The sequence below is a fragment of the Patulibacter americanus DSM 16676 genome, assembly GCF_000420025.1.
Classification (GTDB): domain Bacteria; phylum Actinomycetota; class Thermoleophilia; order Solirubrobacterales; family Solirubrobacteraceae; genus Patulibacter; species Patulibacter americanus.
The window spans coordinates 230687-279502 of the sequence record NZ_ATUD01000005.1; the positions used below are offsets into that span (position 1 = coordinate 230687).

Annotated in this window: 48 protein-coding genes and 1 riboswitch (1 of these 49 running past the window's edge); of the genes, 25 read left to right on the top strand and 23 right to left on the bottom strand. The window is 75.2% G+C overall.

The window, feature by feature from the left end; all coding sequences use genetic code 11:
- A protein-coding gene (locus F593_RS0110815) for a MiaB/RimO family radical SAM methylthiotransferase (RefSeq protein ID WP_022928770.1) crosses the window boundary here: on the top strand, nt 1–667 show its end. Its footprint begins 791 nt before the window's first position; only the last 667 of its 1458 coding nucleotides appear in the window; its start codon lies off the left edge, out of view; its stop codon occupies nt 665–667.
- A gap of 81 nt (nt 668–748) precedes the next feature.
- Here F593_RS0110815 and F593_RS0110820 read toward each other — a convergent pair whose 3' ends face one another.
- Both F593_RS0110820 and F593_RS29870 read right to left on the bottom strand, forming a co-directional pair.
- Nucleotides 749–1540: an SDR family NAD(P)-dependent oxidoreductase gene (locus F593_RS0110820; RefSeq protein ID WP_022928771.1), complete on the bottom strand. Its 792-nt coding sequence runs from the start codon at nt 1538–1540 to the stop codon at nt 749–751.
- 11 nt (nt 1541–1551) lie between these two features.
- Nucleotides 1552–2721, bottom strand: coding sequence for an FIST signal transduction protein (locus tag F593_RS29870; protein ID WP_157251722.1), 1170 nt, complete (start codon nt 2719–2721; stop codon nt 1552–1554).
- A gap of 21 nt (nt 2722–2742) precedes the next feature.
- Here F593_RS29870 and miaA point away from each other — a divergent pair, with 21 nt between their 5' ends.
- Nucleotides 2743–3660 carry a tRNA (adenosine(37)-N6)-dimethylallyltransferase MiaA gene (gene miaA / locus F593_RS24285; RefSeq protein WP_157251724.1) on the top strand — a complete coding sequence of 306 codons (918 nt, stop codon included), beginning with the start codon at nt 2743–2745 and terminating at the stop codon, nt 3658–3660.
- 30 nt (nt 3661–3690) lie between these two features.
- Nucleotides 3691–4599 (top strand): diaminopimelate epimerase, encoded by a 909-nt coding sequence (gene dapF / locus F593_RS0110835; RefSeq protein WP_022928773.1) that lies wholly within the window; start codon nt 3691–3693, stop codon nt 4597–4599.
- A gap of 115 nt (nt 4600–4714) precedes the next feature.
- Here dapF and dapD read toward each other — a convergent pair whose 3' ends face one another.
- The 4 genes from dapD to dapE all read right to left on the bottom strand — a co-directional run bounded on the left by dapD (nt 4715) and on the right by dapE (nt 9133).
- Nucleotides 4715–5728, bottom strand: coding sequence for a 2,3,4,5-tetrahydropyridine-2,6-dicarboxylate N-succinyltransferase (dapD, locus tag F593_RS0110840; protein ID WP_022928774.1), 1014 nt, complete (start codon nt 5726–5728; stop codon nt 4715–4717).
- A 10-nt stretch (nt 5729–5738) separates the two neighbouring features.
- Nucleotides 5739–6308, bottom strand: a complete 570-nt coding sequence (locus F593_RS30585) for a helix-turn-helix domain-containing protein (protein ID WP_022928775.1) — start codon at nt 6306–6308, stop codon at nt 5739–5741.
- Between the two features lie 330 nt (nt 6309–6638).
- Nucleotides 6639–7934 carry a pyridoxal phosphate-dependent aminotransferase gene (locus tag F593_RS24295; RefSeq protein ID WP_022928776.1) on the bottom strand — a complete coding sequence of 432 codons (1296 nt, stop codon included), beginning with the start codon at nt 7932–7934 and terminating at the stop codon, nt 6639–6641.
- A gap of 113 nt (nt 7935–8047) precedes the next feature.
- Nucleotides 8048–9133: a succinyl-diaminopimelate desuccinylase gene (dapE, locus tag F593_RS0110855; protein ID WP_028721606.1), complete on the bottom strand. Its 1086-nt coding sequence runs from the start codon at nt 9131–9133 to the stop codon at nt 8048–8050.
- A gap of 52 nt (nt 9134–9185) precedes the next feature.
- On the opposite strand from dapE, the gene hflX reads away from it, so the two are divergent.
- From hflX to dut, 3 genes are all read left to right on the top strand, one after another.
- Nucleotides 9186–10553 (top strand): GTPase HflX, encoded by a 1368-nt coding sequence (hflX, locus tag F593_RS24300; protein WP_022928777.1) that lies wholly within the window; start codon nt 9186–9188, stop codon nt 10551–10553.
- On the top strand, nt 10550–10954 hold the full coding sequence (locus F593_RS0110865) for an ACT domain-containing protein (RefSeq protein WP_022928778.1): 405 nt from the start codon (nt 10550–10552) through the stop codon (nt 10952–10954). Before hflX ends, F593_RS0110865 begins: the two co-directional genes overlap by 4 nt.
- Before the next feature lie 106 nt (nt 10955–11060).
- Entirely contained in the window at nt 11061–11525 is a 465-nt protein-coding gene (gene dut / locus F593_RS0110870) for a dUTP diphosphatase (protein WP_051160495.1), read from the top strand.
- Between the two features lie 106 nt (nt 11526–11631).
- Here the strand turns inward: dut and F593_RS24305 are convergent, their stop codons facing one another.
- The 8 genes from F593_RS24305 to F593_RS24330 all read right to left on the bottom strand — a co-directional run bounded on the left by F593_RS24305 (nt 11632) and on the right by F593_RS24330 (nt 19441).
- Nucleotides 11632–12675 carry an ABC transporter substrate-binding protein gene (locus tag F593_RS24305; RefSeq protein ID WP_022928780.1) on the bottom strand — a complete coding sequence of 348 codons (1044 nt, stop codon included), beginning with the start codon at nt 12673–12675 and terminating at the stop codon, nt 11632–11634.
- Nucleotides 12672–13436 (bottom strand): ABC transporter permease, encoded by a 765-nt coding sequence (locus F593_RS24310; protein ID WP_022928781.1) that lies wholly within the window; start codon nt 13434–13436, stop codon nt 12672–12674. The genes F593_RS24305 and F593_RS24310 overlap by 4 nt, the downstream gene beginning before the upstream one ends.
- On the bottom strand, nt 13433–14155 hold the full coding sequence (locus F593_RS24315; protein WP_022928782.1) for an ABC transporter permease: 723 nt from the start codon (nt 14153–14155) through the stop codon (nt 13433–13435). The genes F593_RS24310 and F593_RS24315 overlap by 4 nt, the downstream gene beginning before the upstream one ends.
- Nucleotides 14152–15348, bottom strand: coding sequence for an ABC transporter ATP-binding protein (locus F593_RS24320; protein WP_022928783.1), 1197 nt, complete (start codon nt 15346–15348; stop codon nt 14152–14154). Before F593_RS24320 ends, F593_RS24315 begins: the two co-directional genes overlap by 4 nt.
- A 161-nt stretch (nt 15349–15509) precedes the next feature.
- Entirely contained in the window at nt 15510–16232 is a 723-nt protein-coding gene (locus F593_RS0110895; protein WP_022928784.1) for a type 1 glutamine amidotransferase, read from the bottom strand.
- A complete protein-coding gene (locus F593_RS28180; protein ID WP_022928785.1) occupies nt 16225–17010 on the bottom strand; it encodes a class I SAM-dependent methyltransferase in 786 nt (261 codons plus the stop codon). Before F593_RS28180 ends, F593_RS0110895 begins: the two co-directional genes overlap by 8 nt.
- Nucleotides 17007–18428, bottom strand: coding sequence for a MurT ligase domain-containing protein (locus tag F593_RS0110905; protein ID WP_022928786.1), 1422 nt, complete (start codon nt 18426–18428; stop codon nt 17007–17009). The genes F593_RS28180 and F593_RS0110905 overlap by 4 nt, the downstream gene beginning before the upstream one ends.
- A complete protein-coding gene (locus tag F593_RS24330; RefSeq protein ID WP_022928787.1) occupies nt 18425–19441 on the bottom strand; it encodes a diacylglycerol/lipid kinase family protein in 1017 nt (338 codons plus the stop codon). Before F593_RS24330 ends, F593_RS0110905 begins: the two co-directional genes overlap by 4 nt.
- A gap of 71 nt (nt 19442–19512) precedes the next feature.
- Between F593_RS24330 and F593_RS0110915 the strand changes: the two genes are divergently transcribed.
- Nucleotides 19513–20271 carry a peptidylprolyl isomerase gene (locus F593_RS0110915; protein ID WP_022928788.1) on the top strand — a complete coding sequence of 253 codons (759 nt, stop codon included), beginning with the start codon at nt 19513–19515 and terminating at the stop codon, nt 20269–20271.
- 63 nt (nt 20272–20334) lie between these two features.
- Here F593_RS0110915 and F593_RS28185 read toward each other — a convergent pair whose 3' ends face one another.
- Nucleotides 20335–20898: a GNAT family N-acetyltransferase gene (locus F593_RS28185; RefSeq protein WP_022928789.1), complete on the bottom strand. Its 564-nt coding sequence runs from the start codon at nt 20896–20898 to the stop codon at nt 20335–20337.
- Nucleotides 20899–20962: 64 nt separating this feature from the next.
- The gene (locus F593_RS0110925) at nt 20963–21619 is read right to left on the bottom strand and encodes a hypothetical protein (protein ID WP_022928790.1); all 657 of its coding nucleotides are present in this window, start codon (nt 21617–21619) and stop codon (nt 20963–20965) included.
- Nucleotides 21620–21715: 96 nt separating this feature from the next.
- Between F593_RS0110925 and F593_RS0110930 the strand changes: the two genes are divergently transcribed.
- Nucleotides 21716–22864, top strand: a complete 1149-nt coding sequence (locus tag F593_RS0110930; protein ID WP_022928791.1) for a metallophosphoesterase — start codon at nt 21716–21718, stop codon at nt 22862–22864.
- A 35-nt stretch (nt 22865–22899) separates the two neighbouring features.
- Here the strand turns inward: F593_RS0110930 and mscL are convergent, their stop codons facing one another.
- The gene (gene mscL / locus F593_RS0110935) at nt 22900–23280 is read right to left on the bottom strand and encodes a large conductance mechanosensitive channel protein MscL (protein WP_022928792.1); all 381 of its coding nucleotides are present in this window, start codon (nt 23278–23280) and stop codon (nt 22900–22902) included.
- Nucleotides 23281–23387: 107 nt separating this feature from the next.
- Here mscL and F593_RS28190 point away from each other — a divergent pair, with 107 nt between their 5' ends.
- Nucleotides 23388–24056: a J domain-containing protein gene (locus F593_RS28190; RefSeq protein ID WP_022928793.1), complete on the top strand. Its 669-nt coding sequence runs from the start codon at nt 23388–23390 to the stop codon at nt 24054–24056.
- A 118-nt stretch (nt 24057–24174) separates the two neighbouring features.
- On the opposite strand, the gene F593_RS0110950 is transcribed toward F593_RS28190, so the two are convergent.
- A complete protein-coding gene (locus tag F593_RS0110950; RefSeq protein WP_022928794.1) occupies nt 24175–24639 on the bottom strand; it encodes a nucleoside 2-deoxyribosyltransferase in 465 nt (154 codons plus the stop codon).
- A 49-nt stretch (nt 24640–24688) separates the two neighbouring features.
- Between F593_RS0110950 and F593_RS0110955 the strand changes: the two genes are divergently transcribed.
- Nucleotides 24689–25630, top strand: coding sequence for an aldo/keto reductase (locus F593_RS0110955; RefSeq protein WP_022928795.1), 942 nt, complete (start codon nt 24689–24691; stop codon nt 25628–25630).
- A 7-nt stretch (nt 25631–25637) separates the two neighbouring features.
- Here the strand turns inward: F593_RS0110955 and F593_RS24345 are convergent, their stop codons facing one another.
- Nucleotides 25638–27068 (bottom strand): MFS transporter, encoded by a 1431-nt coding sequence (locus F593_RS24345; protein ID WP_022928796.1) that lies wholly within the window; start codon nt 27066–27068, stop codon nt 25638–25640.
- Nucleotides 27069–27211: 143 nt separating this feature from the next.
- Between F593_RS24345 and F593_RS24350 the strand changes: the two genes are divergently transcribed.
- Complete coding sequence (locus tag F593_RS24350) at nt 27212–28015, top strand: DUF3159 domain-containing protein (protein WP_022928797.1); 804 nt, start codon at nt 27212–27214, stop codon at nt 28013–28015.
- A gap of 220 nt (nt 28016–28235) precedes the next feature.
- Here F593_RS24350 and F593_RS0110970 read toward each other — a convergent pair whose 3' ends face one another.
- On the bottom strand, nt 28236–29378 hold the full coding sequence (locus F593_RS0110970) for an amidohydrolase family protein (protein WP_022928798.1): 1143 nt from the start codon (nt 29376–29378) through the stop codon (nt 28236–28238).
- A 131-nt stretch (nt 29379–29509) separates the two neighbouring features.
- A riboswitch (cyclic di-AMP (ydaO/yuaA leader) is annotated at nt 29510–29647 on the top strand.
- A gap of 6 nt (nt 29648–29653) precedes the next feature.
- Between F593_RS0110970 and F593_RS28195 the strand changes: the two genes are divergently transcribed.
- The 6 genes from F593_RS28195 (at nt 29654) to F593_RS0111000 (ending at nt 37418) form a co-directional block, all read left to right on the top strand.
- Nucleotides 29654–30487, top strand: coding sequence for a C40 family peptidase (locus tag F593_RS28195; RefSeq protein WP_022928799.1), 834 nt, complete (start codon nt 29654–29656; stop codon nt 30485–30487).
- 278 nt (nt 30488–30765) lie between these two features.
- The gene (locus tag F593_RS24360; protein WP_022928800.1) at nt 30766–32721 is read left to right on the top strand and encodes an acyl-CoA dehydrogenase family protein; all 1956 of its coding nucleotides are present in this window, start codon (nt 30766–30768) and stop codon (nt 32719–32721) included.
- An 86-nt stretch (nt 32722–32807) separates the two neighbouring features.
- A complete protein-coding gene (locus tag F593_RS0110985; protein ID WP_022928801.1) occupies nt 32808–35609 on the top strand; it encodes an ATP-binding protein in 2802 nt (933 codons plus the stop codon).
- A gap of 69 nt (nt 35610–35678) precedes the next feature.
- Nucleotides 35679–35873, top strand: coding sequence for a hypothetical protein (locus F593_RS30830; RefSeq protein WP_022928802.1), 195 nt, complete (start codon nt 35679–35681; stop codon nt 35871–35873).
- Nucleotides 35860–36609 carry a collagen-like triple helix repeat-containing protein gene (locus F593_RS24365; RefSeq protein ID WP_022928803.1) on the top strand — a complete coding sequence of 250 codons (750 nt, stop codon included), beginning with the start codon at nt 35860–35862 and terminating at the stop codon, nt 36607–36609. Before F593_RS30830 ends, F593_RS24365 begins: the two co-directional genes overlap by 14 nt.
- A 101-nt stretch (nt 36610–36710) precedes the next feature.
- Nucleotides 36711–37418 carry a hypothetical protein gene (locus F593_RS0111000; protein WP_022928804.1) on the top strand — a complete coding sequence of 236 codons (708 nt, stop codon included), beginning with the start codon at nt 36711–36713 and terminating at the stop codon, nt 37416–37418.
- Nucleotides 37419–37590: 172 nt separating this feature from the next.
- Here the strand turns inward: F593_RS0111000 and F593_RS0111005 are convergent, their stop codons facing one another.
- Both F593_RS0111005 and F593_RS28200 read right to left on the bottom strand, forming a co-directional pair.
- Entirely contained in the window at nt 37591–38448 is an 858-nt protein-coding gene (locus F593_RS0111005) for an SDR family oxidoreductase (RefSeq protein WP_022928805.1), read from the bottom strand.
- Nucleotides 38445–39344: an SDR family oxidoreductase gene (locus F593_RS28200; RefSeq protein ID WP_022928806.1), complete on the bottom strand. Its 900-nt coding sequence runs from the start codon at nt 39342–39344 to the stop codon at nt 38445–38447. The genes F593_RS0111005 and F593_RS28200 overlap by 4 nt, the downstream gene beginning before the upstream one ends.
- 180 nt (nt 39345–39524) lie before the next feature.
- On the opposite strand from F593_RS28200, the gene F593_RS0111015 reads away from it, so the two are divergent.
- The 3 genes from F593_RS0111015 to F593_RS0111025 all read left to right on the top strand — a co-directional run bounded on the left by F593_RS0111015 (nt 39525) and on the right by F593_RS0111025 (nt 42273).
- Nucleotides 39525–40373: a siderophore-interacting protein gene (locus F593_RS0111015; protein ID WP_022928807.1), complete on the top strand. Its 849-nt coding sequence runs from the start codon at nt 39525–39527 to the stop codon at nt 40371–40373.
- Nucleotides 40374–40416: 43 nt separating this feature from the next.
- Nucleotides 40417–41895: a hypothetical protein gene (locus tag F593_RS0111020; protein WP_022928808.1), complete on the top strand. Its 1479-nt coding sequence runs from the start codon at nt 40417–40419 to the stop codon at nt 41893–41895.
- A gap of 93 nt (nt 41896–41988) precedes the next feature.
- On the top strand, nt 41989–42273 hold the full coding sequence (locus tag F593_RS0111025) for a DUF2277 domain-containing protein (RefSeq protein ID WP_022928809.1): 285 nt from the start codon (nt 41989–41991) through the stop codon (nt 42271–42273).
- A 33-nt stretch (nt 42274–42306) separates the two neighbouring features.
- On the opposite strand, the gene F593_RS24375 is transcribed toward F593_RS0111025, so the two are convergent.
- The gene (locus F593_RS24375) at nt 42307–42795 is read right to left on the bottom strand and encodes a group III truncated hemoglobin (protein ID WP_022928810.1); all 489 of its coding nucleotides are present in this window, start codon (nt 42793–42795) and stop codon (nt 42307–42309) included.
- 145 nt (nt 42796–42940) lie between these two features.
- On the opposite strand from F593_RS24375, the gene F593_RS28205 reads away from it, so the two are divergent.
- The 5 genes from F593_RS28205 to F593_RS28210 form a co-directional block, all read left to right on the top strand.
- Complete coding sequence (locus tag F593_RS28205; RefSeq protein WP_022928811.1) at nt 42941–45352, top strand: ATP-binding protein; 2412 nt, start codon at nt 42941–42943, stop codon at nt 45350–45352.
- A 23-nt stretch (nt 45353–45375) separates the two neighbouring features.
- The gene (locus F593_RS0111040) at nt 45376–45960 is read left to right on the top strand and encodes an HD domain-containing protein (RefSeq protein ID WP_022928812.1); all 585 of its coding nucleotides are present in this window, start codon (nt 45376–45378) and stop codon (nt 45958–45960) included.
- 83 nt (nt 45961–46043) lie between these two features.
- Entirely contained in the window at nt 46044–46724 is a 681-nt protein-coding gene (locus F593_RS0111045; protein WP_022928813.1) for a response regulator transcription factor, read from the top strand.
- Nucleotides 46721–47686: a HAMP domain-containing sensor histidine kinase gene (locus F593_RS24385; protein WP_022928814.1), complete on the top strand. Its 966-nt coding sequence runs from the start codon at nt 46721–46723 to the stop codon at nt 47684–47686. The genes F593_RS0111045 and F593_RS24385 overlap by 4 nt, the downstream gene beginning before the upstream one ends.
- Before the next feature lie 105 nt (nt 47687–47791).
- Nucleotides 47792–48816, top strand: a 1025-nt coding sequence (locus tag F593_RS28210; protein WP_022928815.1) for a DUF4153 domain-containing protein, incomplete at its 3' end; no start/stop codon positions are given.

Genomic DNA, 48816 nt, shown 5'->3' on the forward strand with positions numbered 1-48816 from the left:
CGCGATCGACGGCATCGAGCGGGTCCGCTACACCTCGCCGCACCCGAAGGACATCCGCGAGGACGTCGTCGCGGTCCACGCCGCGCTGCCCGAGGTCTGCCAGCACATCCACCTGCCACTGCAGTCGGGGAACAGCCGCATCCTCAAGCGCATGCGGCGCACGTACGACAAGGAGCGCTTCCTCGACCGCGTCGAGATGATCCGGGCGCAGTGCCCGGACATCGCCCTGAGCACCGACATCATCGTCGGCTTCCCGGGCGAGACGGAGGAGGAGTTCCAGGACACGCTCGACGTCGTGGAGCGGGTCGGATTCGACGGCGCCTTCACGTTCGTCTTCTCGCCCCGCCGCGGCACGGAGGCGGCGGAGATGACGGAGGACTTCGTCCCGCACCCCGTCAAGGTCGAGCGCATGGAGCGGCTCGTCGAGGCCGTCCAGCGCCGCTCGCGGGAGCGTACCCAGCGGTTCGTGGGCCGCACGCTCGACGTGCTGATCGAGGGTCAGTCGCGCACCGATCCCGACCGCCTGCGCGGCCGCACGTCGCACAACAAGGTCGTGAACTTCACGGGCTTCGGCGAGCCGGGAGAGACCGTCCTCGTCGAGATCACCTCCGCGACGTCCCAGACGCTCGCGGGCGAGATGTCGCTGCTCTCGAAGCTCGGCGCCTGAGCCGACCGACGACGGCGGTCGGCGGGCCGCGCTCGCGGTCGGTCGCTCGCGGCGGCCGGGCCGCGACCGCCCGTCCGCGCCTCAGCGCTTGGAGCGCTGGGCCTCGGACATCTCGCGCCCGACGCGGCCGCCGTCGACCTTCACCGCCACCCGCTGCGGCAGGCCGGGGAAGAGGCCGTTGAGGACCCCCGTCGCCCGGACCCCCACGGGGGCCACGTCGACCTCGCCGCGGTCGCGCTCGATGGCGCGGACGACCCCGTCGGCGACCTGGTGGGGCGAGCTCGTCCCCACGCCCTTGGGCAGCTGGACGCCGGTGTCGGCGTACATCCCCGCGTCGCGCACGAAGCCGGGGAAGACCGCGCTGATCCCGATGCCCTGCGGGGCCAGCTCGGACCGCAGGCCCTGGGCGAACCCGCGGAGGCCGAGCTTCGACGCGGCGTAGAGGCTGGCGTCGGCCGTCGGCACCTTCGCCGACATGGAGGAGACGTAGACGTGGTGGCCGCGGCCCCGCTGCTGCATCGCGGGCAGGAGCAGGCGGGTGAGCATCACGGGCGCCCGCAGGTTCACGTCCAGGACCCGGTCGAGCTCCTCCGGGGAGAAGTCGTGCAGCGGGCCGCTGCCCGGGACGGCGGCGTTGTGGACGACACCGTCGACGTCGCCGTGGTCGTCGGCCAGCCGACGCACGTCCTCGGCGCGGGAGAGGTCGGCGGGGACGGCGACGGCACCGAGGTCGGCCGCGAGCGGCTCGAGCACCTCGGTGCGGCGGCCCGTGAGCACGAGGCTCGCGCCCTGGGCCGCCAACGCGCGGGCGATCGCGTCGCCCAGGCCTCCCGTGGCGCCGGTCAAGAGGATGGTCGCTCCGCGCAGCTCCATACCTCGGGACCCTAGGCCAGGAAGACCGCGAGTGTCGCCGTGAAGCCGTGGGCGAAGGGCCGACCGCCGACCGGGCCGATCTCGCCGGCGGAGATCATGCCGACGAGGGGGAGGGGCCCCAGCCCGGCCTGGATCGCCTCGGCGTCGTGGTTGGCGTGGCCGAACATGTCGCTGCCGCGGCCGTTGCAGGTGAACGCCAGCGCGCCTGCGACCCGGGCGGACCCCGTGGCCGTGCGTCGCAGCGCGAGCTCGTCGTCCAGGTCCGTCGTCGCGGTCTGCGGATCGCGGACGTGCAGCCGCGCGACCTGGCCGACCGTGACGGGCGCCCCGACGACGACGGCGCCGGACTCCGGGTCCGCGCCGGCGAGGCCGCGGACGATGAAGTCGCCCGGCCCGTAGTCGGGCTGCCCGGGGTTGACCACGAGGCCGAGCAGCAGGCCGTGCCGGATCTGCTCGCGGTCGTCCTCGTTCAGGCTGTCGACCGTGTCGCGCAGGACGTCGATGGCGGGGCGGCCGGCGAGCTCGCGGATGACGGCGCCCTCGCCGGCGGTCACGGTCAGCTCGGGGCCGATGGGGCGCGCGCCCTGCGAGACGAGGGGCAGGACCTCGATGCCCTCGAAGCGGATCCCGAGACCGGCGGCGGTGCTCTGTCCGAGACCGCGCAGGAGCGGCCGGCCGTCCGGCGGCACGAGGGACGGCACCCCGCCGATCACGGGAACACCGGGCAGGTGCTCGGCAAACGCGTTCAGGGTCGCCTCGAGCGGCAGGTGCGCGGTGTCGGCCAGCAGGATCACCGCGGAGGTCGCGCCGAGCTCGACGGCCGGGATGCCGGAGAGCGCGATGCCGTCCTCGATCTCGGTGGTGTGCAGCTCGAAGACCTCGGCCCGGCCCTCGTCGCCGAGCGAGATCGCCCAGACGGCCACGCCGTCGCCCTGCTCGTGCTCCTGCTCGCCGGCGATCAGGCCGCCGGCGGTGGTGCCCACGAGCTCGGTGGGGTCGAGGATCTCCTGTACGACACGCAGCGCCTCGGCGGGCTCCGTGACGAGATCCCCGCCGACGAAGACGAGGGCGACATCGCACGGCGCGCCCCCGAGGGCGAGGTGCGCGTCGTGCGCTGCATCGGCCGCCCCGGCGGCCGCGGAGGGCGCTGCGGAGAAGCCGGAACCGACGACGACGGACATCCCTGGACCATACTCACGGCCGTGGTCCGCCCCTCCGTCGTCGCGATCTTCGGCCCCACCGCGGTCGGCAAGACCCAGATCGCGCTCGCCGTCGGCCGCGCGCTCCGGGCGGCCGGCCTGGATCCGGTGGCGATCTCGGCCGACGCCATGCAGGTCTACCGGGGCATCGAGACGCTGACCGGGGCGCGCGACGCCCTGGACCAGGACGAGCTCGAGCACCGCCTCGTGAGCGTCCTCGACGTGACCGAGACCTGCTCCGCGGGGCGGTTCGCGCGCCTGGCGCACACCGAGATCGACGCGGCGCTCGCCGCCGGCCGGACCCCGGTCGTGGTCGGCGGGACCGGCCTCTACCTGCGCGCGGCCCTCACGGAGCTGCAGCTGCGGCCGCCCGCCCCGCCGGAGCTGCGGGCGCGCCTGGAGGCGGACCTCGAGCGGGAGGGCCCCGAGGCGCTGCACGCCCGCCTGGCCGCCGCGGCGCCGTGGGCCGCCGAGGGGATCGCGCCGCGCGACCGCTCCCGCCTGGTCCGCAAGCTCGAGCTGCACGAGCTCGGGGAGCTGCGCCCGCCGGAGGGCCCCAACGCGCTGTGGACGGACGAGACCCGCCACCCGACGCGCCTCGTCGGCCTGGTGCGCGACCGCGACGAGATCCGCGCCCGCATCGAGCTGCGGATCGACGCCATGCTGGCCGCCGGCGCCGCGGACGAGGTCCGTGCCGCCGCCGCGGCCGGCGCGTCGAGCACCGCCCGGAAGGCCCACGGGTTCGAGCCGTTGCTCGACGACGACGAGGACCGCATGCGTCGCGACACCCGCCGCTACGTCAAGCGCCAGCTCACCTGGATGCGCAAGCTGCCGGGGGTCGAGGTCGTCGACCTGACCGGCGACCCGGACCCGGACGCGGTGGCGGCCCGGATCGTCGCCCCGCTGCTCGCCGAGGGGTGACTCCCGACCCGCGGCCCTAGACTCCCGCCGATGCAGTTCGAGAAGTGGCAGGCGCTCGGCAACGACTACCTCGTGGTGGAGCGCGACCGGCTGCCCGTGCCGCTGACGCCCGCCCGGGCGCGGCTGCTCTGCGACCCGCACCTGGGCCCCGGGGGCGACGGCGTGCTCGAGCTCTCCCCGCCGACGGAGCCGGGCACCGTCGCGGCGCTGCGGATCATCAACCCCGACGGGTCCGAGGCCGAGCTCTCCGGCAACGGCGCCCGCGAGGCGATCATGTACCTCGTGCGCCGGGGCTGGACGGACCGGACGCAGTTCTCCATCACGACGGCCGCCGGCGAGATCCGCCCGACAATCCTCTCCGAGACGACGTGCCGCGTCGACATGGGCCGCGCACGCACGGTGAGCGACGACCACGACGTGCCCGGCACGGACGGCCGGGGCGCGCTCGACACCGCGGAGACGCTGCACCCGTCGGCGGCCGACGCCACGCCGCGCAGGTGGCGGTACCAGCACGTGAAGATCGGCAACCCGCAGTGCGCGATCCGGGTCGACGACCTCGAGACGCTCGAGGCGCTCGACCTGCCGGCGATCGGCCCCGGCATCGAGCACCACCCGGTGTTCCCCAACCGCACGAACGTCTCCTGGTACTGCGAGCTCGAGCCGGGTGTGATCCGCGCCCGCATCTTCGAGCGCGGCGTCGGCGAGACCATGTCCTCCGGCACGGGCGCCTCGGGCGCCGCGGTGGCCTACGTCCTGAGCGGCGGCGGCAGCGGCGCAGGGGACGCGGAGCACGAGGCGGTCACGGTCCGCCTGGACGGCGGCGAGCTGACGGTCGACGTGGCGGACGACCTCCACGTCGACCTCACGGGCTGGGCCGTCCCGGTCTACGCCGCGCAGGCGTCGGACGAGCTCGTGGCGGCGCTGCGCGAACTTGACTAGGTCGAGCTCTTAAGGCCGTGGCGGCGCCGATCCGGGGCGTGGTGGCGCCGATCCGGGGCGTGGTGGCGCCGCCACCGGACCCGAGGCCGCGCGGCGTGGTCCGCCGCCCTTCGCGTCAGTCGTTCGCGTGCAGCTGGGCGTTGAGGCTGCCCCAGCTGCCGGTGCGCTCCAGAGCCACGACGGCGCCGGTCTGGCTGTCGCGGCGGAAGAGCAGGCCGTCCTTGCCGGAGAGCTCCCGTGCCTTGACCGTGGTGCCGTCGGGCAGGGCGACGACGGTGCCGCCCGTGACGTACAGGCCGGCCTCGACGACGCAGCCGTCGCCGAGCGAGATCCCCACGCCGGCGTTCGCGCCGAGCAGGCAGCCCTCGCCGAGCGCGATGACCGCGGTGCCGCCGCCGGACAGCGTGCCCATGATGGACGCGCCGCCACCGACGTCGGTGCCGTCACCGACGACGACGCCGGCCGAGATGCGGCCCTCGACCATCGAGGCGCCGAGCGTGCCGGCGTTGAAGTTCACGAAGCCCTCGTGCATGACGGTGGTGCCCTCGGCGAGGTGGGCGCCCAGGCGCACGCGGTCCGCGTCGCCGATCCGCACGCCGCTCGGGACGACGTAGTCCGTCATCCGCGGGAACTTGTCGATCGACGTGACGGCGACGGGCCGGCCCTCGGCGCGCAGCCGCAGGCGGGTCTCCTCGAAGCCCTCGACCGCGCACGGGCCCTGCGAGGTCCAGACGACGTTGGCGAGGTGGCCGAACTGCCCGTCGAGGGAGAGGCCGTGGGGGCGCACGAGGCGGTGGCTGAGGAGGTGCAGGCGCAGGTAGACGTCGTGAGCGTCGACGGGCGCGGCGGCCAGGTCCTCGATGACCGTGGCGACCGCGACGGTGCGCGTGCCGCGGCCGGCGTCGCGGCCGATCGAGGCGGCCAGCGCGCCGCCGCCCGAGGTGGTGGCGCGGGCAAAGGAGACCTCGCTCGTGCCGGTGCCGCCGGCGTGCCCGGTGGCGGCGATCGCCTCGGCGTCGAGCCCCAGCGCGGGAGCGGGGAAGAAGACGTCGAGCGTGCGCCCGTCGACCTCGGAGATCGTCGCGAGTCCGAGGCCCCAGGCCCCTGCGTGCTGCTGCTGATCGGTCACGGCCCGGAGCCTACGGAATCGCCCACGCCACCGGCCGGACCGCTGCGGGGCGCGCCGGCGGCGCCGGGGCCGCGACGAGACGAGCCTTCCCGCCTCCCGGCAGGTCCGCAGCCGCGTTCTTCCCACCCGCCACGCGGTCGGTGGGCGAGCGATCCGCGACCGTCCCGGGCGCGATCTCGAGCACGACGACGCTCTCCGTCTCGAGCGCCAGCTCGGCGAGCTGCCCGACGGTCATCGAAGACCACCGCCCGTGCTCCAGCTTCGAGACGCGGGGCTGATCCAGTCCGAGCCTGCGTCCGAGGGTCTCCTGCGTCCAGTGGTTGCGCCGTCGATGACGCGCGACGAGCGGACCGACCGCAGCCGCGACGAGCGCCGTGACGGTCGGACCGGCGGGGCCGACGTGCGCCGGCGGGTCGGGTCGGGCGAAGCCCCAGGCCACGAGCTCCTCCCGCGTGTACACGTCCGGCTCGTCGAACTCCTCGTCGACGCCGATGGCCCAGCCCGTGGCGGCGAACCGCTCCTCCTCGTCGACGGGTTCGGCGAACCACGGAACGGCGCGGACGGATTCCGACCCACACACGCGTTGCGGCGGTATGTCCTCAGGAACATGATTCATGTCTCTCAGGACATATCGCCATGTGGCGCCCGACTTGGGCGCACGCCACAGTTCTGACACGCATCCGCCGCCGTCTGCGAACGGCCAAGATCGGTTCCGTAGCCACCTGGCGCCGTGTCCGTCCCTGGCGTCGCGTCCGTCCCTGGCGCCGTGTCCGTCGCTGGCGTCGCGTCCGTCCCTGGAGTCGCGTCCGTCCCTGGAGTCGCGTCGGTCCCTGGCGTCGCGTCCGTCCCTGCTGCCGCGCGCGCCGCGCGCGCCGCGATCGGGCCCCGACGCCACGGCACCGCCCGCCGGTCAACCCTCCGAGAGCACGTTCATCCGCCGCGCCGCCTCCGCACAGTCCTCGAGCGTGGGAACCAGCGCCGCGCGGACATAGCCCTCGCCGGCCGGGCCGAAGAACGCTCCCGGGGCGACGACGATGCCCGCGCGCAGCAGGCAGGCGGCATAGGCGGCGCTGCCGCGGTCGGCCGGGTCGCCGTCCGTGAGAATCTCGACGAGCCCGGCGGTCGCCGGGTCGGCCAGCGCGTCGGCCGCCCACGCCGCATCCGCCCAGCCGTCCGGGACGGCCAGCCAGCGGAAGAAGGAGGCGGGGCCTCCGGCGTTCTGCAGTCCCAGGGCGTCCAGACCGGGGGAGAGGACCGCGAGCTTCTCGCGGTAGCGCTCCCGGACCTCGGCGACGTGGGCCTCGTCGTCCCAGGCGGCGACCGCGGCCAGCTGCACGAACCGCTGGGGCGCCACGCCGACGCTCGGGCGGAACTGCTTCAGCGCGGCGATCAGGGACGGGTCGCCCGCGGCGAAGCCCGAGCGGTAGCCCGGCATGGACGAGCGCTTCGAGAGCGTGTTGCAGACCAGGACGCCCTCGAGCCCGTCGCCGTCGTCGGCGACCTGCAGGGCCGAGTCGGGCGCGTCGCCGTCGAACCACAGCTCGCTGTAGGCCTCGTCGCTGGCCAGCACGACCCCGTGGGCCCGGCAGCGCGCCGCCGCCTCGCGGTACCAGTCGCGGGAGGCCACGGCCGCGGTGGGGTTGTTCGGGTAGTTCACCCAGATCATCGCCAGGCGGGCCCACGCCTCGGCGGGGATCGCGTCGAGGTCGGGGAGGAACCCGTCCTCGGCCCGCAGCGGCAGCTCGAGCACGTCGGCGCCGGCGAACCGCGCCCCGCGCTCGTAGACGGGGTAGGCGGGCTGCGGGACGCCCACGAGGTCGCGACCGCCCGGGCGGTCGACGAGGACCTGGGGGAGCGTGAAGACGAGCTCCTTCGAACCCAGCGTCGGCAGGACGTGGCGGTCGGGGTCGAGCGTCACGCCGTAGCGGCGCCCCGCCCAGCGGGCCACCGCGGCGCGCAGCTCGGGCAGGCCGACGGCCAGCGGGTAGCTCGACACCGTCTCGTCGAGCACGGCGTCGGACAGCGCCCGGCGGATGAAGTCGGGTGTCGGCTCCCGGGGCTCGCCGGCCCCCAGGTCGACGAGCGGGGGCACGTCCTCCCCGGCCGCGCGCCGGGCGTCGAGCGTCGACCGGGCGTGGGTCAGGCGCTGGAACGGATAGACGCCGGAGCGGCGCAGCAGCGGATTGCGCGGGTAGGACGGGGCCATCGGACGGAGACGCTACGCGACCCCGATGTCTGCCGCCCGTCCACCGGCTGTCGGTCCGGCGCCCGCCCTTCGGTGCGACCCGCCTCGCCCGGTCCGGCGCCCCCGCCCGCCGCTCACGCCCCCGTGCGCACCAGGGCCGCGAGGGTCTCGTAGGACCGCGTGAGCGCCACGGCGCTGACCTGCTCGTCGCGCTTGTGGGCGTCCTTCGGGTCGCCCGGGCCGAAGTTCACCGCGTCGACGCCCGCGAGGGTGAACTCGGCGACCGGGGTCCAGGCCTGCTTCGGCGTGACGGGCCGCCCCGTCCGGGCGATCAGGGCCTGGGCCAGCGGGCCGTCCACGGCGACCGCTCCCGAGGGGGCGTGGCCGACGATCGTGAGCTCGGAGTGCTCGACGTCGCACCACTCGCGCAGCTGGGCCTCGGCGGCCTCGGGCGCCACCCCCGGCGGGTAGCGGTAGTTCACGTGGGCCTCGACGCGGTCCGGGATCACGTTGTCGGCCACGCCGCCCGAGACGCGGGTGACGGAGACGCACTCCGCGTACTCCAGGCCGCTGAAGACGTGGTGCGAGACCGGGACGTGGGCCAGGCGCGAGATGCCGTGGGCCGCGCGGTGGATGGCGTTCTGGCCCAGCCACGGGCGGGCGCTGTGGGCGGCCTCGCCGTGGAACGTCCACGTCGCGTTGAGGTTGCCGAGGCAGCCGCCCTGGACCTCGCCGGCGGTGGGCTCCATCACCACGGCGAGGTCGGCGGTGCGCAGCCCGGGCCGGCGCTCGAGCAGCGGGGTCAGCGCGGTGTCGACGAAGGGCAGCTCCTCGCGGCCGAAGAGGACGACGCCGAGGTCGCAGGCGCGGTCGGGGTCCTCGTGCACGCCGTCGCGCAGCAGCTCAAGCATCACGGCGCAGGCGCCCTTCATGTCGCACGTGCCGAGGCCGTGGACCACGCCACCCTCGCGACGCCCCGGGCGGTTGCCCTGCGCGGGCACGGTGTCGAGGTGGCCGCCGAGGAGGATCAGCGGGCGGTCGCCGCGCTCCGCGGTGCCGGCGATCAGGCACGTGTCGCCGGCGTCGATCGTCGGCACGCCGGCCTCGGCCAGCAGACTCACGACGAGTTCCAGGGCCGCCGCCTCGTCCCGCGACTCCGACGGGCAGTCGACGAGCCGGAGGGTGAGATCGGCGAGGCGATCGGTCAGCGACGCGGGCACGGGCCGACGATACCGCCGTCCGGCCGCCCGACCGGGCGTAGAATGTCCGGCAGTGTCCAAACGCCGCGAAGACCAGCACACCTTTACCGCGCGTCAGTTCGACACGACGCACGCCGACGACCTCGACCAGCAGCGCAAGGCCGAGAACCAGAAGGCCGTGATCGTGGCCGTCCTGAAGGAGGGCGACGACCTCACGGAGCTGCGCGAGCTGCTGCGCACCGCCGAGGTCGAGGTGCTCGACCAGATGGTCCAGCACAAGGACGATCCGCACCCGAACACGTACCTCGGCGAGGGCAAGCTCGTCGAGCTGAAGGAGCGCTGCAAGGAGCTCGGCGCGACGGTCGTCGTCACGGACGACGAGCTGTCCCCGCGTCAGGAGCGCAACCTCGAGGCGGCCCTCGGGATGCCGGTGCTCGACCGCACCGCGCTGATCCTCGACATCTTCGCCGTCCACGCCAACAGCGCGGAGGGCAAGCTCCAGGTCGAGCTCGCACAGCTGCAGTACAACCTCGCCCGCATGCGGGGTCTGTGGACCCACCTCGACCGCCTCGGCGTCGGCGGCGTCGGCACCCGAGGCCCCGGCGAGACGCAGATCGAGACCGACCGCCGGCTGGCGCGCGACCGCATCTCGAAGCTGCGCCGCCGCCTGCAGGAGGTCAAGGGCACGCGTGGCGTGATGCGCCGCGAGCGCGAGCGCAGCGCCCACATCCCCAACGTGGCGCTCGCCGGCTACACGAACGCCGGCAAGTCGACGCTCCTCAACGCGCTGACGGGCTCCGAGGTGGGCGTGGAGGACCGGCTCTTCCACACGCTCGACCCGACCACGCGCGAGCTGCGCTGGAACGGCCGCACCTACCTGTTGACCGACACCGTCGGGTTCATCCGCAAGCTCCCGCACGACCTCGTCGACGCGTTCGGTGCGACGCTGGAGGAGACGGTCATCGCCGACCTCGTCCTGCACGTCGTCGACGCGAGCCAGAGCGACGAGCAGATGACGATGGTCATGGGCGCGGTCAACGAGGTGCTCAAGGACATCGGCGCCACGGAGAACGTGCACGTGCTCGTCCTGAACAAGACGGACTTGATCTCGGACGAGCGCCGCGAGGTCCTGTGGGCGCGCTACCCCGACGCGGTGCAGGTGGCCGCCGGCGCGGGTGAGGGCCTGGGTGCGCTGGCCACGCGCATCGAGGACGAGTTCGAGGCCACCCTGCAGCCGGTCGAGCTGCTGCTGCCCTACGCCGACGGCCGCACGCTCGACGAGCTGCACAAGCTCGCCGGCGACCTGCAGCAGGAGCACCGGGCGGACGGCGTGCTCGTGCGGGCCCGGATCCCGCGGACCCTCGTCGGGCGCTACGACCGCTTCCGCCTCCAGCCTGCCGCAGGCACCGACCGCACCGACGACGGCGACGTCGGCTCGTGACCTCCGCCGCGGACGCGGGCCTCGTGCTCGACGTCCTGGACGTGCACCTGGCGGTCTGCCGGATGAACCACGACGCGCCGTTCCCGACGTGGCTGCCGCGCACCACCAGCCCGCTGACGGCGATCGTGCGGACGGACGACGAGCTGTCCATCGTCTGCCCCGCGGCGGAGGTGCCCGGCGACGTGCACCACGAGGGACCCTGGCGCGCCATGAAGGTCGCCGGCCCGCTGGACTTCGCGCTCGTCGGCATCCTGGCCCGGCTGTCGACGACGCTGGCCGAGGCCGGGGTCAGCATCTTCGCGATCTCGACGTTCGACACGGACTACCTGCTCGTGCGCGCCGACGCGCTCGGCGACGCGGTCGCCGCCCTGCGCTCCGCCGGGCACGACATCCGCGACTAGCGGCCCCGCGGGGCCGGAGCCACGCGGCGCGGGGCGAGGCCGGGCGGGCGGCACCCCGTAGCTCCTGGGCCCCACGCCACCCCGCAGCGAGGTCCGGCACCGTGCGATGCTCCCGCGCGTGTCGGCCGCCCCGGACGTGCTCACCCTCGCCTTCCGCCGCCTGCGGCCCGACGCGGTCCTGCCCGTCCGCCAGCACGCCGAGGACGCGGGTCTCGACCTCTGCTGCGTCGAGCCCGTGCGGCTGGGGCCCGGGGAGCGAGCGAGCGTGCCGACCGGCCTCGCGGTCGCGGTGCCCGTCGGCTACGCGGGCTTCGTCACGCCGCGCTCGGGGCTGGCGGCGAAGCACGGCGTCACGCTCGTCAACACTCCGGGCGTGGTCGACGCCGGGTACCGGGGCGAGCTGCGCGTGCTGCTGATGAACACCGACCGGCACGAGGTCTTCGCCGCGGAGCCGGGCGAGCGCATCGCCCAGCTCCTGATCGTGCCCGTCGCGCTGCCGGCGACCGTGGAGGTCGACGCCCTGGACGAGACGGTGCGCGGCGCCGGCGGGTTCGGGTCGACCGGGCGCTGACGCCCCGTCCGCTGCCGGCCCGGCCGGGGCGATCCGCCGGGGCCGACCCGCCGACCCGACCGGGCCGGGCCGACCCGCCTGCGCGTGGCGGCCCGGTCGGCCTCGGCTACTTCGAGACGAACCCGAACTGCGTGAGGTACGCCGCGGCGGCGTCCTCGGGGGTCTCCTTGTCGAGATCGACGCGCGCGTTGAGCTCCTGGACGTTCGCGGCCGTGAGCTGGGCGTTGACCCGGTCGATCGTGGCGGCCATGTCCGGGCCGGCCTCGTCGGCGACCTTCTTCGTCACCAGCAGCGTGGAGTTGTAGGGCGGGAAGATGCCCTTGTCGTCCTTGAGCAGCACGAACTTCTCGCGCTTGTTCTGCGGGTCCGTCGTGAAGACGATCGAGACGTCGGCCTGGCCGCCCGTGAGGACGGTGGAGCGCTGGCTCACGTCGACGGGCGTGAACTTCTTGAACTTCAGGCCGTAGGTCTGCTGCAGGCCGAGCAGGCAGTCGAGGCGCTGGCGGCACTCCGGGCTGCCGTAGAGCGTGAGCTCGCCGGCGACCTTCGCCAGGTCGGAGATGTTCGTCAGGCCGTACTTCTTGGCCGTCTCCTGCGTGACCGCGACCTCGTTCGAGCTCGTGAACGGCGTGGGCGGGAGCGCCTCGATGCCCTGCTTCTCGAAGTCCGCCTTGACCTGGTCGTAGGCCTCGGTCGGGTCCTTCGGCAGGTCGGGCGTCTTGACCTGGAAGAAGGACAGCAGCGCCGTGCCGGTGTACTCGGGGTAGGCGGAGATCGCGCCGCTCTTCAGGCTCTTCAGGGCCGTCTGCTCGTCGCCGAGGTTGAGCTCCTTCTCCACCGTGTAGCCGGCCGCCTCCAGCGCCTGGGCGTAGACCTCGCCGAGCACCTTCTGCTCCGTGAAGTTCTTCGAGCCGATCGTGAGCGTCGTCTTCGCGTTGTCCGAGTTGCTCTGGATGAGCGTGCCCGTCGGCGCCTCGGCGGCGCCGCCGCCGGCCGCGCCCTCGCCCTGGGCGCTCTCGGAGCCGGTGGACGCGCCGCCGCCGGACTCCTCGTCGGAGTCGCCGCCGCACGCGGCGAGCGCGAGGGCCAGGACGACGATCAGGGCGAACGCCAGCAGCGTTCGCAGGTGTCGTGGTGTGGTGAGGGTCATGAGGTTGCTGCGCCCTTTCGAAGGGTCGGGAGGAACCGGGCCCGCCGGGTGATGCCGGGGGTGCCGCGGAGGGGACGAGGGGTGACGGCGCGCTGGGCCGCGCCCAGGCCGACCTCGGCCACGATCGCCATCAGGGCCACGACGATCGCGGCCGCGAGCTTGCCGGCGTCGCCGTAGACGGCCTGGCTGAAGATCGGGTCGCCGAGGGTGACGACGCCGGCGACGGGCGCGATCGTGGCCGTGGCGATGACGTTGACGACCGAGGTGCGCAGGCCGCCGAAGATGAGGGGCAGGGCGAGCGGGAGCTCGATCTCGCGGACGATCTGGGCGCCCGTGAGGCCCTGGCCCTTCGCGGCGTCGATCACGTCTCGGTCGACCTGCGTGACGCCGACGTACGTGTTCGTGAGGATCGGCGGGATCGCGAGCAGGGCGAGGGCGAGCGTCACGTTGCCGAACCCGACACCGAGGAACGCGATGAAGACCGCGATCAGCGCGAGGCTCGGCACGGCACGGCCGACGTTGGACACCGTGACGGCGAGCAGCCCGCCGCGGCGCAGGTGCCCGAGGACGAGGCCCAGCGGCAGGGCAATCAGCGACGCCAGCCCGACGGACGCGAGGACGACCTTCAGGTGCGTCCAGGCCATGGCGCCGAAGTCCGACAGGCCGCCGACCTGCGCGCCACCGGCCCGGCCTTCACGGGCGTGGAAGATCACGTCGATCGCGTCGCCGAAGAGGCCGAGCGCGGCGAGCGGGGCGCTCATGCGGTCGCCGCCCGCGTCCAGGGGGTGAGCAGCCGCTGGGCGAGCAGCACGAGCAGGTCGAGGACGACCGCCAGCAGCACGCACAGGCCGCCGGCCACCAGCACGTTGCTCTTGAACGTCAGGTCGGCGTAGATCGGGTCGCCCAGCCCGCCGGCGCCCGCGAAGAACGCGAGCGTCGCGAGGCCGACCGTCGTCGTGGCGGCGATCCGCAGGCCCGCCGCGATCTCGGGCAGGGCGAGCGGGATCTCGACCTTCCACAGCACCTGCCGGTCGGTCAGGCCCATCCCGCGCGCCGCGTCGACCGCGTCGGCGGGCACGCCGTCGAGACCCGTGATGACGTTGCGGAAGATGATCAGCAGCGTGTAGGAGACGAGCGCGATCTCCGCCGTCAGGAACCCGCGGCCCGTCAGCGGCAGCAGCAGGAAGAACAGCGCGAGGCTGGGGATCGTGTAGAGGATCCCGGTGAGCTGCACGATCGGCGTGACGAGCCAGCGGCGGCGATGGGCCAGGAGTGCCAGGGCGAACGAGATCGTGAACCCGATCACGAGCGCGACGACCGTGAGCAGCACGTGGCGCTGCAGCGGCTCCACGTAGCGGTCGAAGTTCTCGGCGATCCAGCTGGGGCACACCCCGTCGCGGGCGACGCAGGCGTCCTGTCCGGACGCGCCGGCGGAGCGATCGCGGACGAAGCCGCCGGACTGGGCGAGGACCAGGCTCACGCGCCCGTCCCGTGGTGGGCCTCGGCCGGCTGGACCGGGGCCGGGCCGGGCGGGGCGAGCTCGCGCGCCACGGCGTCGGCGGAGAGGATCCCGATCACGACGCCGCGGTGGTCCGTGACGGCCGCGTACTGGACGCGGTGCTGGAGGACGTCGGAGAACGCGTCTCGCAGGATGTCGTCCCGGTCGACCACGGCGACCTCGGAGCCGATGCCGTCCGCGATCCGCTCACCGTGCAGATCGTCGTCGTCGAGCCAGGCCAGGGGCCGGCCGTCCGCGTCGATCACGAGGGGGTAGGGCACCTCGGCGCGGCGGAGCGCCTCGCGGACGCCCGCCACCGGGTCGCCGTAGCGCACCCGCGTGGGCTCCTCGAGCTCGAGGTCGCGCACGCGGCCCAGCGCCAGGCGCTTCAGCGCGCGGTCGGCGCCCACGAACTGCTCGACGAACTCGTCGGCGGGGGAGAGCAGGAGCTCGGCGGGCGTGGCGTACTGCGCGAGCCGGCCGCCCGGGCGCATGACCGCGATGCGGTCGCCCATCTTGATCGCCTCGTCGATGTCGTGGGTGACGAAGACGATCGTGCGCCGGACCTGGGCCTGCAGGCGTAGGAACTCGTTCTGCAGCCGCTCGCGGGTGATGGGGTCGATCGCGCCGAACGGCTCGTCCATGAGCATCAGCGGCGGGTCGACTGCCAGGGCCCGCGCGACGCCGACGCGCTGGCGCTGGCCGCCCGAGAGCTGGGCGGGGTAGCGGTCGGCGAACTCGGGATCCAGGCCGACGAGCTCGAGCAGCTCCGTGGTACGGGCCGCAATGCGGTCGGTGGACCAGCCCAGGAGCTTGGGCACGGTGGCGACGTTCTGGGCGATCGTGCGGTGCGGGAACAGCCCCGTCTGCTGGATGACGTAGCCGATCTCGCGCCGGAGGTCGGCGGGCGCCCGCTCCGTGTTGGGCCGGCCGTCAATCAGGATCTGTCCGGCGGTCGGCTCGATCAGCCGGTTGACCATCCGCATCGCGGTGGTCTTGCCGCAGCCGGACGGGCCGACGAGCACGCAGATCTCGCCCGCCGGGACCTCGATGGAGAGCGACTCGATCGTCGGCCGGGCGTTGCCCGGGTAGCGCTTCTGCACCGCGTCGAAGCGCAGCGAGGCGGCGGGCGTCGCGGTCGGGCCGCCGTCGTCGGGCTTGGTGGTGCGGGTCATCCGGGCTCCTCGTCGTGCGGCCGCGCGCCTCCGCGGTCGCGGCGACTCTACCAGCGGGAACCCCTGTCCCCCGCCTAACCGACGAAAGTCGATCGACATACCGGGTTTCCCGGGCGGGGCCGTCCGGAGGGACTACGCGCCCCGGACGGCCACCGGTTGCCTCAGACGCCGGCGGCGCGGCGGGCGCCGGCGTGGGCGGCGTCCTCGAACGCGTCGTCCAGCGGCGCCAGCTCACCCGGGTCGATCCCCAGGGCGGCGGCGATGAGCCAGTCCGCGAACCACGCGTTCTTCGGCAGGAGCGGCCCGTGCAGGTACGTGCCGATGACGTTGCCGGTGCGGGCGCCCTCGTGGCCGGACGAGCCCGTGTTGCCGTGCCCGGCCAGCACGCGCCCGAGCGGCTCCTGGCCGGGGGCGAGGATCGTGCGACCCCCGTGGTTCTCGAACCCCGCCAGGGTGCGGCCCTCGACCTCGATGGCCACGTTGCCGATGAGCCGGCCCTCGCCGCGCTCCGTGTGGACGTCGAGCAGCCCGAGGCCGGGGAGCGTGACTCCGGGCTGCAGCCCGTAGTGGTGGCCGAGCAGCTGGTAGCCGCCGCAGACGGCGAGGATGGCGCCGCCGCGCGCCGCGTGGGCGTGCACGGCGTCCTTCTTGACCGTGGTGAGGTCCAGCGCGCAGAGCTGCTGGTCGCGGTCCTGCCCGCCGCCGAGGTAGAGCAGGTCGTGGGCGTCGGGATCGAGCTCGTCTCCGATCGTGGAACGCGTGACCTCGAAGCCGATGCCCCGCCACGCGCAGCGGCGTTGCAACATGAGCAGGTTGCCGCGGTCGGCGTAGATGTTGAGAAGGTCGGGGTACAGCGCCCCGATCCGCAGGGTCCGCTCAGACACCGAACATCACCACCTGGCTGCCGACGTGCTCGTCCGTGGCCGCGATGACGCGGCGGGGCATGACCTGCAGGCCCGCCCGGCGGCCCTCCTCCTCGAGCGTGTCCGCGTCGAGGACATCGAGGACCGTGCGGTCCGTCGTGACCTGCCGGTCGCCGCCGGGCTCCACGATCTCGCGGACGCGGTCCAGCGCGATCCGGCCGTCCTCCACGGTCACGGCGACGGGGCGACTGGCGTAGATCGTGCCGTCGTGGTCGCGCATGTCGGGGGCCAGCGTCTCGGCCTCGTCCGCACCGAACGGCTCGACGGCCTCGACGATCGCGACGGCCGCGAGCCCGTCCGGGGTCAGGTGCTCGCGTACCCCGGCGAGGAACGTGTCGCGTCCGGCGGCGCCGCCGAGCAGCTGCACCGTCTGCATCGGGGCGAGGATGAGGTCGAACCGCTCCCCGAGCCGCAGCTCGCGGCAGTCGGAGACGGCGGCCGCGGCGGGCAGGCCCCGCAGGGCGGCGCGGCGGCGCAGCTCGGCGCAGAACACGGGGTCGACGTCGATGCCCAGCACGGCGTGGCCGGCCGAGGCGAGGTCGAGCGCGACGCGGCCCGTGCCGGCGCCGAGGTCGAGGATCCTCGGCGGCGGATCGGACGCGGGCCGCGCGCCGGTGAGGGCCCGCCACAGCGGCAGGTCCTCCCGGTAGCCGCCGCACTCGAGGTCGTGCCAGCGGATGTGGTCGAGCTCGGGGGTGCGCTCGGGGCGCGTCCCGGCCGGGCGGATGTCGGCGCTCATGCGAAGGACCCCTTGGCGGCGCCGCGGCGGACGAGCTCCTGGCGCAGCTCGAGCATCGCGGTGTAGGTCGGGATGGCGTACAGCGGGACGGTGGGATCGGCCGGGGCGGCGTCGAGTGCGGCGTCCAGGGCCGCGCCGATGCCCTCGGGCACGACAGCGATCCGGTCGGAGGGCACGCCCGCGTACTTCCAGCGGACGGCCATCTCGGCGGCGCGGGTCCCGGCGCAGGTGACGTGGCGGACCCGGTCGGCGAGGAGCTCGAGGTCGGCGTCCCACACCCAGGAGACGTCGCGGCCGTCGGCGATCCGGTCGTTCAGGACGGCGAGGACGTCGAGTTGCCCGTCGGCGAGGGCGAGCGTGCGTGCGACCTCGTTGGCGCCGGCGGGGTTCTTCACGAGGAGCAGCTGCAGCTCCCGGTCGTCGATGACCACGGTCTCCGCGCGGCCGAACGCGGCGGCGGTGGAGGAGAGGCCCGCGGCGATCGTCGCCAGCGGCACCCCGAGCGCGTGGGTCAGCGCGGCGGCGGCCAGCGCGTTGTAGACGTTGTAGAGCCCGGGCAGGTTGATCCGCACGTCGACGCTCCCGACGGGCAGCGCGATCGTGACGTCGGAACCACGCGTGCCGTCCAGGACGACCCGGGTGGCGACGACCTGGGGCTCGGGTCGGGTGTGCCCGCAGGACGGGCAGGAGTAGTGCCCGAGGTGCCCGACGAAGGACGCCGTGTAGACGTACGCCGCGCCGCAGACCCGGCACGTCGTCGCGTCGGAGGCGTGGTCGGCCACCGTCTGCGCGACGGAGACGTCGCCGACGCCGAAGTAGAGGACGTCGTCGCGCTCCAGGCCAAGGTCGGCGACCGCGGGGTCGTCCGCGCCGAGGATCAGCCGGAACGGCGCCCCGTCGGTGCCGTCGTCGCCGGCGACGATGTCGTGCCAGCGGTCGGCGATCGCCTCGAGCTCGCCGTAGCGGTCGAGCTGGTCGCGGAAGAGGTTCGCGAGCAGCACGACGCGGGGGCGCAGCTGCTGCACGAGCCCGCCGAGCCAGAACTCGTCGACCTCGAACAGGCCGAGCCGGCCGTTCGGTCGCCCGCCGCGCCAGGAGCCCATGAGCGTGGCGGCGATGCCGCCGGCCATGTTCGCGCCCTGGCGGTTGTGCACGAGCGTCGTGCCGTGCGCCTCGAGGATCGACGCGACGAGCGCGGCGGTGGTCGTCTTGCCGTTCGTGGCGCTCAGGACGACGGAGCCCTCCTCGAGCCGGTCGGCCATGCGGGCGATCGCGTCGGGGCGCAGGCGCGTCAGCACCTTGCCGGGCAGGCTGGTGCCGCCCTTGCCGCCCATGCGCGCGGCGCGGCCCGCCAGACGGGCCGTCGCGACGGCGGCGGACAGGGGCAGGCCGCCGCGGGAACGGGCCGGCGCGCTCACGCGCCCACCGCCTGGACGGCGCCGTCGAGACGCGCGAGCGTGGGGGCCACGGTCCGCGGCACGACGAGCCGCAACGACGCAGGACGCGCGGTCACCGTCATCGGCAGGCGGCCGATCGGATCGCCGTCGGCGTAGGCCTGCAGCGGGCCGTCGGCCGTCAGCGCGACGGTGCGTCCGCGGGTGACGCCGACGGACGGGGAGCGCAGGTGCGTGCCGCCGAAGACGCGGGGGAGGAACCGCAGGAGCCGCAGGCGGTCGCGGGTGTCGCAGGACCGCTCGGCGCGGCCGTGGTGCGCGACGGCGACGACGTCGAGCAGCCCGTCGGCGACGGAGGCGTCGGGAGCCATGTGCATCCCTCCACCGTAGGCCCCCGCGTTCGCGACGGCGATCAGGAGCACGTTGTGGCGCTCCTCGCGGTCGTCGCGGAGCACCCGCAACGGCACCGGCCGCAGGCCCGCCAGGGCGCCCAGGACGCCCCACACGTAGACGAGGCCGCCGAGCGCCGCGGGGGCCTCGTTGGCGATCCGGTTGGCCTCGGCGTCGAAGCCGACGGAGACGAGCGAGAGGAACGTGCGCTCCACGCCGTCGCGGTCGCGGGCCGAGCCGGTGTCGACGGCGACGACGACGCCGTCGACCAGGGCGTCCGCCGCGTCCTGCGGGGTGCGGGGCAGCCCGAGGTAGCGGGCGAAGTCGTTGCCGCGCCCGGCGGGCACGACGCCGACCCAGGCGTCCTCGCGTCCGGCGGCCGCCTCGGCGACGAGCCGCAGCATGCCGTCCCCGCCGACGGCGACCGCGACGTCGCCGCGGTCGAAGGCCTCCGTGGCCGCGGCTGTCGCGTGCTCGGCGTCGCGCGTGGCGACCGTCCGTGGGCGGACCCCGCGACCCGCGAGCCGCTCCGACGCGGCGGCGGCCGCGCGGGCGGAGCGGCCGCCCCCGGCGGTGGGGTTGACGAGCAGCGTCAGGCCGCGGCCCGCGACGGCGGTCGCGGGCACGCCGTCGGGTTCCGTGCGCACCCGGGCAGTATCGCCGGACCGGCGGCGGCCCGTCGGATCGATCGCGTCCGGGTGCGGTCTATGCTGCCGCCGTGGCCACCCGTATCCGCACCGCCCGTCCCGGCGCCCGCCGCGTCTCCCTGCTGCTCGCGACCGCCGTCCTCGTGCCCGGCCTCGCGGCCTGCGGCGGAGACGACGACACCACGTCGACCGCAGCGTCGACCGAGGCGACGACCACCGCGACGAGCGAGGCCGCCCCGCCGCCCACGTCGACGGAGGAGGCGGCCGCACCCGCCTGCCAGGAGGTGAAGGCACCCGAGCCCCGCGCGGACGAGCCGGCGCTGCCCAAGCCGCGCCCCGCGCGCCTCAAGGGCACCTGGGACGTCACCGTGGCCACGAACTGCGGCTCCTTCACCGTCCGCCTGGACACGAAGCGCCAGCCGAAGACCGCCGCGTCGTTCAAGTCGCTCGTCGCCGGCAAGTTCTACGACGGCCTGACCTTCCACCGGATCGCCCAGGGCTTCGTCATCCAGGGTGGCGACCCGCTCGGCACCGGCATCGGCGGCCCGGGCTACTCCGTCCGCGAGACGCCGCCCTCCGACGCGCAGTACACGCGCGGCGTCGTCGCGATGGCCAAGGCGGGCGACGAGCCGGCCGGCACCTCCGGCAGCCAGTTCTTCGTGGTCACGGGCGACGACACGGGCCTGACGCCGGACTACGCGATCGTCGGTCGCGTCACGAAGGGCATGGACGCGGTCGACGCGATCTCCGCCGTCGGGTCCGCCGGGCCGCCGAACGACACACCGCTCGCGCCCGTCGTCATCGAGCGCGCCACCGCTGAGAAGGGCTGAGCCCGGGCGTCGCGCCCGCCTCGCCGTGGCGGCGGGCAGGGCGCCAGGGCCGGGAAGGGGCGGTCAGTCGCCGGCGACGGGCGCGCGCGGCACGCGCTGCGCGCGGTCCCAGCGCAGCTCGTAGAGCTGGCGGTCGCCGTCGTCCTGCACGACCTCGAGGCCGGCGGCGCGCAGCACGTTGTGGCTCGACGGGTTGACGAGGTCGGTGTCCGCCCGCAACCCGCGGATGTCGTGCCGGGCGCGCGCCCAGTCGACGAGCTCGCGCAGCATCTCCGTCGCGTAGCCGTTGCCGCGCCGGCCGGGCGCGATCCCGAAGGTCACGAGCGCGACGCGGTCGGCGTCCGGCCCGTCGAGGAACGTGAGATCGCCGATCACCACGTCCTCGTCGCGCAGGATGATCTGGTACTGCGTCCAGGGATCCTGCGAGATGACGGGCACCGCGCCGTGGTCGCCGCGTTGACGCTCGAGGACCATCGCCGCGGAGACGAGGCTCTCGTCGAGCGGATAGCCCTCGGCCCACGGCCGGTCGGGGTCCTGGAGCCCCTGGAGCAGGGCGTCGAAGTCGCCGCTGCTCATGGGCCGCACGTCGAGGCGGGCGGTCCGGAGGCTGCCGAGGGAACCGATCACGCCCCGAGGCTAGCGGCCCGAAAGGCGTAGTGGTGGAAACGCTTTCGGGCCGCTGCCGGCCGGTTCAGCCGCGGCGGCGGGCGGCGCGGTTGGTCGGCTGGCGCTGCGCCTGGGCCTGCTCCGCGCGCTTGGCCTGGGCGGCCGCCTGGCGGCGGCGGCCGAAGACCACGAGCGCGATGAGTGCGAGCACGACGATGATCACGCCGACCGCGATGGCGGAGGCGAGATCGAAGCCGCCGAAGGGCAGCGAGATCAGCTCCGCCAGCCCCGTCCCGATCGCGACGAGGGCGACGAGGATCAGGAGGATCAGCAGGATGCCGCGCGTGCGGGCCCAGCCGCCGGCGCTCGGCGGCGGCACGAGCAGACCGGACAGGCGCAGGAGGAAGAGCTGGCGGCGGGAGGGTGCCTCCTGGCCGAGGCGCTGGGCGGCGGCGCGGAGGTCACCGGAGCGGCGATCGGCCAGCGCGAGCGCGGCCTCGGCCATCTTGCGAATCTGCGGGCGCTGCTGCGGCGGGGCGGAGGCCATGGCCTCCTGGAAGTACTTGCGCGCCTGCGCGCCGTCGTAGCGCTCGGCGGCGCGGCTGCCGAGGATCGCGCGGGCGGCGGAGCGGTTGCGCGTCTCGCGCAGCAGCTCCTCGTCCGAGCGCTTCTCGAGCTGCTGCATGGCGTTCATCGCCCCACGCTGCTCGATGCGGACTTGACGCTGCTGCTGCTTGGCCATCGGGGAGGGAATCTACACCGCCGGAGGCGCCGCTACCGCCCGCCCGGCGCCACCCGTCCGGTGGCCCGCGGGCCGGTGCGGCATGCTCTGTCGCCGATGCGGACGCTCGTCATCTCCGATCTGCACCTCGGCGGGCGCGGCGGCCGGGACGTCCTGCGGCGTCCCGCGGCGATCGAGGCGCTGCTGGCGGCGCTGGACGGCGTCGACCGGCTCGTGCTGCTCGGGGACGTCGTCGAGCTGCTCGAGGGCCGCACGGCGGGGGCTATCGCCGACGCGCTGCCGACGCTGCGGCGACTCGGCGAGGCGATGGCCGGCCGCGAGACCGTCGTGGTCCCGGGCAACCACGACCACCTGCTGATCCGGGCGTGGCTGCGGCGGCGGCGGGCGGAGGAGCAGCCGCTCGGGGCCGCCACGCGGGTGCCGCGGGACGCGACGGAGCAGCTCGCCGAGGTGACGGAGGCGCTGCGTCCGGACGGCGGGCGGATCCGCGTGCACTACCCGGGCACCTGGCTCGGCACCCACGTCTACGCTCATCACGGGCACTACCTCGACGCCCGGCTGGTGTCGACGCCGATCGCCCGGCTGATCCAACGGGCGAACCAGTCCGAGACGGACGAGATCGGGCCGGCCGACGCCTACGAGCTGGCGCGCGCCCCGTCCGTCGCGGCGGCGTCGCTGGTCGTGCGCGACCTGCCCGACGGGTTCGAGGAGGGCGTGGAGCGCCTCGGCGGCCTGGCGCGGGCGTTCGGGAAGGCCGTCCTGGGACGCGACGGCGTGCAGTCGGCGAGCGCCCAGGCCCGCAACGAGCGGATAGCCGCCGTCGGCTCCGTGTGGCTCGACCGGCGGCTCGAGCGGGCCGGGTTGGCCAGCATGCAGCGCGTGGTCGCCGACCTCGGCGTGCTGCCGCGGGCGCGGCACGTGCTGTTCGGCCACGTCCACCGGCTGGGCCCGCTCACGCGCGAGGAGGCGCTGGGCCCGTGGCACGACGACGACGGCGCCTGGCTGTGGAACTCCGGCTCGTGGGTCTACGAGCCGCTGCTCGTGAAGGCCGGCCAGACCCAGAGCCCCTACTGGCCCGGGGGCGCGCTGCTGCTGCAGGACGACCGCACACCGCAGGTCCTGCGGCTGCTGGAGGACGTGCCGCTGGAGGAGCTGCTGCCCCCGGCGCTCGAGCCCGACGCCGTGGGCGAGGGGGAGGACGCCGACGAGGGTGTGGGCGACGCCGCGGCGGACGCCTCGGACTGACGCCGGGGCCCGGCCGGCCCGCACCGTCGATCGCGTCAGGGGCGCGGCCGCGCCAGGGCGTCCCGGATCTCGGTGAGCAGCACGACCTCGTCCGAGACCACCTTCTCGTCGACCGTCTCCGTCTTCCGCACGGACATCACCCGCGTGATGGCCCGGACCACGAAGAACAGGACCGTGCCGATGATCAGGAAGTTGACGAACGTGGTGAGGAACATGCCGATCTGGATCGGCGTGTCGTCGAGCTTCCAGACGATGTCGTCGAAGCTCGGCTTGCCGACGAGCGCCGCGATGAGCGGCATGATCACGTTCTCGACGAGCGACTTCACGACGGCGCCGAACGCGGCGGCGAGGATGAAGGCGACGGCCACGTCGACGAGGCTGTCCTTGAAGAGGAACGTCTTGAGGTCCTGCAGCATCCCGGCTCCCTGAGGTCGCGCCGCGGCCGAGGGCGTCCGCGGTCGTGCTCGTGGGGCTTCGGCGCCCCGCGCGGCGCTCCTCCGCCGCACCGTGGGACGATGGAGGGGTGGCCGTGCCCTCGGGAGTCGATCCGCGCGAGGTCCTCGGCGTCGGTCCCGGTGCGAGCCCGGCGGAGGTCGCCGCGGCGTTCCGGCGCCTCGCGAAGCGCTGGCACCCGGACCTGGCCGACACCCCCGGGGCGGCCGACCGGATGGCGCTCATCAACGCCGCCTACGACGCCCTGCGGGTGCCCGAGGGCGTCGGCGACGGCCGGTCCGCGCCGGCGGCGGGCGCGCGTGCGACCGCCGAGGCGACGGGCGGACGCGGCCGGACGGATGCGGTGGCCGACGGCCTGGCGCCGGCCGTGCGTCGCGCGCTCGGCGCCGAGCTGCGGACCGCGCTCCAGCCGGGGGAGGAGGTCGGCATCGTCGTCCCGGCCGCGACCTGGGCCAGCCCGCAGACCACGCTCGTCGTGACCGACCGCCGATTGCTCTGGCTGCTCGACGACGTGCCCGTGCACCGCGTGCGGAGCATGGACCTCGCCGACGTCGCCGACGTCACGGTGCGGCCGCCGCGTCCGTGGCGTCCGCGGGCCGTGGTCGTCTGCACGGACCGGCGCGGACGGCGGGTGAGCTTCGGCGAGCTGCCCGCGGCGACGGCCGCGGCCGTCGCGCGGCGGACGCACGACGGGCGGTCCCGGCGGGGCGGAGCGGCGCCCGCGCGCGCCTCAGGCTAGGATGCTCCCCGAAATGGACGACTGGTCGTACTTCATCTCCTTCCTCGTCGCCGCCCTCGTGCTGGCCTACGGCGTGAACCTCGCCGTCAGCCACATCTAGGAGCGCCGCCGGGCCGCGTCAGCGGCCGAAGTCGGCGTGCAGGCGCGTCATGAGTGCGTCGAGCGTCGGCTCGATCGTCCCCCCGTGGAGGGCGACGAACGCCGCGACCTGCAGGTTCAGGGCCACGCCCGGCTCTCCCGCCTGCCGCAGATCGCTGCGGATCCCGTAGCAGCGCAGATCCAGGCCGGCGGCGAACCCGAGCTCGGCCACCGTCCCGCTGTCGGCCTCCTGGCCGTCGAGCTGGGCGACCAGCAGGTCGCAGGAACGGATCGCCTCGATGTTCCGCCGCCCGATCTCGAGCGCGATCTCGCGCTGACGTCCCGCGCCGTACTCCTCCGCGATCTCCTCGTCCGACGTCAGCGCCCAGGGGTCGACGGGCTCGACGACCTCGGCGAGCGTCGGCAGCAGGACGTCGCGGTACCACGGGCGCGTGGTCTCGGAGAACCCGAGCGGGCTGGCGACGTAGCAGCGGGGGCGGCTCATGCCGCCCCACGCTACCGGGGGCCGCGGGCGCCGTTGCTAGCGTCGCGGCATGGTGAAGCTCGGCAGCTCGGACCTCGAGGTCTTCCCGCTCAACCTGGGCGGCAACGTCTTCGGGTGGACGGCCGACGAGGTGACCTCGCACGACGTCCTGGACGCCTTCGTGGCGGCCGGCGGCAACTTCGTGGACACCGCCGACGGCTACTCCGCCTGGGCGCCGGGCCACGAGGGCGGCGAGTCCGAGCGGGTCATCGGGAGCTGGCTGGCCAAGCGCGGTCGGCGCGACGACGTCGTCATCGCGACGAAGGTCTCGCAGCACCCCGCGCGCCGCGGGCTGGGGCACGACAACGTGCTCGCGGCCGCCGAGGACTCGCTCCGGCGCCTCGGCACGGACCACATCGACCTGTACTACGCGCACTTCGACGACCCGGACACGCCGCTCGAGGAGACCCTGGCGGCGTTCGACGAGCTCGTGCGGGCCGGCAAGGTCCGCCACGTCGCCGGCTCGAACTACACCGCGGAGCGGTTCGCCCAAGCGCTGGCGATCCAGGACCGCGAGGGCCTGGCGCGCTGGGTGGCCCTGCAGCCGCACTACAACCTCGTGGAGCGCCAGGGGTACGAGGACGGCGGGCTGCGCGCGCTCGCGGAGCGAGAGGGGCTGGCCGTGCTGCCGTACTTCGCGCTGGCGAAGGGCTTCCTCACCGGCAAGTACCGCGGGGCCGGCGGGACCGGCGACAGCCCGCGCGCCGGGCAGGCCGCGGCGTACCTGGACGAGCGCGGGTTCCGCGTCCTCGCGGCGCTGGACGAGGTCGCCGCGGCCCACGACGTGCCCGTGACCGCGGTGTCGATCGCGTGGCTCGCGGCGCAACCCACGGTGACCGCACCCCTCGCGAGCGCCCGGACCGTGGAGCAGCTCGGCCCCCTCCTGCAGGGCGCGCGACTGGAGCTGCGGCCGGAAGACCTCGACGCCCTCGCGGCCGCCTCGGCAGCCTAGGCCCGGGTCAGTCCCCCGCGACCGGCGCGCCGGCGAGCGCCGTCGCGGCGGCCCGGGAGCGCGTCGGGATCGCCAGGGCGACGCCCGCGCCCACGATGAGGGCGGCCGCGCACATGAGGAACCCGGCGGTGAAGGCGCCCTCGGACGGCAGCCCGGTGGCCGCCACGATGCCCCCGGCCAGCAGGGTGCCCGCGACCTGGGCGCCCACCGCGCCGCCGATCGTGCGCATCACGGTGTTCATGCCCGTGGCCACGCCCGTCTGGTCCTGACGGACGGCGGCGACGATGAGGTTCGCCAGCGCCGCGAACGAGAGGCCGATGCCGATGCCGAGCAGGGCCGAGGCGAGGTAGATCTGCCAGTGGTGCGTGTGGAGGAGCGCCAGGATCAGGTAGGCCACGGCCGCGAAGATCGAGCCCGCCACGAGCGAGGCCCGCGCGCCGAAGCGCCGCTCGACCCAGCCGGCGGCGGGGCCGACGGCGAGCATCGTGAGCGTCGACGGGAGGAGGAACAGGCCGGCCGCCGTGACGGACGAGCCGAACCCGTAGCCCGTGCTCTCCGGCTCCTGCACGAACTGCGGGATGAGGATGAAGGACGTGTAGAGCCCGACGCCGACGAGCAGCGCGACGACGTTCGTCGTCCACACGCCGCGGATCCGCATCATCCGCATGTCGACGAGCGGCTCGTCCGCGGCCGTCTCGCTGCGGATCCAGAGCCCGAGGACGACGAGGCCCGCGGCGAGCATCCCGAGGGTCTTGCCGGAGCCCCAGCCCCAGTCCGACGCGTGGCTGACGCCGAACAGCACGAGCATCAGCCCGAGGGAGAGCAGCGCCGCCCCGCGCCAGTTGATCGAGCCCGGGGCGGTGACGGGCGACTCCGGGATGTAGCGCCACGTCAGCGCCGCCGAGATCACGATCGCGACGAGCGGGATCCAGAAGAGGAAGTGGTAGGAGAGGTTGTCGACGATCACGCCGGCCAGGACGACGCCCAGGCCGCCGCCGATGCCCAGCAGGGACGACATGAGGCCGATCGCCCCGGCGACCTTCTCCCGCGGGAACTCGTCGCGGAGGATCGCGAAGGCGAGCGGGAAGATGCCGCCCGCGGCGCCCTGCACCACGCGGCCGACGATCAGGAGCTCGACGGAGGACGCGACGGCGGAGATGACCGTGCCGACCGCGAGCGAGACGAGCACCCAGAAGAGCACGCGCTCCTTGCCGTGGATGTCGCCGAGCCGGCCGAGGATCGGCGTCGCGACGGACGCGGCGAGCAGGTACGAGGTGAGGATCCAGCTGACCGCGCTCGCGGACGCGCCGGTCGCCTCCTGGATGTCCGGCAGGGCCGGGGCCACGAGCGACTGCAGCAGGGAGTACGCGATCGCCCCGAGCGAGAGCACGGCGAGGGTCAGCTGGGGGCTTGATCGCGTGGCGACCGTGGTCTTCATGGAGGAGGTGCTCCGGGGGCGGCGCGGGGAGGAGAGAGGCACCGGGGAAGAACCCCGGTGCCGCATACAAGTATGCACGGTCCTGGATCCGGCTCTGTGACGCCGGGGTGATCGACCACGGTCCGCCGGTAGCCTCCCGGTCCGTGACCGACCCGTCGCCCCGCCCTCCGCACGCGTCGCCCGACGCCGATCCGGCGGCCCCGCCCGCGGAGGCGCCGATCGCCGGGGCGCCGGCCGCGGCCCCGGACGCCGCGCCCGGGCTCGAGGCGACGCCCGGCCCCGACGCCCTCCCGGTGGCCGACCCGTCGGCGGAGGGCCGCGGCGCGGCGCCCCTGACGGAGCCGCCGTCCCTGACCGACGCCGTCGGCGGCCCGCTGGGGATCGCGGAGTCCGCGCTGCCGGCCGCCCTGTTCGTCGGCGTCTACACCCTGGGCGGCAACGAGACGACGCCCGCCGCGATCGTCGCGGTCGCGGTGGCCGCCGTGCTCACGGTCGCGCGGCTGATCCGCGGGCAGACGCTCCAGTTCGCGCTCTCGGGGCTCGCCGGCATCGCCCTCGCGGGGTTCATCGTCTCTCGCACGGGCCGGGCGGAGGACTTCTTCCTCCCGGGGATCCTCATCAACGTCGGGTACGCCGCGGCCTACCTCGTCTCGATCCTCGTGCGCTGGCCGCTGATGGGCATCGTCATCGCCAGCCTGGGCGGGCAGGGCATGGAGTGGCGCAAGGACCCGGTGCTGCTGCGGCTCTACACCCGGGTCAGCTGGGTCTGGGTCGCGCTGTTCGTGCTGCGGCTCGCCGTCCAGCTGCCCCTGTACCTCGCCGGGGCCCTCGTCGCCCTCGGCGTCGCGAAGGTCGCGATGGGCATCCCGCTCTTCGTGCTCGGGCTGTGGCTGTCGTACCTGCTCGTGCGTCGCGGCACCCCGCAGGCGCCGGCCGCCGCGGCCTGAGCGACGCCACGGCTCGAGGGCGCGGCGGCCTCGAGCGCGCCGCGGCCTGGGCGCAACCGCTACTCCTCGACGCGCGCCAAGGCCGGGGACTCCGCCCCGGCGTCCCGCAGGAGGTCGCGCACGGCGTCCTCCAGGGCGATCCGGCCCTCGGGGTCGATGAACGCCTCGGCGCCGCCGAGCTCCTCGACGCGGGCGGCGATCGTCCACCCGCCCGGGCCGCTCAGGCGTCGAGGTCGGGGATCCCGGCGGACGGCGTGGCCGCCAGGAACGCCGCGCCGAGGGCGCCGAACAGCGCCAGCAGCCCGTCCATGCCCTCGCCGGGCGGCGCGGCGGCGACCGCGGCCTGCGTGCGCTCGAGGAGCCCGTCGACCACCCGCAGCAGCGCGCCGGCCTCGCCCGTGTCCGTCGCCTGCGCGCCGGAGCGGGCGAGGGAGAGCGCCTCCGTCGCGTCCTGCCCGTGGAACGCCAGCTGGAGGGCGATCGCGACGTACGAGGCCACGCGCTCGCCCTGGAGGAACCGCGGCCCGAGCGCCGCGATCCCCGGGGCGGGCCCGAGCTCGATGGGGTCCTCGCCGCGCACCACCCGGTCGAGCTGCGCGCCGGCGATCGAGCGGAGTGCGTCGCCCTCCAGGCCGACCGCGGCCGCGCTGCGCGCCACCGCGAACGCGGAGAACGCACCGGGGCCGTAGGGCATGTCGCTCGCGTAGAGGATCCGGGCGGGCGGGATCGTCGCGAAGAGCTGGAGCACGTCGGACGGGTGCCACCAGGACGTGTCGAAGTAGAGGTTCGGCAGCCGGGTGGCGGGCTCCGCGAGCACGCCGAGGTCGCTCACGGCGGCGTGGGCGAGGATCAGCCGCGCGTCGGGGTGACGCTCCGCCAGGCCGACCGCCGCGGCACCGAGCTGCGGGATCCCGCGACCGGCGTGGAACAGCACGGGGGCGCGACGCTCCGCCGCGAGCGCGACGACGGCCTCGACGTCGGGGTGGGTCAGCGCGAAGGCGTCGCTCCGGGGGTGGAGCTTGAACCCGAGCGCGCCCGCGTCGAGGCAGCGGCGGGCCTCGTCGAGGGCACCGGGGGAGCCGGGCGCGATGCGGGCGAGCGGGAGGAGCCGGCCGTCCGAGGCCGCCGACGCGGCGAGGACGACGTCGTTGGCCTCGCGGTAGCCGTTCGGCTCGTGCATCGCGAAGGTGAGCGCCCGTTCCTGGCCGGCCTCGTCGAGCCCGGTGAGGATCTCCTCGGCCGTCGCGGTGACCCCGTCGGGGTCGTTCTGGCCGATGTGCGTGTGGGCGTCGAACCAGGGAAGCGGCCCGAGCGGGCCGACCGTCGCGCGGTGCAGGAGGGCGACGTCGTGGGGGAGCGGCATGACCGCCAGGCTAGTGGCCGGACGTCCCCGTCCAGTGCCGCAAAGGGATCGGTCCGGTGTCGACGCCGTGCACGTTCCGTATCGGTGGCAGGAATGGCTGCAAACGCGCCGACGGGGCTGCTACGGTGCGCCGAGCCGAATCGCCGGAGTCGTTCCAGCGAACGGGGGACCCACTCAGTACCGGGGCAAATTCGCCTGCAGTCAGGCGGAGGCGCGATCTTTCCGCGCCAGCCCGTCAGCTAACCCCGTAGGCCGTCGAAAGAGAGCCTGAACCCGTGACACGCAAGACCCGCGGCGCTGCCGTCGCGCTGATCCTGATGCTCGCAAGCGCGTCGTCCGCCTCGGCGGCGCAGCCGACCGGCGGCACCACCGCCCAGAGCACGACGACCACCGCCCCGGCCACCCCGGCTCCTGCTGCCCCGGCGGCGCCCGCCGCACCCGCGGCGCCGGCGACGACCGCGCTCTCAGCGACGCAGACGGTGATGCTGACCCGCTCGCAGACCAAGAAGGTCCAGCGGCGCGTGAAGGTCCGCGCCGACGGCGCCGTCGGTGCCCGTACCCGCTCCGCCATCCGCCGCTACCAGGCGAAGAAGCGCCTGACGCGCACGGGCCGTCCGAACCTCGAGACGATCCGCGCGATGAAGATGCCGTTCGTCGCCGAGGTCGAGCGCAAGCTCGCCGCCACGGCCGCCGGGACGGACCCCGAGGCCACGACCCGCCAGGCGCCCGCCGCCGCGACCGGCGACCTCGCCACCGCGATCGCCGCCGCCCGCTCCGCGATCGGCACGCCGTACAGCTCCGGTGGCACGAACACCTCCGGCTTCGACTGCTCCGGCCTCATGGTCTGGGCGTTCGACCAGGCCGGCATCGACCTGCCGCGCACGTCGTTCGACCAGTACGAGGTCGGCACGGCCGTCGAGCAGTCCGCCATCCAGCCCGGCGACCTCGTGTTCTTCTCGACCGCCGGTCCCGGCGCGTCGCACGTCGGCGTCGCCGTCGACGCGACGACCGTGATCTCCGCCACGACGCGCGGCGTCATGGCGCACAAGCTGAACGACGCCTACTGGGGCGCGGCCTACGTCGGCGCGCGCCGCCTGACCGCCGCCTAGAGCCCTGCGGCGGCCTCCGCGCCGCCGCGGCACCGAAGTCCCTGACGGGCCGCCCACCGGGCGGCCCGTCGTGCGTTCCGGGGCGGGTCCGTCCGGTCCCGGCGTCGCCGGCCACGTCGGGGTGCCCGGCCGTCCGTCCGTCCGCGTCGCGTGGACGTGCCCGCACGCGGGTAGGTGGCGGGAGAGCCGCGGGTGCGGGTCGCGATCCGCGGCCCGGCCCGCTACCCTCGGTACCAGAACGTTGACTGACCAGTCAATCTAGCCCCGGAGAGTCACCCGTGAGCACCACGCAACCGACCAGCGCCGAGTCCCGCAAGTTCGCCGAGGAGGCGCGCGAGACCGAGTGGAAGCTCCCCAGCTTCGGCAAGGAGCTGTACCTCGGGAACTTCGACTTCGACCTGATCCACCCGCTGCCCGCCGACGACGCCGAGAAGGCCGCTAAGGGCGAGGTCTTCCTGGCGAAGCTCAAGACCTTCCTCGAGACGAAGGTCGACGCGCTGGAGATCGAGCGCGACGCCAAGATCCCCGAGGACGTCATCGACGGCTTCAAGGACATGGGCGCCTTCGGCATGAAGGTCCCGACGAAGTACGGCGGCCTCGGGCTCTCGCAGGTCGACTACAACCGCGCGCTGGCGATGGTCGGCACGTGGCACGGCTCCCTCGGCGCGCTGCTCTCGGCGCACCAGTCCATCGGCGTCGCCGAGCCGCTCATGCTCTTCGGCTCGGAGGAGCAGAAGCAGAAGTGGCTCCCGAAGGTCGCCAAGGACCACATCTCGGCCTTCCTGCTGACGGAGCCCGACGTCGGCTCCGACCCGGCACGCGTCGCGGCCGCCGCCGTCCCCACCGAGGACGGCACGGGCTACCGCATCACGGGCCGCAAGCTCTGGGCGACGAACGGCGCGATCGCCGACATCGTCGTCATCATGGCCCGCGTCCCGAAGAGCGACGGGCACCGCGGCGGCGTCTCCGCCTTCGTCCTCGAGTACGACTCGGAGGGTGTGACGGTCGAGCACCGCAACGCCTTCATGGGTCTGCGCGGCATCGAGAACTCCGTGACCCTCCTCGAGGACGTCTTCGTCCCGAAGGAGAACCTCATCGGCAAGGAGGGCCAGGGCCTGAAGATCGCCCTGTCCACCCTGAACACCGGTCGCCTGGCGCTCCCCGCCATCTGCGCCGGCACCGCGAAGTGGGCCGCGCGGATCTCGCGCGAGTTCGCCTCGGAGCGCGTCCAGTGGGGCAAGCCGGTCGGCGAGCACGACCCGGTCGCCCAGAAGGTCGCCTTCATCAACGCGACGGCGTTCGGCCTCGAGGCCCTCGTCGACGTGACGGGCCGCCTCGCCGACGCGAAGCGCTCCGACATCCGCATCGAGGCCGCCGTCGCCAAGCTCGTCGGCTCCGAGCTGGGCTGGCAGGTCACGGACGAGCTCGTCCAGATCCGCGGCGGTCGCGGCTACGAGACGGCCGAGTCCCTCCTGGCCCGCGGCGAGCGCCCGGTCCCGGTCGAGCGGGCGCTGCGCGACATGCGCATCAACCGCATCTTCGAGGGCTCGACGGAGATCATGCACCTGCAGATCGCCCGCGAGGCCGTCGACCAGCACCTGCAGATCGCCGGCGAGCTCATCGAGGGCGACGGCGGCCTGTCCGAGAAGGCGAAGCTCGCCGTCGGCGCCGGCAAGTTCTACGCCAAGTGGTTCCCGAACCTGACGCACGGCGAGGGCCAGAACCCGCGCTCCTTCGACGAGTTCGGCGCCCTGGCGACGCACCTGCGGTTCGTGGAGCGCAACTCGCGCAAGCTCGCCCGCACGACCTTCTACGCCATGGGTCGTTACGGCGCGAAGCTCGAGTCCAAGGGCGCCGTCCTCGGCCGCATCGTCGACATCGGCGCGGAGCTGTTCTCCATCTCCGCCACGGTCGCCTACGCCGAGGCGCAGAAGAAGCAGCACCCGGAGCGCGCGCGGGAGATCGACGAGCTCGCCGGCCTCTTCTGCCTGCAGGCCCGCCGCCGCGCGAAGGACCTCTTCGCGCAGCTGCGCGCGAACGAGGACGACGCGAACTACGCGCTGGCCCAGAAGGTCCTGACGGGCCGCTACTCCTTCGTCGAGGAGGGCATCCCGTACAACGACACGGACAAGCCGCTCTTCGGCGCGGAGTACCGCCAGCCGACCGCGGCGGCGAAGAAGAACGCGCAGCAGGACGCCGTCCAGGCGGACGCCGCGAAGTCCCCCACGGCCTAGGGGGCACCGGCGCGCCGAGCCGCCCAATCGGGGCGGCTCGCGCGTACGCCGGACACGGGCCGCGGGCGACCGCATAGGGTGCGCGCATGCTGCGCGCCGATCGGGCCCCGCTGGAGCGCGACGCCGAACGGGCGGCGATCGAGTCCCTGCTCGACCGCGCGTTGGCGGGCGAGGGCGGGGCGCTGCTGGTCGAGGGGCCGGCGGGCATCGGCAAGACCACGCTCCTGGCGGGCGCTCGGGCCGAGGCCGGGCGCCGCGGCGTGCGGGTGCTCCGCGCCCGCGGAGGGGTGCTGGAGCGCGAGCTGGAGTACGCCGTCGTCCGGCAGCTCGTGGAGCGCGCCGTGCTCGGCGCGGGGGAGGAGCGTCGTGCTGCGCTGCTGGCGGGGCCTGCGGCCCCCGCGGCGGGCGTGATCGGCACCCATCCGCCGCCGCGCGACTCCGGACCGGTCCACGACCCGTCGCCCGACCTGCTGCACGGGCTCGGCTGGCTCGTCGCGCACCTCGCCGACGAGGCGCCGCTGCTGCTGGTCGTCGACGACGCGCACTGGGCCGACGCCGCGTCGCTGCGGGCGCTCGCGTACCTCGCCCGCAGGCTCGACGGGCTGCGCGTGGGGCTGCTGGTCGGCGCGCGCATGGCGGAGGCGGGCGTCTCGCAGCCGCTGTTGGACGAGCTGCGGGCCTGTGCCGGGCCCGACGTCGTCCGCCCCGGCGAGCTCACGCCCGCGGGGGTCGGCCAGCTGCTGGCCGACGCGTTCGGGGCCCCGGCGAGCGACGAGCTCGCGGCCGCCTGCGCCACGGCGACGGGCGGCAACCCGTTCTTCGCCACCGAGCTCGCGACCGAGCTGGCGGCCGCGCACGCGGCGCCGGAGGAGGTTGACCCGGCGGCGGTCGCCCACACGGGACCGACGGCGGTGCGCCGGTCGTTGCTGCTGCGGCTCGGGCACCTCGGCCCCCCGGCGCGCGCCCTCGCACAGGCCGTGGCGGTGCTCGGCGGCGAGGGTGACCTGGCGCTCGCCGGCGCGACGGCCGGCCTCGAGCCGGCGGAGGCCGCCGCCGGGGTGGACGCACTCGTCGCCGCCGGACTGCTCGAGGGCGGGCCGCCGCTCCGGCTCCTGCACCCGCTCGTGCGGGCCGCGATCACCGAGGACACCCCGCCGTCGGACCGCGCCGCCGCACACCGCCGGGCGTTCCTGGCGCTCACCGCCCGCGGGGCGCCCGACGATGCGCTCGTGCCCCACGCCCTGGCCACAGTGCCGGAGGGCGACCCGGCGGTCGTCGGGCTGCTGCACCGGGCGGGCACCCGGGCCCTCCGCTCCGGGGCGCCGGAGGCCGCCGTCGTGCACCTGCGACGGGCGCTCGCCGAGCCGCCGCGGCCCGGCGAGCGACCGGCGGTGTTGGCCGCACTCGGGCGGGCCGAGGTCCGCCAGGGCGCCTTCGCCGACGGCGTCGGCCACCTCGACCACGCCCTGGAGGGACTGCCGGACGACGGCGCAAGGACCGACGCTCTCCGCGACCGCGCGTTCGCCGCGTTCGCACGCACGGGCATGGGCGCCGCGCGGGAGACGGTGCGGCAGGCCGTGGGTGACCTGACCGCCGGTGGCCGCGAGGACGACGCCCTGCAGCTCGAGGCGGACCTCGCCCTGCTGGCCTGGCTCTCGGGTCAGGCGCACGGCCTCGACCTGGGCCGCCACGGCGGGCTCGCCGGCCACACGCGCGCCGAGCGCACGATCCTCGCCCTGCTCGCGCAGGAGCGCCACGCGACGGGGGCGGCGCCGGCGGTCGTCGTCGAGCTCGCCGAGCGCGCCCTCGGCGGGGGACGGCTGGTGGCCGAGGACACCTCCGAGGCACTGCACTGGTACATGGCCACCTACGCGCTGCTCACGTGCGAGGCCCACGCCGCCGCACGGGCCACGATCGAGGACGCGCTCTCCGACGGGCGACGTCGCGGCTCCGCGTTCGCCTGGGCCGGGGCGCTGGGGACCCGCGCCGTGCTCGCGCTGAACGAGGGCCGGCCGCGCGACGCCGAGGCCGACGCCCGCTCCGCCGGGCGCGGGGCGATCCCTCCCGTGATGGTGCCCGTCAACGCCGCCTACGTCGTGCTGGCGCTCGTCGACCAGGGTGCCCTGGCGTCCGCGGAGGAGACGCTGGTCGCCGGTGGTCTGGAGCACGGCCCGGGTGGGCCGACCGTGCTGCGGTGGATCCCGTGGGCCCGGCTGCGGCTGCGCGAGGCGCAGGGGCGCACGGCCGACGTGCTGTCCGACGTCGCGCCGCTGCGGGACGACGACGCCGCGGGCTCGCCGATGCGCGCGCTGGCGTGGCGGGCGCTCGCGGCCCGGGCGCTGGTCCGGGAGGGCCGGGACGCGGAGGCCCGGAGCCACGCGGCGGAGCACCTGGTCTGGGCCCGCTCGTGGGGCCGGCCGGGGGCGCTGGGGGTTGCGCTCCGCGCCTCGGCGCTCGCGGGGCCGGTCCCCGAGCGCGCGGCGGGGCTGCAGGACGCCGTCGCCGTGCTGCAGGGCTCGGACCTGCGCACGGAGGAGGCCCGGGCCCGCCATGAGCTCGGTGTCGCCCTGCTGCGCTCCGGGCAGCGGCGCGACGGTCGTGCGGCCCTGGAGACGGCGCTCGAGGTGGCGGTGGCGTGCGGGGCCGACGGGGTCGCACGCGCCGCGGCGGGGGAGCTGGCCGTGGCCGGCGTCGCGTCGGCCCGGCTGCGGTTCGACGCGTTGACCCCGTCGGAGCGACGGGTGGCGGAGCTCGCGGCGGCCGGCGGGTCCAACCGCGAGATCGCGCAGGAGCTGTTCGTCACCCCGAAGACGGTGGAGAACCACCTCACGCGGGTGTACGCGAAGCTCGGCGTGGGGTCGCGAGAGGCACTCGCCACCGCGCTCTGACCCCCCAGGGGCCAAGTCAGGGGGGTCACCCCTCATGACGTGGACGGCGTGCACCGAGAGGGTGCAGCTGTGCCCGAGTCGCCGATCACCGTCCGGTGTCAGTTCGACTCGTTCGACGAGCCCGTCAGCGGCAGCGTCACCGACGACCACGGTCGCCGGCTGCCGTTCCGCGGCTGGGTCGAGCTGGCGGCGGCCCTGGCGGTCGTCGCGGAGGGCGCGCGTCCCACCACCCCATCCCTGGAGCTTCCCCATGACCCCCACTGAACCCCGCCGCCGTCGCCGTCCCCAGACGTCCACCGCGGTCTCCTTCCTCGCGCTCTTCGTCGCGCTCTCCGGCACCGCCACGGCCGCGACGATGATCAGCGGCAAGGAGATCAAGAACAACACCGTGACCGGCGCCGACGTCAAGAGCTCGTCCCTGACGGGCTCCGACATCAAGAACCGCTCGCTGAGCGCCTCGGACCTCAGCGCGTCGGCCCTCGCCACCCTCAAGTCCTCCGGCGCCGCCGGGCCGGCGGGTCCGGCCGGACCCCAGGGGGCCCAGGGCCCGCAGGGTGCGAAGGGCGACACGGGTGCCCCCGGTGCCCCCGGTGAACCCGGTGCTCCGGGCGCGAACGGCGTCGACGGCGCGCAGGGCCCGGCCGGGCTCATCAAGGTCTACCGGACCTCGGCGGGCTCGGACAACCTGCCGATCAACACGGAGTCGCAAATCGTGTCGAAGGTCGTGCCGCAGGGGACGTATCTGGTGAGCGCGAAGCTCACGCTCGCGACCCAGGACGACTCGCTCGTGCGCTGCGACCTGCTGTCCGGCGCGACCGTCATCGACACGGCCCGGCACCTCGCCAACGGCGTGGGGGAGTCCCGGACGCCCCTGATGCTCACCGCCGCCGCGACCGCGAGCCAGCTGAGCCCGCTGCGAATCACGTGCACGACCGGCGCTGAGCTGGCCAACACGATGGACACGAAGCTCACGGCCGTGCCGGTCGACGAGCTCGGCTGAGCCCGCGTCGGGGCGGCCGGCCGCCCGTCGGCCGGCCGCCCCGACGTGAAGTCGTTCCTTCTCGAGGCATCCAGTCTCGGGTCTTCGCCGTTACTCCTTGCATGATCAACAGCCACTTCCGCAGCTCCCTCTTCACCCGGACGCTCCCGGCTCTGGCCGCCACGGGCGTCCTGGCCTTCGGTGTCTCGGCGTGCGGCAGCGACGACTCCGAGTCGTCCTCCGCCTCCTCCTCCACCGCGTCGACGCAGAGCGCAGCCCCGAAGCCCGCCGCCGAGGTCAAGGACGTCACGGGCGGCACCACGGGCGTCACGCTCGACTCCGGCTTCATCGACGCGCTGACCTCGCTCAAGGTCACGCCCGGCCCCGTCGGCGACGCGAAGATCAGCGACAAGGGCGTCGCGACGTTCCCCGTCACCGGCGGCAACGTCACGTACTACGAGCCGGGCACCGTGTCCCCGTTCGTGCAGGGCGAGCTGAGCCACGACGGCTCCGGTCTGTCCCTCGAGGCCGGTGGCAAGAAGGTCGAGCTCACCGACTTCAAGATCGACCCGGGCGCGTCCGTGCTGACCGGCAAGGTCTCCGTCGACGGCGAGGTCGCCGCCGAGTCCGCCCCGCTGTTCTTCCTCGACGGTGGCACGCTCGAGCCGCTCCGCCTCACGTCGAACGACACGAAGGCCGTGCTCGAGGGCACGACGGTCAAGCTCAAGCAGGAGGCCGCCGACCTGCTGAACCAGACGTTCGGCATCGAGGACCTGAAGGCCGGCCTCGTCATCGGCGTCGCCAAGATCACGGTGCCGACCGGCGCCTGATCCGCCCCGCGGGCTCCGCGCCCGCACGCCCCGAGCCATCCGGGAGAGCATCGTCCACTCCGGCATCCGCCCCCGTCGCATCCGCGGCGGGGGCGTCGTCGTTCCCGGAGGGCCGCGCGATGTCGGCCGGCGGCGGAGCGGAGTCCTGGACGCGCGCGGGGCGGCGGGGCCCTCAGTCCTCCTTGGCGCTCTCGTCGAACGGGGCGCGCGCACGGCGGCCCGGGAGCTCGCGGGCGAGCGCGGTGGCCTTCATCCCCAGCTCGACGACCGCCTGCATGCCCAGCTGCGGCGCGGCGAACGGCATCTGCCACGCAGGCGTCACGACCGCACGCTCGCGGTGCTCGACGGCGCGGACGACACGGCGGGCCGCGTTGTCGACCGGCAGGGGCTTCGTGACGCCGCCCGGGGTGCTGTCGAGCGCCCGCTCGATGCGGGGGTCCTCCTTGACCTGGTCGGACATCTCCGTCTCGACCATCCCCAGGTAGACCGTCCCGGCGGTCGCCTCGCGGTGCATGAGCTCCATGCGCAGCTGTGCCATGAGCTCGCCGACCGCGGCCTTCGACGCCGAGTAGAGACCGGTCAGCGGAACAGGGGTGATGCCCGAGATCGACGCCAGCGCCAGCAGGTGGCCGCCGGAGCGGTCGACGTGGGGGAGCGCCGCCTGGATCGCCCAGAGGGTGCCGTAGAAGTTGACGTCGATGACGTTCCGGGCGTCCTCCTCGGGCTGGTCGCCGATGAGGGCGGGCTTGACGACGCCGGCGCCGGCGATCACGGCGATCAGGCCGCCGAACGCCTCGGCCGCCTCGTCCGTCGCCTGCACGACCTGGGCCCGGTCCGTGACGTCCGCGGGGGCCGCGATCGCGCCGAACTCCTTCAGCTCGTCCACCGCGGCCTCGAGCCGCTCCGTCGGGCGCGCCATCAGCGCGACCTTCGCTCCGCGTTCGGCCAGCTCGCGGGCGACCGCCTGGCCGATCCCGCCCGTCGCGCCCGAGACCAGGACGCCCTTGCCGTTCAGATCGATCTTGCTCATGCTGCTGCCACCTCGTCAGGCGAGCCCTTCTCGGACGCGCTCGTGTCTTCCGCTCGCGTCGTCAGTGCCCGTTCTGCGTCCTTCCCACCCGGCAGCTCGGCGCGCAGGCCCGTGCGGCCCATGAACCACTCGGCGACGACGTTGACGACGGTCTGCGGCCACGCCGCCGGGGCCTGCCAGCGCGGGGCCGTGATCACGCGGCTGCGGCGCTCGAGGCCCCGGATGATCCGGGCGGCGACGTCGTCGGCCGTCAGCACCTTCGTGAGGAACCCGAAGGAGTTCTTCATCGCCCGGGACGCGCGCGGGTCCTTCTGGACGTCCTGGTTCATCGGCGTGTCGACCGCTGCGAGGTAGACGATGCCGGCGCTCGTCGGCCGGTTCATCGCCTCCGTCCGCACCGTGGCGACGAGGTTGGCGATGGCCGCCTTCGTCGGCGGATAGACGCCGGATAGCGGGATGGGGGCGATGCCCGCGACGGACGAGATCGCCAGGGCATGGCCGCCCTGCCGGTCGATGTGGGGCATCGCGGCCTGGAACGACCAGAGCGTGCCGTAGAGGTTGACGTCGATGACCATCCGGGCGTCGTCCTCGCTCTGGGCGACGAGGGTCTCCGGGCGCACGAGCCCAGCGCCGATGACGGCGGCCACGATCCCGTCCGTCTGCTCGGCCGCGGCGTCGACGGCGGCGATCACCTGATGGCGATCGCGCACGTCGGCGGGCGCAGGGACCGCTCGCGGACCGAGCTCGGCCGCGATCGCGTCGAGGCGGTCCCCGGGCAGGTCGAGGAGGATCGGTCGGGCGCCCATGCTGACGAGACGCCGGGCGATCGCGCTCCCGATGCCCCCGGCGGCCCCCGTGACGAGCACGCCACGTCCCTGCAGTACCAGTCGCGACATGCCGGGACCCCTACCCGGATCGCCTCCGGGCACACGCGGGTGGGGGCCGGGCCCCGCCCCGAGCGCCGTGGGGCGTTGGCGTGTGGGGACGGTGCGGGGGCTCGGGGCACCCGGGCCGGGCTGTAAGGTGTCCCTAACGCATCGGCGCGCACGCCGTCCTCGATCACCGGAGCCGCCCTCATGGCCGACCCCTCCGCCCCGCCCGTCGCCCGTCCCGTCCGACGGGCCCGTCACGCCGTCGTGCGTCGCACGGAGCGCCTCACCCCGCACATGGTCCGCGTCGTCCTCGGCGGCGACGGCCTGCACGGGTTCGCCGCCGACACCTTCACCGACCACTACGTGAAGCTGCTGTTCCCGCCCGCCGACGCGCCCTACGGCCCCGACTACGACCTCGAGCAGGTCCGCGGCGAGCTGCCGCGGGAGCAGTGGCCGCGCACGCGCACCTACACCGTGCGGTCGTGGGACCCGTCCGCGCTCGAGCTGACGATCGACTTCGTCCACCACGGCGACACCGGCCTCGCCGGCCCGTGGGCCGCCGCGGCGCAACCCGGCGACGTCCTGCAGCTGCTGGGGCCCGGCGGCGCCTACGCGCCCGACTCCGAGGCGGACTGGCACCTCCTCGTCGGCGACGCCTGCGTCATCCCCGCCGTCGCCGCGTCGCTGAAGAGGATCCCGGCAGACGTCCCCGTCCGCGTGGTGCTCGAGGTCGACGACGCCGCGGAGGAGCAGCCCCTGGAGAGCGCGGGGGACCTCGAGGTCACCTGGCTGCACCGCGAGGGCCGTGCCGGCGAGGGCGAGCTGCTGCTGGACGCCGTCCGCGCGCTCGACTTCCCCGCGGGCGCGGTGCACGGCTTCGTCCACGGGGAGGCCGCGGCGGTGCGGGCGCTGCGCCGGCACCTGCTCGTCGATCGCGGCGTGCCCAAGGAGGCGCTCTCGATCTCGGGCTACTGGAAGCGCACGCTCGACGAGGACGGCTGGCAGTCGAGCAAGGCGGAGTGGAACCGCGAGGTCGAGGCCGACGTGGCCTGAACGCCGCCGGGCCTCCGCGCCCCCGGTGCGCGAGGATGCCCCGATGGCGCTGCGGACGTGGTGGGCGGTCCTCGGTCCCGCCGCGCTCGTGGCGGGGATCGCACTGCTGCGCGGCGACCACGGGGAGGACCTCGAGATCGTCGCCGTGCTGCTGGCCCTGTCGGCCCTCGGCCACGCCGTCCGGCCGGACGCCCGGCGCGGGACGCCGACGCAGAACCTGACGCAGGTGCTGCTCGTCGCGTTCGCCGCGGGCGCCGCGGCCGCGCTGGCGTTCCTGGCGCTCCTCCTCGTCGTCTTCTCCGCCGTCTGCGGCACGAGCTGCGACGGCCGCGGGCCGAGCGCCGGGCCGGCCGTCGTCGGCCTGGTGATCCTCGCGGTGGCGCTGGGCGTGGTCGTGGCGGCGTTGCGGGCCTGGCGGGCCGTCGAACGGCGGCGTACGACACCCGCCGCCACCCCGCGGCCGCTGCTCCTGGCGCCGGCCGCGGCGGTCGCGCTGGTCCTCGGCGGCCTCGCGCTCGCGGCGTCCGCGGACGACCGGCCGCGGCCGGCGGTCGCTCCCCGCCTCGTGGCCACGACGCCCTGCGCCCCCCTGTCCTCGTCCGCGCCGTGCGTTCAGGCGCTGCGGCTGGCGGCCGCGGGTTCGGGTCGGGGGGTGCTGGCCGTCTGGCGACAGGGGGACCGGATCGAAGGGGTCCTCAACGGGCCCGACGTGCCGGCGCGCCGGGTGACCGTGGCGACGGGGCTGCCGCGCGCGGTGCGCGACGAGGACGGCTCGACCACGGCGGTCGCGCCGGCGCCCGACGGCGGGTTCGTCGTGGCCTGGGCGGTCGGCGGCGGCCCGCGTCTGGGCGTCCGGCGGGTGGACGCGGACGGCGTGCCGGGGCGGGCCGCGGCGCTGCCGTCGCCCGGCCGCCGTCCCGTGCTCGGGCTCGCGTCGACCCGGGACGGCACGGTCGTCGTGGCCGCGGAGCGGCCGGAGGTCCCGAACGCCACGACGCGCGTACGGACGCTGGCCCTCGACGCCCGGCTCCGGCCGCGCGGCGGATGGCGGACCGTCGCCACGGGCGGAGCCGTCGCACCACTGCGGGCGGCGGCGACCGGCGGGGACCGCGTCGCCGTCTCGCGTGGCCCGTGGAACCCCGAGCTGCGGCTCGACGCGACGGGACGCGTGCCGGCCGACGGGCGGCGCTCGCTCCCGGCGCCACGGCCCCCGCGGCCGGACGGCGTGCCGGCCGCCCGGCGCCCGCCGTCCCTGGTGGACAGCACGTGGTCGTCCGCCGGGCGCGTCCTCCACCTGTGGTCGACGAAGGTGCCGCGCGGCGGTGGCGACACGGGCCTCGTGGAGCAGTCGTGGATCACCGGCGACGGTCCCGCCCGGCTGGTCGCGGAGAATCTGGACGAGGCGCGCCTCGCCGCCACCACGGACGGTCCCGCCGCCGTCGGGGTCCGGGAGCGGGACGGCGCGCGCGCCGCCGGGGACGCCGGGCGCACCGCCGACGTGCTCCTCGCGTGGGGTCGGTGACGGCCCCGCAGAGGCCGGGCGGTCGACGCGGACGGTCGCGATCCCTGCACGGAACGGGATGACGAACGGGTGTGGGCGGCGTACGCTGGTCGCATGTGCCGCAACATCCGCACCCTGCACAACTTCGCGCCCGCCGCGACGGACGACGAGGTGCGGGCGGCCGCGCTGCAGTACGTCCGCAAGGTGAGCGGCTCGACGGCTCCCTCCCAGGCCAACCGGGCGGCGTTCGACCACGCGGTGGAGGAGGTGACGCGGATCACGACGGAGCTGCTCGACGCGCTCGTGACGACCGCGCCGCCGAGGGACCGCGAGGCGGAGGCCGCGAAGGCACGCGCCCGCAACGCCAAGCGCTTCGGCACGCCGACCCCCGTGGGCTGAGCGCCGTCGGCCGTCGGGACCGTCGGACGTCGGTCAGCGCCCGCCCGAACCGCCGTGGCGCGTCACCGCCAGCGCGCCGGCTGCCGGGTGCCTGGTCACCGTGAGGCCGTCCGCCCCGGCCGGCGCGGCGGGCGCCGCGCCCTGCAGACGCCCGTGGAACGCGCGGGCCACACGCTGGGCGTGCGCCTTGGCCAGCTCGGCGCGCTGGCCGACGAAGAGCTCGTCGACCGTGGTGCGCCACAGCAGCAGCCAGCGCTCGAAGTGGCCGGAGCGCAGCGGCACCTGGGCGTTGAGCGCGGCGTGGGGCCGGAACGCGCCCCCGGCGTACGAGCGCGCGCCGAGCAGGATCGTCTCCCAGAACGACGTGATGACGGGGACGTGCGCCTCGAGGTCCAGACGCGCGACGTCGACGAAGAGGAAGCCGATGACCGGGTCGGTCAGCGCGCGGCCGTAGAAGGCGCGCACCAGGCGCTCGACGTCCGCGCGGGTCTCGATGTCCTGGCGGTCGCCGTGGTCGGTCACCGGTCGATCATGACGGACCCGGGCCGCGGGAACCGCCGGTGGGCGTATCCGCCAATCGGACGATGTACGCCCGCCGTCGAGTTCGACATCCTGTGACCCTGCCCGTCGGCGCCCCGCACCCACCGCAGCCGTCGCGGCCCGGCCCGTGACCCGCGGGCTCGGGCGCCGCATCGGCCTCGTCTCGGTCGCCGCCGCGGCGCTCGTGGCCGTCATCGTCGCTGCCCTCGCGCTCGGCGTGGTCGCCCTGCGTGATGCGGGACGGGCGAGCGCGGCCGCGGAGCGCGACATCGCCCTGGCCAACCGCATCCAGCGGGTCGTCACCGACCTCGAGACGGGGGAGCGGGGGTTCCTCGTCTCGGGCGACGAACGGCTGCTGGGGCCCTTCAACGAGGCCCGCCGGGTGCTGCCGGGGTTGCTGGCGCAGGCGGCCGGGGCCGCCGACGGCCGGGCCGAGGGGTGGCAGGTCGCCGCCGTGACCGCCGCCATCCGGGAGTACGAGTCCCGCTGGGCGGTGCCCGTGGTCGAGCTGGCCCGGCGCGACCTGCCGGCGGCCCGTCGACGCATCGGGGCGGGCGATGCGCTCGACGCCGTGGAGCGGCTGCGCGGGGCCTACACCGTCTTCGTCCGCGGGCAGCAGGCCGACGCCGACCGTACCCGCAAGCGGGCCGACCGCGCCGGCCGCCGGGCCATCGCGGCGGGTGTCGTCGGCGCCATCGCGTGCGGGCTCCTCGTGCTGGGATTCGGGGCCTCGCTCGTGCGCTCGGTCGTCCGCCCGGCCCGCGCGCTCGCGGACGCCGTGGACCGCGTCACCGGCGGCGACCTCCGCGCGACCGTGCCCGAGCGGTCCGCGGACGAGGTCGGCGATCTCGAGCGGGACCTGAACGTCATGGTCCGCGCGCTGCGCGAGCGGCGCGGGACGCACGAGGCCCAGCTGGCGGCCATCGACGCCCAGCGCGACGACCTCGAGAGCACGGTGGCGGCACTCGAGGACGAGAAGGCCTGGGTGAGCGCCCTGCACCGGTTCGTCGAGAGGCTCGTCGCCGCGAGCGGCCTGCCGGACTTGGCCGGCGTCGTGGTCGAGGAGATCGTCCACGACCTGGGCGGCGACGCCGCCGTCCTGTGGGTCGGCCACGGCGGGGCGACGCCCCGGCAGGTCGGCCTGACCGGTGCCGTCGCCTCCGCGGTCCCGGAGTCCGTGGAGCCCGGCGCGGGCGCCGTGGGCCGCGTCATGGCCGACGGCGAGCCGGTCGTGGCGGGTCGCGCCGACGCCCGCCTCGCCGTCGACGGGCTCGGGGGGCCCGTCCGGGTCCGCCACGAGCTCGCGATCCCGTTGCGGCAGGGCGACGAGGTGCTCGGCGTCGTCGCCGTGGGCCGGCTCGCCGACCACCCGTTCTCCGCCGCCGACGTCGCACGCGGACGGCGGCTGGGGGAGCAGGCCGCCGTCGCCCTGGCGCGCACGATCGAGGAGCGCCGCGTCGCCCGGCTGGCGGGCATCAACGCCGCGGTCCTCGAGGCCAGCAACTTCGGGGTCGTCCTCTTCGGGCCCGACCAACAGGTCGTCACGGCCAACCGCCGCCTGCGCGAGCTGTGGGAGGACCTGCGGATCCCTCTGGGCGGCGCCATGGAGGACCGCATCACCCGGGTGCTGGAGCTCGCCGTCGACCGGGGTACGGCCGAGGCCCAGATCGCGGGGGCCACCGCCGTGTCCGACGCCCGGGCGGAGATCGACCTGCACGACCCCGACGACGGGCGCTGGTTCACGTCGCGCACCGACCCGGTGTTCAGCCCGACCGAGGAGCCGCTCGGCTGGCTGACGACGTGGCGCGAGACGACGGAGGAGCACGAACTCGAGCGGGTGCGCGACGAGTTCGTCGCCACGGTCACCCACGAGCTGCGCACGCCGCTGTCCTCCGTGGTGGCCGCCACCGACCTGCTCGAGGACGAGACGGAGGAGCCGACGGCGGGCCAGCGGCACTGGACGGGGATGATCCGCCGCAACGTCGACCGCCTGCTGCGCCTGGTCGACGACCTCCTGACGGTCGCGCGGGCCGAGTCGGGGCGCTTCACCGTACAGCCGCGGGAGGAGGACCTCGCGACGATCGCCGCGGACGCGGCCCAGAGCGCACAGGCGGCCGCGAGCGCGAAGGATGTGGAGGTCCGGGCCGAGGTGCAGCCGTCGCCCGTCCGCGTGGACGCCACCCGGATGGCGCAGGCCGTCGACAACCTGCTGGCCAACGCCGTCAAGTTCACGCCACCCGGAGGCCTCGTGCGGATCCGCGTGGCGCCACGGCCGGAGGACGCCACCGTGGTGCTCGAGGTGGCGGACTCCGGCATCGGCATCCCGGAGGAGGACCGGGAGCACCTGTTCGAGCGGTTCTACCGCGCGCCCGCCGCGACGGAGGGGGCGATCCCCGGAACGGGTCTGGGGCTGACGATCACGAAGGCGATCGTCGACGCGCACGGCGGCTCGGTGCGGGTGGCCGACGGCATCGACGGGGGCACGGCGTTCGTCGTCGTGCTGCCGGCAGGCGGGCCGACGCAGACGCCCGCCGACTGAGCCGTTCCGCTACGAATGGGGACATGCCTCAGCCCCTCTCGCGTGATCAGGCCTGGACCCTCCTGCAGGAGTGGGTGGAGGAGACGTCGCTCCGGCGCCACTGCCTGGCGGTCGAGGCCTCCATGCGCGCCTACGCCGTCCGGGGCGGGGAGGACGAGGAGCTCTGGGGCGTCACCGGCCTGCTCCACGACGCCGACTACGAGCGCCACCCCGACCTGGAGACCGGTCACCCGCGGGTCATCCTGAAGGAGCTCGCCGACCGCGACGCGCCGCCGGAGATGCTCGACGCCATCGCGGGCCACGCCCCGTACATGGGCGTCCCGCGAAAGACCCCGCTGGCCCGCACGCTGTTCGCCGTTGACGAGCTCTCGGGCTTCGTGATGGCGTGCGCCAAGGTCCGGCCCCAGGGCATCCACGGCCTGACCCCGAAGTCCGTGAAGAAGAAGCTCAAGACGGCGTCGTTCGCCGCCGCCGTGGATCGTGGCGACATCGTCCTCGGCGCGGAGGAGCTGGGGGTGGACCCGGACGAGCACATGACCGTCGTGATCGCCGCGCTCGAGCCGCTCGCGGTCGAGCTCGGCATCGACGGGCAGCCCGCCGCCGCCTGAGCGCTCCGCGGCGGCGGATCTGCACAGGATCCGCACACCCCGCCCACCCGACGGCCATGGGTCGCCCCGTAGCATCGCCCCCGATGAGCCGGCGGACGATCGTGGTGGTGGAGGACGACGCGACGATCGCCGGCGCGGTGGCCGCGCGGCTGCGCGCCGAGGGGTTCGGGGTCGAGGTCGCCGGGTCGGGCCCGGACGGGGTCGCGCTCTGCGCCCGCGTCGCGCCCGACCTGGTGCTCCTGGACTGGATGCTCCCCGGGTTCGACGGCGTCGAGGCGTGCCGGCGGATCCAGGCCGACCGGCCGGTGCCGGTCATCTTCCTCACGGCCCGCGACGCCGAGGCAGACGTGCTCGTCGGCCTCGGGATCGGGGCCGACGACTACGTCGTCAAGCCGTTCAGCCCGCGAGAGCTCGTGGCCCGCATCCACGTCGTGCTGCGCCGCACCGCCCGGACGCCGGAGCAGCCCCGCGCCGCCAGGGTCGCGATCGGGCACGACGTGCTCGACCTCGACGGCCGCCGGCTCCTGCGGGACGGGGCCGAGGTGCCTCTGACGCCCACGGAGCTCGACCTGCTCGCCACGCTCGCCGCCCGCCCCGGCCGCGCGTACTCCCGTGACGAGCTGCTCGCCGAGGTCTGGGCGTGGCGGGGAGGCGGCGCCACGCGCACCGTCGACTCCCACGTCGCCGCGCTGCGCCGCAAGCTGGGGGCAGGGGTGGTGCGGACGGTCTCCGGCCACGGCTACGCGCTGGGGGACGGCGCGTGAGCGCTCCGCGACCACTCGACCGGCTCGCGTCGCTCAAGCTGCGCCTGGGCCTCCTCATCGTCCTGGCGATCGGGGTGACGCTCGCGACGATGGTCGTCGCCGGCCTGCTCGACGTGCAGCTGCGCTACGGCGCGCTCGCCGCCCTCGCGCTGTCCCTCCTGACCGTGCAGGTCGTCGCCCGCGGCACGACCGCCCCGCTGCGGGCGCTCGCCGCCGCGGCCGACCGCGTGGCCGGCGGGGAGCACGGGGTGCGGGTGCGCGTCCGCGGCCGCGACGAGGTGGCGCAGCTCGGCCACGCCTTCAACCGGATGGCCGCCGAGCTCGAGGAGACCGACCGCATCCGCCGCGATCTCGTCGCGGACGCCGCGCACGAGCTGCGCACCCCGCTCGGGGCGCTGCGGGCCGTGCTCGAGAACGCGGTCGACGGCGTGGCGCCGGCGGACCCCGGGGCGTTGCTCGGGCAGGTCCGGCGGCTGGGCGACCTCACCGACCAGCTCCTGGATCTGTCGCGGCTCGAGGCGGGGGCGGCGACGCTGCGGCGCCGGACCGTGCCCGTGACGGAGCTGCTCGACGCCGCGCTCCTGCGGGGCGACGCGCACGTCGAGCGGGACGTGCCCGGCGACCTCGTCGTCCACGGCGATCCGGACCGGCTCGGCCAGGTCCTCGGCAACCTGCTGGAGAACGCGCGCCGCCATGCCCCCGGCGCCCCGGTCGCCGTCCGCGCTCGCGGGACGCCCGCCGGGGGCCTCCGGCTCGTCGTCGAAGACCGCGGGCCGGGCCTTGACCCGGGCGACGCGGAGCGCGTCTTCGAGCGCTTCGCCCGCGCGGACCACTCCCGCACCACGCCCGGATCCGGTCTCGGCCTGGCGATCGCCCGCTCCGTGGTCGAGCTGCACGGCGGCTCGATCCGCGCCGAGCCCGCCGACCCGCACGGGCTTCGGGTCGTCGTCGACCTGCCCTGAGCCCCCGGGGCGGCGCCGCCCGTGCCCGCCCTACCAGCACGCCGCCGCCCGCCGGGCGCCGGTGCCCCACGTCCGAACCACCCACCCGTCCGCGGAGGATCACCCGTGTCCCGAAGCTCCCTCGCCTGCGCCGCCGGCGCAGCCCTCGTCGCCGCCGTCCTCGTGGCCGGCAACCGCGTGGGCCTGGCCGTCACCGTGACGCTGCTCGCCGCGATCGCCGCCGGCGCCCTCGCGGCCCCGCGGCGCGTGGACCGCCCGGCGCTCGTCCTCGCCGTCGGCCTGGCCCTGCAGCCGACGCTGCGCGACGCGGGCTGGGTCGCGGCGGCCTGCGGGACCGGCGCGCTCGTCGCCGGTGCCGCGGCCGTGCGGCGCCCCGCCGCCTGGCCCGCGCTCCTGACCGTCGTCCTGGCACCGTTCCGGCTGGCCGGCGGGGCGGCGCTCCTGGGGCGGTCGGCGCGACGGCGCGTGCCGGCCGCGGCCGGCGTGCCGTGGGCCGCGGTCGTGCGCGGCGTCGGGATGGCGGCGCTGCTCGTCGGCGGCTTCGGGGCCCTGTTCGCGTCGGCGGACCCCGCGTTCGCCGACGCGACGGGGGACCTCCTGAACGTGGGCGTCGACCCGGCCTCGTGGACGCGACGCCTCGGCTTCGGGGCCCTCGCGGGGACGATCGCCGCCGCGCTGGTGCGGCTCGCGGCCGTCCACGGGCCCGTCACCGCCGCCCGGCGGTCCCGCACGCCGGGCCGCGTCGAGACGCTGATCGCCCTCGGTGCCCTCGTGGCCCTGTTCGCCGCGTTCGTCGCCGTCCAGGCCCCCGTGCTGTTCGGCGGCGCGGACCACGTGGCGGTGACCGACGACCTCGGCTACGGCGACTACGCCCGGGCCGGGTTCCTCCAGCTCCTCGTCGTCGCGACCCTGACCCTCGCCGTCGTCGGGGTCGCCGCCCGTCACCGCGACCGAGCCGTCCGCGGGCTGCTCGCCGCACTCTGCGTGCTCACGCTCGTCGTGCTCCTGAGCGCCCATCTGCGGCTGCGGCTCGTGGAGGACGTCTACGGCCTCACGCGCGTGCGCTACGGCGGCCACGCCGTTCTGGTCTGGCTCGCGGCGGTCGTCGGCCTCGTGCTGTTGGCGGGCGC

Excerpts from the sequence above, each read along its gene's own strand:
- F593_RS0111025 (WP_022928809.1), top strand. The coding sequence starts at position 41,989 with ATGTGCCGCAACATCCGCACCCTGCACAACTTCGCGCCCGCCGCGACG.
- mscL (WP_022928792.1), bottom strand. The coding sequence starts at position 23,280 with ATGCTGCAGGACCTCAAGACGTTCCTCTTCAAGGACAGCCTCGTCGAC.
- F593_RS0111005 (WP_022928805.1), bottom strand. The coding sequence starts at position 38,448 with ATGAGCAAGATCGATCTGAACGGCAAGGGCGTCCTGGTCTCGGGCGCG.
- F593_RS24345 (WP_022928796.1), bottom strand. The coding sequence starts at position 27,068 with ATGAAGACCACGGTCGCCACGCGATCAAGCCCCCAGCTGACCCTCGCC.
- F593_RS0110985 (WP_022928801.1), top strand. The coding sequence starts at position 32,808 with ATGCTGCGCGCCGATCGGGCCCCGCTGGAGCGCGACGCCGAACGGGCG.
- F593_RS24310 (WP_022928781.1), bottom strand. The coding sequence starts at position 13,436 with ATGAGCGCCCCGCTCGCCGCGCTCGGCCTCTTCGGCGACGCGATCGAC.
- F593_RS0110820 (WP_022928771.1), bottom strand. The coding sequence starts at position 1,540 with ATGGAGCTGCGCGGAGCGACCATCCTCTTGACCGGCGCCACGGGAGGC.
- F593_RS0111040 (WP_022928812.1), top strand. The coding sequence starts at position 45,376 with ATGCCTCAGCCCCTCTCGCGTGATCAGGCCTGGACCCTCCTGCAGGAG.
- F593_RS0111015 (WP_022928807.1), top strand. The coding sequence starts at position 39,525 with ATGGCCGACCCCTCCGCCCCGCCCGTCGCCCGTCCCGTCCGACGGGCC.
- dut (WP_051160495.1), top strand. The coding sequence starts at position 11,061 with ATGCTCCCGCGCGTGTCGGCCGCCCCGGACGTGCTCACCCTCGCCTTC.
- F593_RS29870 (WP_157251722.1), bottom strand. The coding sequence starts at position 2,721 with ATGTCCGTCGTCGTCGGTTCCGGCTTCTCCGCAGCGCCCTCCGCGGCC.
- F593_RS0111000 (WP_022928804.1), top strand. The coding sequence starts at position 36,711 with ATGATCAACAGCCACTTCCGCAGCTCCCTCTTCACCCGGACGCTCCCG.
- F593_RS0110970 (WP_022928798.1), bottom strand. The coding sequence starts at position 29,378 with ATGCCGCTCCCCCACGACGTCGCCCTCCTGCACCGCGCGACGGTCGGC.
- F593_RS28200 (WP_022928806.1), bottom strand. The coding sequence starts at position 39,344 with ATGTCGCGACTGGTACTGCAGGGACGTGGCGTGCTCGTCACGGGGGCC.
- F593_RS0110950 (WP_022928794.1), bottom strand. The coding sequence starts at position 24,639 with ATGAGCCGCCCCCGCTGCTACGTCGCCAGCCCGCTCGGGTTCTCCGAG.
- F593_RS24365 (WP_022928803.1), top strand. The coding sequence starts at position 35,860 with ATGACCCCCACTGAACCCCGCCGCCGTCGCCGTCCCCAGACGTCCACC.
- F593_RS0111020 (WP_022928808.1), top strand. The coding sequence starts at position 40,417 with ATGGCGCTGCGGACGTGGTGGGCGGTCCTCGGTCCCGCCGCGCTCGTG.
- dapF (WP_022928773.1), top strand. The coding sequence starts at position 3,691 with ATGCAGTTCGAGAAGTGGCAGGCGCTCGGCAACGACTACCTCGTGGTG.
- F593_RS0110955 (WP_022928795.1), top strand. The coding sequence starts at position 24,689 with ATGGTGAAGCTCGGCAGCTCGGACCTCGAGGTCTTCCCGCTCAACCTG.
- F593_RS28180 (WP_022928785.1), bottom strand. The coding sequence starts at position 17,010 with ATGAGCGCCGACATCCGCCCGGCCGGGACGCGCCCCGAGCGCACCCCC.
- F593_RS0110930 (WP_022928791.1), top strand. The coding sequence starts at position 21,716 with ATGCGGACGCTCGTCATCTCCGATCTGCACCTCGGCGGGCGCGGCGGC.
- F593_RS0111045 (WP_022928813.1), top strand. The coding sequence starts at position 46,044 with ATGAGCCGGCGGACGATCGTGGTGGTGGAGGACGACGCGACGATCGCC.
- F593_RS24305 (WP_022928780.1), bottom strand. The coding sequence starts at position 12,675 with ATGACCCTCACCACACCACGACACCTGCGAACGCTGCTGGCGTTCGCC.
- F593_RS24295 (WP_022928776.1), bottom strand. The coding sequence starts at position 7,934 with ATGGCCCCGTCCTACCCGCGCAATCCGCTGCTGCGCCGCTCCGGCGTC.
- F593_RS24320 (WP_022928783.1), bottom strand. The coding sequence starts at position 15,348 with ATGACCCGCACCACCAAGCCCGACGACGGCGGCCCGACCGCGACGCCC.
- F593_RS0110925 (WP_022928790.1), bottom strand. The coding sequence starts at position 21,619 with ATGGCCAAGCAGCAGCAGCGTCAAGTCCGCATCGAGCAGCGTGGGGCG.